The organism is Leucobacter massiliensis (assembly GCF_002982315.1).
Taxonomy (GTDB): domain Bacteria; phylum Actinomycetota; class Actinomycetes; order Actinomycetales; family Microbacteriaceae; genus Leucobacter; species Leucobacter massiliensis.
The window spans coordinates 56,761-113,241 of record NZ_MWZD01000018.1; the positions used below are offsets into that span (position 1 = coordinate 56,761).

51 protein-coding genes and 1 pseudogene (2 of these 52 cut by a window edge) are annotated in these 56,481 nt (G+C 72.6%); 34 read left to right on the forward strand and 18 right to left on the reverse strand.

Annotated elements, in window-relative coordinates; genetic code table 11:
* Together B4915_RS11065 and mtnA are read right to left on the reverse strand one after the other, a co-directional pair.
* Positions 1 to 480, reverse strand: the 5' end (the start) of a protein-coding gene (locus tag B4915_RS11065) for a substrate-binding domain-containing protein (RefSeq protein ID WP_105805882.1). The gene continues 621 nt to the left of window position 1, outside the view; the window shows 480 of its 1,101 coding nt (coding positions 1-480); it begins with the start codon at positions 478 to 480; the stop codon falls past the left edge of the window.
* Between the two features lie 47 nt (positions 481 to 527).
* Entirely contained in the window at positions 528 to 1,577 is a 1,050-nt protein-coding gene (gene mtnA / locus B4915_RS11070) for an S-methyl-5-thioribose-1-phosphate isomerase (protein WP_105805883.1), read from the reverse strand.
* Positions 1,578 to 1,793: 216 nt separating this feature from the next.
* Here mtnA and B4915_RS11075 point away from each other — a divergent pair, with 216 nt between their 5' ends.
* Both B4915_RS11075 and B4915_RS11080 read left to right on the forward strand, forming a co-directional pair.
* Complete coding sequence (locus tag B4915_RS11075) at positions 1,794 to 2,510, forward strand: GntR family transcriptional regulator (protein WP_105805884.1); 717 nt, start codon at positions 1,794 to 1,796, stop codon at positions 2,508 to 2,510.
* Positions 2,511 to 2,622: 112 nt separating this feature from the next.
* A complete protein-coding gene (locus B4915_RS11080) occupies positions 2,623 to 3,249 on the forward strand; it encodes a class II aldolase/adducin family protein (protein ID WP_105805885.1) in 627 nt (208 codons plus the stop codon).
* A gap of 22 nt (positions 3,250 to 3,271) precedes the next feature.
* Here the strand turns inward: B4915_RS11080 and purL are convergent, their stop codons facing one another.
* Positions 3,272 to 5,605, reverse strand: coding sequence for a phosphoribosylformylglycinamidine synthase subunit PurL (gene purL, locus B4915_RS11085; protein ID WP_105805886.1), 2,334 nt, complete (start codon positions 5,603 to 5,605; stop codon positions 3,272 to 3,274).
* 146 nt (positions 5,606 to 5,751) lie between these two features.
* Here purL and B4915_RS11095 point away from each other — a divergent pair, with 146 nt between their 5' ends.
* Positions 5,752 to 6,858, forward strand: coding sequence for a hypothetical protein (locus B4915_RS11095; protein WP_181158560.1), 1,107 nt, complete (start codon positions 5,752 to 5,754; stop codon positions 6,856 to 6,858).
* A 92-nt stretch (positions 6,859 to 6,950) separates the two neighbouring features.
* On the opposite strand, the gene B4915_RS11100 is transcribed toward B4915_RS11095, so the two are convergent.
* Positions 6,951 to 8,270, reverse strand: a complete 1,320-nt coding sequence (locus B4915_RS11100; protein ID WP_105805889.1) for a glutamyl-tRNA reductase — start codon at positions 8,268 to 8,270, stop codon at positions 6,951 to 6,953.
* 233 nt (positions 8,271 to 8,503) lie between these two features.
* On the opposite strand from B4915_RS11100, the gene hemE reads away from it, so the two are divergent.
* From hemE to B4915_RS11130, 6 genes are all read left to right on the forward strand, one after another.
* Positions 8,504 to 9,622: a uroporphyrinogen decarboxylase gene (hemE, locus tag B4915_RS11105; protein WP_105805890.1), complete on the forward strand. Its 1,119-nt coding sequence runs from the start codon at positions 8,504 to 8,506 to the stop codon at positions 9,620 to 9,622.
* Positions 9,612 to 11,129 carry a protoporphyrinogen/coproporphyrinogen oxidase gene (locus B4915_RS11110; RefSeq protein ID WP_105805891.1) on the forward strand — a complete coding sequence of 506 codons (1,518 nt, stop codon included), beginning with the start codon at positions 9,612 to 9,614 and terminating at the stop codon, positions 11,127 to 11,129. Before hemE ends, B4915_RS11110 begins: the two co-directional genes overlap by 11 nt.
* 62 nt (positions 11,130 to 11,191) lie before the next feature.
* Positions 11,192 to 12,178 carry a hydroxymethylbilane synthase gene (gene hemC / locus B4915_RS11115; protein WP_105805964.1) on the forward strand — a complete coding sequence of 329 codons (987 nt, stop codon included), beginning with the start codon at positions 11,192 to 11,194 and terminating at the stop codon, positions 12,176 to 12,178.
* Positions 12,175 to 13,008, forward strand: a complete 834-nt coding sequence (locus B4915_RS11120; protein WP_105805892.1) for a uroporphyrinogen-III synthase — start codon at positions 12,175 to 12,177, stop codon at positions 13,006 to 13,008. The genes hemC and B4915_RS11120 overlap by 4 nt, the downstream gene beginning before the upstream one ends.
* A complete protein-coding gene (gene hemB / locus B4915_RS11125) occupies positions 13,005 to 13,994 on the forward strand; it encodes a porphobilinogen synthase (RefSeq protein ID WP_105805893.1) in 990 nt (329 codons plus the stop codon). The genes B4915_RS11120 and hemB overlap by 4 nt, the downstream gene beginning before the upstream one ends.
* Complete coding sequence (locus tag B4915_RS11130; protein ID WP_105805965.1) at positions 13,991 to 15,316, forward strand: glutamate-1-semialdehyde 2,1-aminomutase; 1,326 nt, start codon at positions 13,991 to 13,993, stop codon at positions 15,314 to 15,316. Before hemB ends, B4915_RS11130 begins: the two co-directional genes overlap by 4 nt.
* Positions 15,317 to 15,380: 64 nt before the next feature.
* Here B4915_RS11130 and purQ read toward each other — a convergent pair whose 3' ends face one another.
* The 3 genes from purQ to B4915_RS11145 form a co-directional block, all read right to left on the reverse strand.
* A complete protein-coding gene (gene purQ, locus B4915_RS11135; protein ID WP_105805894.1) occupies positions 15,381 to 16,085 on the reverse strand; it encodes a phosphoribosylformylglycinamidine synthase subunit PurQ in 705 nt (234 codons plus the stop codon).
* The gene (gene purS / locus B4915_RS11140; RefSeq protein WP_105805895.1) at positions 16,085 to 16,342 is read right to left on the reverse strand and encodes a phosphoribosylformylglycinamidine synthase subunit PurS; all 258 of its coding nucleotides are present in this window, start codon (positions 16,340 to 16,342) and stop codon (positions 16,085 to 16,087) included. The genes purQ and purS overlap by 1 nt, the downstream gene beginning before the upstream one ends.
* 71 nt (positions 16,343 to 16,413) lie before the next feature.
* Complete coding sequence (locus tag B4915_RS11145; RefSeq protein ID WP_105805896.1) at positions 16,414 to 17,325, reverse strand: phosphoribosylaminoimidazolesuccinocarboxamide synthase; 912 nt, start codon at positions 17,323 to 17,325, stop codon at positions 16,414 to 16,416.
* Between the two features lie 208 nt (positions 17,326 to 17,533).
* On the opposite strand from B4915_RS11145, the gene B4915_RS11150 reads away from it, so the two are divergent.
* Positions 17,534 to 18,538 (forward strand): SRPBCC family protein, encoded by a 1,005-nt coding sequence (locus B4915_RS11150; RefSeq protein ID WP_105805897.1) that lies wholly within the window; start codon positions 17,534 to 17,536, stop codon positions 18,536 to 18,538.
* Positions 18,539 to 18,641: 103 nt separating this feature from the next.
* On the opposite strand, the gene purD is transcribed toward B4915_RS11150, so the two are convergent.
* Positions 18,642 to 19,904, reverse strand: a complete 1,263-nt coding sequence (purD, locus tag B4915_RS11155) for a phosphoribosylamine--glycine ligase (RefSeq protein ID WP_105805898.1) — start codon at positions 19,902 to 19,904, stop codon at positions 18,642 to 18,644.
* Between the two features lie 161 nt (positions 19,905 to 20,065).
* Between purD and B4915_RS11160 the strand changes: the two genes are divergently transcribed.
* Genes B4915_RS11160 through B4915_RS11175 form a run of 4 tightly spaced genes read left to right on the forward strand, consistent with a single transcriptional unit; the run spans position 20,066 to position 21,540 of the window.
* Positions 20,066 to 20,431, forward strand: a complete 366-nt coding sequence (locus B4915_RS11160; RefSeq protein ID WP_105805899.1) for a sterol carrier family protein — start codon at positions 20,066 to 20,068, stop codon at positions 20,429 to 20,431.
* A 44-nt stretch (positions 20,432 to 20,475) separates the two neighbouring features.
* On the forward strand, positions 20,476 to 20,892 hold the full coding sequence (locus tag B4915_RS11165; protein ID WP_105805900.1) for a hypothetical protein: 417 nt from the start codon (positions 20,476 to 20,478) through the stop codon (positions 20,890 to 20,892).
* Positions 20,893 to 20,925: 33 nt separating this feature from the next.
* A complete protein-coding gene (gene tatA, locus B4915_RS11170) occupies positions 20,926 to 21,195 on the forward strand; it encodes a twin-arginine translocase TatA/TatE family subunit (protein ID WP_105805966.1) in 270 nt (89 codons plus the stop codon).
* A gap of 33 nt (positions 21,196 to 21,228) precedes the next feature.
* Positions 21,229 to 21,540, forward strand: coding sequence for a twin-arginine translocase TatA/TatE family subunit (locus B4915_RS11175; protein ID WP_105805901.1), 312 nt, complete (start codon positions 21,229 to 21,231; stop codon positions 21,538 to 21,540).
* Between the two features lie 136 nt (positions 21,541 to 21,676).
* On the opposite strand, the gene purF is transcribed toward B4915_RS11175, so the two are convergent.
* Positions 21,677 to 23,137 carry an amidophosphoribosyltransferase gene (gene purF, locus B4915_RS11180; protein WP_105805902.1) on the reverse strand — a complete coding sequence of 487 codons (1,461 nt, stop codon included), beginning with the start codon at positions 23,135 to 23,137 and terminating at the stop codon, positions 21,677 to 21,679.
* A 151-nt stretch (positions 23,138 to 23,288) separates the two neighbouring features.
* Here purF and purM point away from each other — a divergent pair, with 151 nt between their 5' ends.
* Positions 23,289 to 24,413 (forward strand): phosphoribosylformylglycinamidine cyclo-ligase, encoded by a 1,125-nt coding sequence (purM, locus tag B4915_RS11185; RefSeq protein ID WP_105805903.1) that lies wholly within the window; start codon positions 23,289 to 23,291, stop codon positions 24,411 to 24,413.
* Here purM and ispD read toward each other — a convergent pair.
* Together ispD and B4915_RS11200 are read right to left on the reverse strand one after the other, a co-directional pair.
* Positions 24,410 to 25,707 (reverse strand): annotated as a pseudogene (gene ispD / locus B4915_RS15125) (2-C-methyl-D-erythritol 4-phosphate cytidylyltransferase). The gene purM and the pseudogene ispD sit on opposite strands and share 4 nt — an antisense overlap.
* A 104-nt stretch (positions 25,708 to 25,811) precedes the next feature.
* Complete coding sequence (locus tag B4915_RS11200) at positions 25,812 to 26,297, reverse strand: CarD family transcriptional regulator (RefSeq protein ID WP_105805906.1); 486 nt, start codon at positions 26,295 to 26,297, stop codon at positions 25,812 to 25,814.
* A 169-nt stretch (positions 26,298 to 26,466) separates the two neighbouring features.
* Between B4915_RS11200 and B4915_RS11205 the strand changes: the two genes are divergently transcribed.
* On the forward strand, positions 26,467 to 27,048 hold the full coding sequence (locus tag B4915_RS11205; protein WP_105805907.1) for a DNA modification methylase: 582 nt from the start codon (positions 26,467 to 26,469) through the stop codon (positions 27,046 to 27,048).
* Between the two features lie 128 nt (positions 27,049 to 27,176).
* Here the strand turns inward: B4915_RS11205 and B4915_RS11210 are convergent, their stop codons facing one another.
* Both B4915_RS11210 and B4915_RS11215 read right to left on the reverse strand, forming a co-directional pair.
* On the reverse strand, positions 27,177 to 27,872 hold the full coding sequence (locus B4915_RS11210) for a response regulator transcription factor (protein WP_105805908.1): 696 nt from the start codon (positions 27,870 to 27,872) through the stop codon (positions 27,177 to 27,179).
* On the reverse strand, positions 27,872 to 28,876 hold the full coding sequence (locus B4915_RS11215; protein ID WP_245907464.1) for a sensor histidine kinase: 1,005 nt from the start codon (positions 28,874 to 28,876) through the stop codon (positions 27,872 to 27,874). The genes B4915_RS11210 and B4915_RS11215 overlap by 1 nt, the downstream gene beginning before the upstream one ends.
* Positions 28,877 to 29,323: 447 nt before the next feature.
* On the opposite strand from B4915_RS11215, the gene phoU reads away from it, so the two are divergent.
* The 3 genes from phoU to rlmB all read left to right on the forward strand — a co-directional run bounded on the left by phoU (position 29,324) and on the right by rlmB (position 32,645).
* Positions 29,324 to 29,965 (forward strand): phosphate signaling complex protein PhoU, encoded by a 642-nt coding sequence (gene phoU, locus B4915_RS11220; RefSeq protein ID WP_105805909.1) that lies wholly within the window; start codon positions 29,324 to 29,326, stop codon positions 29,963 to 29,965.
* Between the two features lie 188 nt (positions 29,966 to 30,153).
* On the forward strand, positions 30,154 to 31,632 hold the full coding sequence (gene cysS, locus B4915_RS11225; RefSeq protein ID WP_105805910.1) for a cysteine--tRNA ligase: 1,479 nt from the start codon (positions 30,154 to 30,156) through the stop codon (positions 31,630 to 31,632).
* A complete protein-coding gene (gene rlmB / locus B4915_RS11230) occupies positions 31,629 to 32,645 on the forward strand; it encodes a 23S rRNA (guanosine(2251)-2'-O)-methyltransferase RlmB (protein ID WP_105805911.1) in 1,017 nt (338 codons plus the stop codon). The genes cysS and rlmB overlap by 4 nt, the downstream gene beginning before the upstream one ends.
* A gap of 67 nt (positions 32,646 to 32,712) precedes the next feature.
* On the opposite strand, the gene B4915_RS11235 is transcribed toward rlmB, so the two are convergent.
* A complete protein-coding gene (locus B4915_RS11235; protein WP_146120090.1) occupies positions 32,713 to 33,279 on the reverse strand; it encodes an Rv3235 family protein in 567 nt (188 codons plus the stop codon).
* A gap of 288 nt (positions 33,280 to 33,567) precedes the next feature.
* Between B4915_RS11235 and B4915_RS11240 the strand changes: the two genes are divergently transcribed.
* Complete coding sequence (locus B4915_RS11240) at positions 33,568 to 35,076, forward strand: sensor histidine kinase (RefSeq protein ID WP_281258211.1); 1,509 nt, start codon at positions 33,568 to 33,570, stop codon at positions 35,074 to 35,076.
* A gap of 26 nt (positions 35,077 to 35,102) precedes the next feature.
* Here B4915_RS11240 and B4915_RS11245 read toward each other — a convergent pair whose 3' ends face one another.
* Both B4915_RS11245 and B4915_RS11250 read right to left on the reverse strand, forming a co-directional pair.
* Positions 35,103 to 35,369, reverse strand: a complete 267-nt coding sequence (locus B4915_RS11245) for a hypothetical protein (RefSeq protein WP_105805913.1) — start codon at positions 35,367 to 35,369, stop codon at positions 35,103 to 35,105.
* Positions 35,366 to 36,796 (reverse strand): beclin/Apg6 coiled-coil domain-containing protein, encoded by a 1,431-nt coding sequence (locus B4915_RS11250; RefSeq protein WP_105805914.1) that lies wholly within the window; start codon positions 36,794 to 36,796, stop codon positions 35,366 to 35,368. Before B4915_RS11250 ends, B4915_RS11245 begins: the two co-directional genes overlap by 4 nt.
* On the opposite strand from B4915_RS11250, the gene B4915_RS11255 reads away from it, so the two are divergent.
* Together B4915_RS11255 and B4915_RS11260 are read left to right on the forward strand one after the other, a co-directional pair.
* Entirely contained in the window at positions 36,786 to 37,952 is a 1,167-nt protein-coding gene (locus B4915_RS11255; RefSeq protein ID WP_245907465.1) for a sensor histidine kinase, read from the forward strand. The genes B4915_RS11250 and B4915_RS11255 overlap by 11 nt on opposite strands.
* Positions 37,952 to 38,632 carry a LuxR C-terminal-related transcriptional regulator gene (locus B4915_RS11260; RefSeq protein ID WP_105805915.1) on the forward strand — a complete coding sequence of 227 codons (681 nt, stop codon included), beginning with the start codon at positions 37,952 to 37,954 and terminating at the stop codon, positions 38,630 to 38,632. Before B4915_RS11255 ends, B4915_RS11260 begins: the two co-directional genes overlap by 1 nt.
* Before the next feature lie 33 nt (positions 38,633 to 38,665).
* Here the strand turns inward: B4915_RS11260 and B4915_RS11265 are convergent, their stop codons facing one another.
* Complete coding sequence (locus B4915_RS11265) at positions 38,666 to 40,372, reverse strand: phospholipid carrier-dependent glycosyltransferase (RefSeq protein WP_245907466.1); 1,707 nt, start codon at positions 40,370 to 40,372, stop codon at positions 38,666 to 38,668.
* Positions 40,373 to 40,416: 44 nt separating this feature from the next.
* Between B4915_RS11265 and B4915_RS11270 the strand changes: the two genes are divergently transcribed.
* From B4915_RS11270 to rbfA, 11 genes are all read left to right on the forward strand, one after another.
* The gene (locus tag B4915_RS11270) at positions 40,417 to 42,180 is read left to right on the forward strand and encodes a proline--tRNA ligase (protein ID WP_105805917.1); all 1,764 of its coding nucleotides are present in this window, start codon (positions 40,417 to 40,419) and stop codon (positions 42,178 to 42,180) included.
* Positions 42,181 to 42,411: 231 nt separating this feature from the next.
* Positions 42,412 to 42,705, forward strand: a complete 294-nt coding sequence (locus B4915_RS11275) for a WXG100 family type VII secretion target (protein ID WP_105805918.1) — start codon at positions 42,412 to 42,414, stop codon at positions 42,703 to 42,705.
* Positions 42,706 to 42,734: 29 nt separating this feature from the next.
* Entirely contained in the window at positions 42,735 to 43,043 is a 309-nt protein-coding gene (locus tag B4915_RS11280; protein WP_105805919.1) for a hypothetical protein, read from the forward strand.
* Complete coding sequence (locus tag B4915_RS11285) at positions 43,040 to 45,091, forward strand: alpha/beta hydrolase (RefSeq protein WP_105805920.1); 2,052 nt, start codon at positions 43,040 to 43,042, stop codon at positions 45,089 to 45,091. Before B4915_RS11280 ends, B4915_RS11285 begins: the two co-directional genes overlap by 4 nt.
* An 86-nt stretch (positions 45,092 to 45,177) precedes the next feature.
* Entirely contained in the window at positions 45,178 to 45,726 is a 549-nt protein-coding gene (locus tag B4915_RS11290) for a hypothetical protein (protein ID WP_105805921.1), read from the forward strand.
* A gap of 6 nt (positions 45,727 to 45,732) precedes the next feature.
* Positions 45,733 to 46,473, forward strand: a complete 741-nt coding sequence (locus B4915_RS11295) for an FHA domain-containing protein (RefSeq protein ID WP_219845115.1) — start codon at positions 45,733 to 45,735, stop codon at positions 46,471 to 46,473.
* 141 nt (positions 46,474 to 46,614) lie between these two features.
* On the forward strand, positions 46,615 to 50,559 hold the full coding sequence (locus tag B4915_RS11300; RefSeq protein ID WP_105805969.1) for an FtsK/SpoIIIE domain-containing protein: 3,945 nt from the start codon (positions 46,615 to 46,617) through the stop codon (positions 50,557 to 50,559).
* A 72-nt stretch (positions 50,560 to 50,631) separates the two neighbouring features.
* Entirely contained in the window at positions 50,632 to 51,627 is a 996-nt protein-coding gene (nusA, locus tag B4915_RS11305) for a transcription termination factor NusA (protein WP_105805922.1), read from the forward strand.
* 177 nt (positions 51,628 to 51,804) lie between these two features.
* Positions 51,805 to 52,062, forward strand: a complete 258-nt coding sequence (locus B4915_RS11310) for a YlxR family protein (protein WP_105805923.1) — start codon at positions 51,805 to 51,807, stop codon at positions 52,060 to 52,062.
* A 75-nt stretch (positions 52,063 to 52,137) separates the two neighbouring features.
* The gene (gene infB / locus B4915_RS11315) at positions 52,138 to 54,807 is read left to right on the forward strand and encodes a translation initiation factor IF-2 (protein ID WP_105805924.1); all 2,670 of its coding nucleotides are present in this window, start codon (positions 52,138 to 52,140) and stop codon (positions 54,805 to 54,807) included.
* Between the two features lie 153 nt (positions 54,808 to 54,960).
* Complete coding sequence (gene rbfA / locus B4915_RS11320) at positions 54,961 to 55,458, forward strand: 30S ribosome-binding factor RbfA (RefSeq protein WP_105805925.1); 498 nt, start codon at positions 54,961 to 54,963, stop codon at positions 55,456 to 55,458.
* Positions 55,459 to 55,502: 44 nt separating this feature from the next.
* Here the strand turns inward: rbfA and B4915_RS11325 are convergent, their stop codons facing one another.
* A complete protein-coding gene (locus B4915_RS11325; RefSeq protein WP_105805926.1) occupies positions 55,503 to 56,390 on the reverse strand; it encodes an HhH-GPD family protein in 888 nt (295 codons plus the stop codon).
* A gap of 42 nt (positions 56,391 to 56,432) precedes the next feature.
* On the opposite strand from B4915_RS11325, the gene truB reads away from it, so the two are divergent.
* A protein-coding gene (gene truB, locus B4915_RS11330; RefSeq protein WP_105805927.1) for a tRNA pseudouridine(55) synthase TruB crosses the window boundary here: on the forward strand, positions 56,433 to 56,481 show its beginning. It continues 917 nt past the right edge of the window; 49 of the gene's 966 nt are visible here — the first part of the coding sequence; it begins with the start codon at positions 56,433 to 56,435; its stop codon lies off the right edge, out of view.

The following is a 56,481-nucleotide window of genomic DNA, read 5'->3' on the forward strand; positions in this document are numbered from 1 at the left end:
GTCCGACTGCTGCGTCTGCACGGCCTCGGGCGCGCACTCCTGGATCTCCACGTCGTAGATCGCGACGGTGATGCCCGCATCGAGCGCCTGGTTCACGCCCTCGCAGAGCGTGTCGGGCAGCCCGTGCCGCACGATGATCCCGTCGACGCCCGAGGAGATCGCCTGCTCCAGCTGCGAGGCCTGGGTGGCGTTGTCGCCCTGCGCGTCGAAGACGGAGAGCTCGACGCCGAGCGCCTCCGCCTGCTGGCGGGTGCCGTTGAGGTACTGCTGGAAGTAGTCGCCCTGGCCGGACTGCTGCACGATGGCGATCTTGACGCCGTCCTGGTCGAACGGCGCCGGCGCGTCGGCGGTCGCCTCCGCGACCTTGCCCGAGTCGCTCGAGGCGGCCGGGGCCGCGGTGTCTCCCTGCGTGCAGCCGGCGAGCGCCAGCGTGAAGATGGTCGCGGCCCCCAGCGCCGCGACCGTGGTGTTCTTGCGCATCCTTGCGTTCCCTTCGGAAGGTGTTTCGGTGTGGTGTTCGGAGTGGTCTACGCGGCGACGGTCTCGGAGTCCGCCCGGAAGAGCGGCTGCGGCTGCGAGCCCGGCTCGACGACGCCGCGCTCGGTGACGATCGCGGAGATCAGGTCGTGGGGCGTGACGTCGAAGGCCGGGTTGAAGGCGCGCACGCCCGGCGTGGCGACGGTGACGCCGCCGAAGGCGAGCACCTCCTCGTCCCCGCGCTCCTCGATCTCGATGAGGTCGCCGGTCGCGGTGCCCGGGTCGACGGTGGAGTGCGGGGCGGCGACGACGAAGGGGATCCCGCGGCGCTGGCACGCGAGCGCCAGAGCGACGGAGCCCACCTTGTTGGCGGTGTCGCCGTCGGCGGTGATGCGGTCGGCGCCGATCACTGCGAAGTCGACGAGGCCGCGGAGGATCGTGCTCGACGCCGCTCCGTCGACCTGCACGAGGTGGGGGATCCCGTCGCGGTGCAGCTCCCAGCTGGTGAGCCGGGTGCCCTGCAGCAGGGGCCGGGTCTCGTCGGCGTAGACCAGTTCGAGCATGCCGCGGTCGTGGAGCTCGTGCAGGATGCCGTAGGCCGTGCCCCACGCCGCCGTGGCGAGCGCACCGGTGTTGCAGTGGGTGATCGCGCGCAGCGGACGGTGGCCGATGCGGTCGAGCAGCCAGTCCGCGCCGAGGCGCGAGAGCTCGCGGTTGGCGCGTTCGTCCTCCGCGGCGATGGCGTGGGCCTCGGCCAGGACGCGCTCGAAGCCCTCGGCCCGGAAGCGGCCCGCGCGGCCCGCGCCCCAGGCGAGGTTGACGGCGGTCGGCCGCGCGTTCGCGATGGAGGCGATGGCGGCGTCGACTTCCTCGGCGCTCCAGCCGCTGCGCGAGCCTTCGAGCAGTGCGAGGGCGACGCCGTAGCCTCCGGCGGCGCCGAGCGCCGGAGCGCCGCGCACGGCGAGGCGCTGGATCGCGTCGATGAGCTGCGCGACCTCGCCGACCTCCAGGAAGGTCTCCTCCGCGGGGAGGAGCGTCTGGTCGATGAGCCGGATGTGGGAGTCGGCTCCGGCGTCCACCCATTCGATTGCGCGGATCATGTCGATCGTGTTTCCTTCCGACGGCGGCGTCGGATCGCGCTGCGCGATCCGTGAGAGAACGGTAACCGGTTGACTGACAAGTTGTCAATACTTGTAACATTCGGCTGTCATCCTGGAGGCTCTACACTGAAGGGGTCGCGGGCATTCGGCCGTGCGGAGCGCGAGCGGCCCCGGCGAGCCGGCGGCCCTCGGCGCCGGGATGCGAAGGAGAGAGGCATGGCGAAAGCGGGATCGCGCGTGGCCCTCGTGGCCGACGGTCTCCGGGCGGCGATCATCTCGGGCGAGTTCGCGGAGGGGGCGAGGCTCCCTCCGGAGACCCGCCTTGCCGAGCGCTTCGGGGTGTCGCGCCCGACCGTGCGGGCCGCGCTCAAGGAGCTCGAGACGAGTGCCCTGGTGCACACCCAGCACGGCGTCGGCAGCTTCGTGGCGGAGCGCCCCTCCGTCACGGCTGGGCTCGAGCAGCTCGACTCGATCACGGAGTCGATCCGCAGCATGGGACGCGAGCCGGGGATGATCTACAAGGGCCGTGTCATCAGGCCCCTCCTGCCGGACGAGGCGGAGAAGCTCGGGCTCTCGGGCGACGCCCAGGCGCTGGAGCTGCGCCGCACGATCCTCGCCGACGGCGAAGTGGTCGCCTACTCCTACGACCTCATGCCGATCGGCGTCTTCCCCGATGGCGCGGATCCCGAGGAGGTGCAGGGGTCGCTGTTCGCCTATCTGCGGGAGCGCCGCGGCATGCACCCCCACCACGCGGTCGCCGAGGTCCACGCCGTCCACTCCGACCGCATCGGCTGGGACGGGCCCGTGGGGCGGCCGGCGCTCTACGTGCTGCTCGACCAGGTCCACTACGATCGTGCGGACCGCGCGCTGCTCTACTCGCGCAGCTATTTCCTGGAGGGGCGGTACGCCTTCACGATCCGCCGCTCCCACTGAGGGCGCGGGCCGCCACCACCGCCGTCACCCGCGAGGACCGAACTCCGCTCGCTAGTTGTTTGACAACTAACGTCGATCTGGCAGGATGAGAGGACCGAACGAAAGGACGTCGATGCCCGCCACCGCACGCGAAGACACCGTGATCTCCGAGCTCTCGGGGGTCGGCGAGGATGCGGTGCGCCGCGGGCTGGTGCTCGCGAGCGCCGGCAATCTCTCGGCCCGGCTCGACGAGGAGCGCTTCGTCGTCACGGCCTCAGCGACCTGGCTCGACCGGCTCACCCCCGGCGACTTCAGCGTCATGCACCTCGACGGCCGCGTGCTCGCCGGCAACCCGAAGCCGTCGAGCGAGTGGCGGCTGCACCAGCGGGCCTACCAGGCGCGGCCCGATGCCGGCTACGTGATGCACCTGCACCCCCGGCACGCCGTGCTGCTCGCCTCGATCGGCGCCGAGATCCGGCTGCTCACCCTCGACCACGCCTTCTACGTCGGATCGATCGGCATCACGCCGTTCTACCCCAATGGCTCCGAGGAGCTCGCCGACACCGCCGCCGCGGAGCTCGCCCATCACGACTGCGTCGTGATGCAGCACCACGGCTGCACCGTCGTCGGGGACAGCGTCGAGATGACGTTCCGCCGCGCGCTGAACCTCGAAGACGCCGCCCGAGTCACCGCGCTCGCCCTGCAGCTCGGCGACACCGACACCCGCTTCCCCGAGGAGCACCGCCCCGAGCACGCCTGAGCCGCGCCCGGGGCGCGCCGGGCTACGCGCCGACGACCGCGCCGAAGCGCGCCGGCAGGGTGCCTCGCGAGGCGGCGGCGAGCTCCGCGAGCGGCAGGGTGAAGCGATCCTGCACCTCGATCGCGGCGCCCTCGCCCGAGCCGTCCGTCACGCCGATCCGCAGCACCGGGAAGTCGCGTCCCTCGCAGAGCCCGCGGAACTTCACGTCCTCCTCGTGGGGCACGGCGACGAGCACTCGCGCCTGCGACTCCGAGAACAGGGCGGCGGTGTCGTCGACCCCGTCCCGCGACACGATCTCGTCGATCCACACCCGCGCGCCTACGCCGAAGCGCAGCGCGCCATCGCTCAGGGCCTGCGCCAGCCCGCCCTCGGAGAGGTCGACGGCGCCCGAGAGCAGCCCGCCCTGGCTCGCGGCGTGCAGCAGCTCAGCGAGCCTGCGCTCCGCGTCGAGGTCTGCCACGGGCGGACGGCCGCCCAGGTGCTCGTGCACGGTGCCCGCCCAGGCCGAGCCGTCGAGCTCGTCGTGGGTCACGCCGAGGAGGTAGAGGTGCTCGCCCTCGTCCTGCCAGCCCGAGGGCACGCGGCGCGCCACGTCGTCGATGATCCCGAGCACGCCCACCACCGGCGTCGGGTGGATGGGAGTGTCGCCCGTCTGGTTGTAGAGCGAGACGTTCCCGCCGGTGACGGGCACCTCCAGCGCGAGGCAGGCGTCCGACAGGCCCTCCACCGAGCGCGAGAACTGCCACATCACCTCGGGATTCTCCGGGCTGCCGAAGTTCAGGCAGTCGGTCACCGCCGTGGGCACGGCGCCCGAGGCTGCGACGTTGCGGTACGCCTCCGCGAGCGCGAGCTGCGAGCCCACGTAGGGGTCGAGCTGGCAGTAGCGGCCGTTCGCGTCCGTGGAGATCGCGACGCCGAGGCCCGACTCCTCGTCGACGCGGATCATGCCCGCGCCGTCCGGGAAGGTCAGCGCCGTGTTGCCGAGGACGTAGCGGTCGTACTGGTTGGTGATCCACTCGACCGAGGCCTGGTTGGGCGAGCCGGCCACGGCGAGCATCTGCGCGCGCAGCTCCTCGCCCGAGGCGGCGCGGGCGAGCCCCGCGGCGCGCACGCCGTCCGCCTGCAGCGCGTCGATCCACGCGGGATAGGCGACGGGACGCTCGTAGACGGGTCCGTCGACGGCGACCGTGCGAGGATCGACGTTCACGATCTCCTCGCCCCGCCAGTTGATGACGAGACGGCCCGTGTCGGTCACCTCGCCGAGCACGCTCGTCTCCACGTCCCACTTCTCGGTGACGGCGAGGAAGGCGTCGAGCTTCTCGGGCGCCACGACCGCCATCATCCGCTCCTGGCTCTCCGACATGAGGATCTCCTCGGCGGTGAGCGAGGGGTCGCGCAGCAGTACGCTGTCCAGCTCGATGAACATGCCGCCGTCGCCGTTCGCCGCGAGCTCGGAGGTCGCGCACGAGATGCCCGCCGCGCCGAGATCCTGGATGCCCTCGACCAGTTCGCCGCGGAACAGCTCCAGGCAGCACTCGATGAGCACCTTCTCGGCGAAGGGATCGCCCACCTGCACGGCCGGGCGCTTCGTCGGCCCGCCCTCGCTGAAGCTGTCGGAGGCGAGGATCGAGGCGCCGCCGATCCCGTCGCCGCCGGTGCGCGCTCCGAACAGCACGACCTTGTTGCCGGCGCCCGAGGCGTTGGCGAGGTGCAGATCCTCGTGGCGCAGCACGCCGACGCCGAGCGCGTTGACGAGCGGGTTCTGCTGGTAGACGCCGTCGAAGACGGTCTCGCCGCCCAGATTGGGCAGTCCTAGGCAGTTCGCGTAGGACGAGATGCCGGCGACGACGCCGTGCACCACGCGCGCCGTGTCCGGGTCGTCGATGTCTCCGAAGCGCAGCTGGTCCATCACGGCCACGGGCCGCGCCCCCATCGAGATGATGTCGCGGATGATCCCGCCGACGCCGGTCGCGGCGCCCTGGAAGGGCTCGATGTAGGAGGGGTGGTTGTGGCTCTCCACCTTGAAGGTCACCGCCCAGCCCTCGCCGATGTCGATGACGCCCGCGTTCTCACCCATGCCCACGAGCAGACGCTCGCGCATCTTGTCGTTGACCTTCTTGCCGAACTGGCGCAGGTAGATCTTCGACGACTTGTAGGAGCAGTGCTCCGACCACATCACCGAGTACATCGCGAGTTCGCCCGAGGTGGGGCGGCGGCCCAGGATCTCGCGGATCCGCTCGTACTCGTCGGGCTTCAGGCCGAGCGCACCGTAGGGCTGCTCCTTGTCGGGCGTCGCGACCGCGTCGGCGACGGTGTCGGGGCGGGGGCCGGCGGTGGGTGCAGCGGTGTCAGTCACGCTCGATGTGCTCCGTGGTTCGGGATCGGAACCGGCGGCAGCGCACGCCGGACATACGTGCATCCAGTCTACGCGCTCCCGCGCGGGCGCACGCAGCGCCCGCACGGTCGGTAGCGTTTCTCAGGCGAACACGGAAGACTGGGTGCATGAGCGATCCGAACACGAACGCAGCCGGTCACGACGCCCCCGCCGAAGCGGGCGGGCAGAACGCCCAGCAGCCCGTGACGCTGCCCCCGCCCCCGCCCGGACACGCCGCCGACGCCGCCGGGCGGCAGCCCGGCGCCCAGGGCTCGGGCCGGCAGGCCGCGGAGGCGGCGGCGCCGCACGGCGGAGCCGGTGAGCGGGGGGCGGCCCCCGCGGCACCCGCCGCGCCGCGCGGCCCGCAGCCCGGCGAGGGGCGCGCCGGTGATTCCGGCCCCCGCCTCTCGACGTTCCTGAAGATCAGCATCGTGCTGCTCGCCGGGCTCACGCTCGCCTCGATCTCGCTGTTGTTCATCGGCGACTTCGAGGGCAAGTTCGAGCGGGTCTTCTCGACCTTCGTGCTGTTTGCCGTGTTCGTGCTGTTCACCGCCCTGGACACCCGCCGGGGCCAGAAGTCGGAGTGGTACGCGCCCGTCGCGCTGATCGCCAACGCCTACATCCTGGGCCTGCTGCTGATCGTGATCTGGATGACGGGATACGACCGCTACACGCTCATGTGGGAGATCTTCTGGAAGTCGGTCTTCGTGATCCTCGTCACCCGGCTCGTGATCCTGTGCTGCCAGCTGCTGCTGACCATGGGCGCGAAGCTGAGCGCCGTGGTGACGCGCTTCGCCTTCGTCACGAGCGTCCTCGCGGTGCTCTCGGGCATCCTCTTCACCGCTCCGGTGGGCATCGACGCCTTCGGCCTGCACGTGCCCGATCTCTACTGGAAGATCGCGACCGCGCTGCTCATCCTCACGGCTCTCGGCCTGTCGATCACGCTGCTCCTGCGCTGGTCCTACGGCTCGGAGGCGCGCGAGGCGGCGCGCGAGGCCGCGCGTGCCCGCGGGGGCGTCGGCCCGGTTGCCGGCCCGCCCTATGTCGCGCAGCAGCTCCAGGCACCGCCGCTGCCGCAGCAGTCCCAGCCGCAGCCGCAGGCACCGGCGCAGGCACCGGCACCCCAGGGGGGACGGCCCCTGCTGCCGTGGCCGACCTTCCCCGACGGCCGTCCGCTGCCCGCGGGGCCCGATGGCCAGCCCGACTTCTCGGTGCTCGGCCACGGCCGTCCCTGAGGGCTCACGCCGTCCGCTCGCGGGCTCCGGCTTCTCCGTCTGCGACGGGGACCGGAGCCCGCGGCCGTTCCGGCGAGGAACGCGAGCGGGTCTCAGTCGGCGAAGAGCGCCGTGACGGCGTCGAGCCCCTCCGAGGCGCGGCCCTGGCGCGCCAGCTCGCGCAGGCGCACGCTGGGCCGGTGCAGGAGCCGCCCGGTGAGGTGGCGGAGCGCGGCTTCGAGCTCGTCCGAGCGGGCGTCTCCGCCGGTCGTCGCGTCCGTCCCGGGGGCGCCCGCCGCGCCGCGCCGGCGCATCCGCGCGATCTCCTCGCTCAGGATGCCGTCGACGTAGGCGCGCAGTTCGCGGAGCGCCGGCACCGCCTCCCGCTCGGCGCGCACCGCCGCGAACTCGGCGGCCGCGGTGCGCACGATGTCGCGGGCCTCGAGCTCCGCGCCGAGTTCCGGGATGGGGGCGTGCAGGGCGATGGTCTCCAGGTCGAGCAGCTCGACCCCCGGGACGCCGGTGACGTCGGGGGAGATGTTGCGCGGCAGGCCCATGTCGATGAGCAGCCGGGGACGCGTGGGCGCTGCCGCAGCGGTGAGCGAGCCGTTCGCGAGCCCGGGGAACCGGGCGCAGAACGGCGGGCTTCCGGCGGTCACGGTCTCGTCGAAGCGCTCCCGGGTGAGCAGCGGCTCGTGCACGCTGCTGCAGGCCACGACGAGGTCGCTCGCGCGGAGCTCTGCGTCGAGGGCGCCGGCGGGCACCGGGCGGATGCCGTGCGAGGCGGCGAAGGCCTCGGCGCGTCCCGAGGGGGAGTAGACGCCGATGTGCCGCGCCCCGCGCGTGCGCAGGGCCGCGAGGCTGGCTCCGGCATAGGCGCCGGTGCCGATCAGCAGCACGCGCGCAGAGGTCCAGTCGCCCACGCGGCTGTCGACCATCGCGAGCGCGAGCTGCACGAGCGAGCGCCCCTTGCGCTGCAGCCCCGTGCGGTGCTTGACCCGCTTGGACACGACCGCCGCGTGCTGGAAGAGCCGCTCGAGCTCGGTGGTCGAGGTGCCGGTGCTGCGGGCGGCGTCGATGGCCCGGCGCACCTGGCCGGCGATCTCGCCCTCGCCCACCGCCGCCGACTCGAGGCCGCTCGACACGGCGAAGAGGTGCGCGGCGACCTCGTCTCCGCGATGCACCGACACGGCACCGTCGAGTTCCTCCGGCGCCATGCCCGCCGCCTGCGCCAGCCCGTCGAGCGCGCGCTCGGGGGCGAGCCCGGGCGCGTCGAGATAGGCCTCGAAGCGGTTGCAGGTGGCGAGCACCACGGCCCCGCGGCTCATCGCCCCGTCGCTGAGCGCGGCGGTGACCGAGTCGAGTCGGCGCTCGATGCGTTCCAGCAGCGCGAGGTCGGCGTGCCGGTGGTCGACGGAGAGGCAGAGCAGCATGGCATTCTCGGGGTCGGGATCCCGGCAGGGAGCCGCGCCCGGGCCGGGTTCGGCCGGGCGCGGCATCCGCACGGGGATCGGGGTGTTCGGTTGAGATCCGGGCCGGTCACGGCCCGGGGGCGTGCGGTGCGAGCCGTGCGACAGGTGCGCGGGCGCTCCGGGAGGCATGCTCGCACGCGAAGCTGAGCAGATCAGATGTTTCACATCAGATCTATAAGCTAGCATCTGCTGCGATGAACTCCCTTCCTGGCACCCATCCTCTCGTCGACGGCCGCACGAGCGGCGCGCCCCTGATCCGGGCCCTGCGCGGGGACCGCCCCGAGCGCCTGCCGGTCTGGTTCATGCGGCAGGCCGGCCGCTCGCTGCCCGAGTACCGCAGCCTGCGCGCGCACCATCGTATGCTCGACGCCTGCGTGAACCCCGAGGTCGCGAGCGAGATCACGCTGCAACCGGTGCGCCGCCACGGCGTCGACGCGGCGGTGTTCTTCAGCGACATCGTGGTGCCGTTGCGGCTGGCTGGCGTGGAGGTCGATCTGGTCGCCGGCCGCGGCCCCGTCTTCGAGCACCCGGTGCGCAGCGCGGACGATGTGGCGCGGTGCCGTGCGGAGTTCACGCCGCAGCGCCTCCGCGAGGCGCTGGAGCCCGTGCGCGAGGCGGTGCGCCTCACGGTCGCCGAGCTGGGGGAGACCCCGCTCATCGGTTTCGCAGGAGCCCCCTTCACGCTCGCCGCCTACCTCGTGGAGGGCGGGCCCTCGCGCGACCATCTCCGTGCGCGGACGCTCATGCACGCCGAGCCCGAGGTGTGGCGCGAGCTGCTCGACTGGGCGGCCGAGCTCAGCGGGACCTTCCTCGAAGCGCAGGTCGAGGCGGGCGCGAGCGCGGTGCAGCTCTTCGACTCGTGGGCGGGATCGCTCAGCGCCGTCGACTACCGCCGTCACGTCGCCCCCGCCTCGCGCCGGACCCTCGACGCGGTGCGCGGGATCTCCTACCGCGATCCGCTGCGCGAGGGCTACGCGGCGGGCCGCGAGAGCGTCCCGATCATCCACTTCGCGGTCGGCTCGGGCCACCTGCTCGAAGAGCTCGCGGAGGTGGGGGTGAGCGCGCTGGGCGTGGACTGGCGCACCCCGCTCGACGCCGCCAGCGAGCGGCTCGGCGATCTGCTGCCGCTGCAGGGCAATGTCGACCCCGCCTACCTGGGCGCTCCGGCCGAACGGCTCGAGGCGCACCTCGACGAGGTGATCCGGCGGGGGCGGCGCGCCCCGGCGCACGTGCTCAACCTCGGGCACGGAGTGCCGCCCGAGGCCGACCCGGCCGTGCTCACCCGGATCGTCGAACTCGCGCATGACCGCTGACGACCCTTCCGCTTCCGCACCGCCACCGCCGCCCGTCGCGGTGGCCGTGGTGGGCGGCGGCGTGTCCGGTCTCGTCGCGGCGCGCGAGCTTGCGCTCGCGGGGGTCGAAGTGCGGCTCTTCGACGCGGGTGACCGTCCCGGCGGCCGCCTCCGCGGAGAGCGCCTCGGCGACCCCGCCCCGCCGGACGCCGGCCCCGAGATCGACATCGGGGCCGAGGCCTTCGCCACCCGCGGGGGCGTCGTCGCCGCGTACCTCGCCGAGCTGGGCCTCGCGGGGGAGATCGTGAGCCCGGCCCCTCTCGGCTCCTGGCTCGTCTCGAGCTCCGGCGCCGTGCGGCTGCCCGCCGCCGGCACGGTGGGGATCCCGACCGAGCCGCTCGGACGCCCGTCCGTGCGCGCACTCGGCGTGCTCGGGGCGCTGCGCGCCGCCGTGGAGCCGGCCCTGCCGCGCTCGGTGGGCCGCGGCGGCAGCCTCGGCGCGGCGGTGTCGGCGCGGCTGGGCAGCCGGGTCCTGGAACGCCTCGTCCGGCCCGTGGTGCTGGGGGTCCACTCGCGCGAGCCCGCCGAGATGCCGATCGACGCCGTCCCCGGCCTGTCCGAGGCCTTCGCTCGGCACGGATCGCTCGTCGCGGCCGCGCGCGAGCTGCGCGACGGGCGCAGCGCAGCGGGCGGCGCCGTCGCGGGCCTGCGGGGCGGCATGGCCACCCTGGTCGCCGCACTCGAAGCCGAGCTGCGCGGACTCGGCGTGGAGATCCGCACCGGGGTGGCCGTCGCGGGCATGGAGCGCACGGCACCCGACGCCTGGGCGCTGAGCGACGGCGCCGGACGGCGCATTGCGGAAGCCCGCGCCGTCATTCTCGCGGTGCCCGAGACCGTCGCCCGGCGTCTGCTCGGCGCGGAGCCGGCGCTTCCCGAGGGTCGGGTCGAGGTGGTCGCCCTCCGCGTCGCGGACTCCCGCCTCGACGCCGCGCCGCGCGGCACCGGAGCCCTCGTCGCCTCCGACGCGGCCCCCGGCATCGCGGCGAAGGCCCTCACGCACGTCACCGCGAAGTGGCCGCATCGCGCCGCGGGCGGGGACGGCGCCACGGACCATGTGCTGCGGCTCTCCTACGGGCGCCTGGGCCGCGAGCCCGAGACGGCGGGGCTGAGTGACGAGGAGGTGCTGCGCCTCGCCGTCCGCGATGCCTCCCGCATCCTCGGCATCGAACTGCGCCCCGAATCCGTGCGAGCCATGCGACGCCGCGAGTGGCTGGTCGGCCGGGCGCCCGGCGCCTCGGGGCGCGGCGTACCCCTGCCGGCGCCACCCGATGTGGCGCTTGCGGGAGACTGGGTGAGCGGCACCGGGCTCGCCTCCGTCATCCCTGGCGCGCGCGAGGCCGCGGCGCACATCATCGACCGGCTCGGCGGCACGCCTCACCGCACCGGGCAGCACACAGGGGAGGCGGCCCGAGGAGCCGCCCGAGAGACGCCGCGCCAGACGCGGCGGGAAGGAGCGCCGGAGCGTTGAGCACGGCATCGGCCGGCCCGGCAGGGCAGCACCACTCCGCGGCTTCCGGGCCGCGTCCAGCGATCCGTGTCCACCGGGACGGCACGCCGGTGGCCCCCGCGCCCGGGCTGATCCGCATCGGCACGCGCGGCAGCGCCCTCGCCGTGGCGCAGACCACCACGGTGGCCGAGTCGATCGTCGCCGCCACCGGGCTGGAGGCGGTGCTGGTAATCGTCACCACCCGCGGCGACGTCTCGCGCGAGTCGCTGTCGCAGCTCGGCGGCACCGGCGTCTTCGTGAGCGCGCTGCGCGAGGCCCTGCTCGCGGGGCGCTGCGATCTGGCCGTGCACTCGCTCAAGGACCTGCCGACGGGGCCGTGCGACGGGATCGCGCTGGGGGCCGTGCCCCCGCGCGCCGATGCGCGCGACGCGCTCTGCGGGCGGGACGGGCTGACGCTCGCGATGCTCCCCGCCGGGGCGCGGGTGGGCACCGGCTCGCCACGGCGCGCCGCGCAGATCCGGCTGCGGCGCCCCGACGTGGAGGTGCTCGACCTGCGGGGCAACGTCGATACCCGGCTCGGCCGTGTCGGCGCCGATCTCGACGCGGTCGTGCTCGCCTGCGCCGGCCTCGACCGGCTCGGCCGCGGCGCCGCGATCTCCGAGCGCTTCCCGCTCGACGAGGTGCCTCCCGCGCCCGGGCAGGGGGCGCTCGCCATCGAGGTGCGCAGCGCCGACGCCGGGTGCGAGCCCTACCGGACCGCGCTCGACGCACTCGACCACGCACCCTCCCGGGCCACGGCCCTCGCCGAGCGCGCGCTGCTCGCGACCTTGGAGGCCGGCTGCGCCGCACCGATCGGGGCGACCGCCCGCATCGACGGCGAGCGGCTGCTGCTGCGCGCGGAGGTGCACGGCGCGGATGGGCGGGAGCAGCTGGTCTTCACGGACGCGCTGCCCTGGTCCGCCACCGATGCCGAGAGCGCCGGAGTGCCCGAGCTCCTGGGCGCGCGGGTCGCCGATCAGCTGCTGCAGATGGGCGCGGCGCGGATCGCGCCACTGGGGGCGCGGCCGTGAGCGGTGCCCTCGGCGGCGCAGGATCCCCCGCCCCCGTGCTCGCCGGCCTGCGTATTCTCGTGCCGCGCGGTGAGGCCCGGGGCGAGCGCTTCGCCGCCCAGGTCCGCAGCCGCGGGGGCGAGCCCGTGATCGCCCCGCTCACCGAGACCGCCCCGCCGTCCGATCCCGCGCCCCTGCGCCAGGCGATCGCGCGCTGGAATCGCGGCGAGACCAACTGGCTCGTCGTGACCAGCGCTGAGGGAGCGCGCGCCGTCGCCGACGCGGGCATCCGCCCGGCCCCCGCGGCCGCCGGGGCCCGCGTCGCCGCCGTCGGCCCCGCCACCGCGGAGGCGCTCGCGGCAGCCGGCCTGCGCGTCGACCTCGTGCCCGAGCGCGATTACTCGGCGACCGGCCTCGCCGCGGCCCTGCGCACGGAGCTCGCCGGCGGCCCCGCCGCATCGCTGCTGCTGCCGCTCTCGGAGATCGCGGGCGACGAGCTCGCCTCCGCGCTCACCGCCGCCGGGCACCGGCCAGAGCGGGTGACGGCCTACCGCACGGTGCCCGCCCCCCGCGACGCGGCGGCGCAGGCCGTCGAGGCGGAGGTGGCGGCCGGCGGCATCGACGCGATCCTCGTCAGCAGCGGGTCCGGCGCTCGCGAGGTGGCCCGCCGCTTCGCCCCCGTCCCGCGCGGAACCGCAGTCGTCGCGATCGGCCCGCCCACCGCGCGCGCCCTCGCCGAGTGCGGTCTGCGCGCCGACGCCGTGGCCGAGACCCACACGGTCGAGGGCCTGCTCGACGCGCTGGAAGCTCTGATCGCATCCCGTCCCACCACGGAAGGAACCCCCGCATGATCCCCACCGTCCGCCCCCGCCGCCTGCGGGCCACACCCGCGATGCGCCGTCTCGTCGCCGAGACCCGGCTGCACCCGGCCGAGCTGATCCTGCCCGTCTTCGTGCGCGAGGGCATCGAGGAGCCGCGCCCCATCCAGGCGATGCCGGGCGTCATGCAGCACACCCTCGACTCGGTCCGCCGCACGGCCGCCGAGGCGGCTGAGGCCGGGCTGGGCGGGATCATGCTCTTCGGCGTGCCGGAGCTGCGCGACGCCCGCGGCAGCGGCGCCGACGACCCCGACGGCATCCTCAACCGCGCCGCGCGCGCCGTCGCCGCCGAGGCCGGGGACGCGCTCGTCGTGCAGACCGACCTGTGCCTGGACGAGTTCACCGACCACGGGCACTGCGGGGTGCTCGACGCCGCGGGCGCCGTCGACAACGACGCGACGCTGGAGCGCTACTGCGCGATGGCCGTCGCGCAGGCCGAGGCGGGCTCGGCGCTGCTGGGCCTCTCCGGCATGATGGACGGCCAGGTGGCCGCCGTCCGCGAGGCGCTCGACGCCTCGGGGCACCAGGGCACCGCGATCCTCGCCTACGCCGCGAAGTACGCCTCCGCGCTCTACGGACCCTTCCGCGAGGCCGTCGACTCGCAGCTCGGCTCGGACCCCGCGGTGGCGGGAGACCGCCGCGGTTACCAGCAGGATCCCGCGAACCGCCGCGAGGGGCGGCGCGAGGCGCGCCTCGACATCCACGAAGGTGCGGACATCGTCATGGTGAAGCCCGCGGGCACCTTCCTCGACGTGCTCGCCGACGTGGCAGCGGAGAGCGAGGTGCCCGTCTGGGCGTATCAGGTGTCCGGCGAGGCCGCGATGATCGAGGCCGCGGCCGAGCGCGGCTGGATCGACCGGCGCGCCGCGATCGAGGAGTCGGTGCTGGGCATCCGGCGGGCGGGAGCCGGTGCCGTGCTGAGCTACTTCGCCATCGAGCTCGCGGGGTGGCTGCGATGAGCGGCGCGGAGCGGCTCGCGCGCAGCGCCGAGCTGCAGGCCCGCGCCGCGCGCGTGATCCCCGGCGGGGTCAGCTCCCCGGTGCGCGCCTACGGCTCCGTCGGCGGCACCCCGCGCTTCTTCGTCTCGGGGCGCGGCGCGACCGTCACCGACGCCGACGGCAACGACTACGTCGACCTCGTCGCCTCCTGGGGCCCGGCCCTGCTGGGCCACGCCCACCCGGCCGTGGTGGAGGCCGTGCAGGAGGCAGCGGCGCGCGGCCTCGGCTTCGGAGCCTCGGTGCCCGAGGAGGCCGAGCTGGCCGAGGAGATCATCCGCCGCGTGCCCGAGGTCGAGCGGCTGCGCCTCGTCTCGACCGGCACCGAGGCGACCATGACCGCGATCCGCCTCGCCCGCGGCGCGACCGGCCGCCCGCTCATCGTGAAGTTCGCCGGGCACTACCACGGCCACTCCGACGGCCTGCTCGCCGAGGCCGGCTCCGGCCTTGCGACCCTCGCCATGCCGGGCTCGGCGGGCGTCACCGCGGAGACGGCGGCGCAGACCCTCGTGCTGCCCTACAACGACCGTGCCGCGCTCGCCGCCGCCTTCGCTGAGCACGGCGAGCGCATCGCGGCCGTGATCGCCGAGGCCGCGGCCGCGAACATGGGCGTGCTGCCGCCCGCCACGGGCTTCACCGAGTTCCTGCTCGACACGGCGCACCGCCACGGAGCGCTCGTGATCCTCGACGAGGTGCTCACCGGCTTCCGCGCCGGCCCCTCGGGATACTGGGGCATCGAGCAGGCGCGGGTGCCCTCGGGCGAGCGCCCCGACCTCTTCACCTTCGGCAAGGTGGTGGGCGGCGGCCTGCCGCTCGCCGCGCTCGGCGGCCGGGCCGAGCTGATGGAGCTGCTGGCGCCGCTCGGCCCGGTGTACCAGGCGGGCACGCTCTCGGGCAATCCGCTCGCGGTCGCCGCGGGGCTCACGACGCTGCGGCACGCTGACGTGGCGGCCTACCGGGCGCTCGGGCGCGCGGCCGACGCCGTGGCCGCCGAGGTGACCGCGGCGCTCGAGGCGGCCGGGGTGCCGCACCGGGTGCAGCGGGCGGGCACGCTCTTCAGCGTGCTCTTCGGCGCCTTCGAGGAGGCGCCGCTCGACTACGCGACGGTGCAGATGCAGCGGACGGATCAGCACCGCGCCTTCTTCCACGCAATGCTGGAGGGCGGGATCAACCTGCCGCCGAGCGCCTTCGAGGCGTGGTTCGTCACCGCCGCGCACGACGACGCCGCCCTCGAACGCATCGCGGCGGCCCTCCCGGCCGCCGCCGGCGCCGCCGCCCGCCTCTGAGGCGCGGTAGCCCCCGAGCTGCGCGGGCGGGCGCCGCGGGGAGGGTGCGGGGCGTGCCGGGACGCTACACGCGGGCGGTGATGACCGCGAGGGCGGAGCTGAAGATCCGCAGCCCGTCGACGCCGGAGCGCATGGCCTCGGGCATGTCTGGACCGAAGCCCGGCTCGACAGCGTGCTCGGGGTGCGGCATCAGGCCGACCACATTGCCGCGCTCGTTGGTGAGCCCGGCGATGTCGTTCAGCGAGCCGTTCGGGTTGACGCCCGCGTAGCGGAAGGCGACGAGGCCCTCGCCCTCGAGCCGCTTCAGCGTCTCGTCGTTCGCGATGTAGCCGCCGTCGGCGTTCTTGAGCGGGATCACGATCTCCTCGCCCGGCGCGTACTCGTGCGTCCACGCCGTGTCGGCGTTCTCGACCACGATCCGCTGATCGCGGCAGATGAACTGCTGATGCGCGTTGCGGATCAGGCCGCCCGGCAGCAGGTGGGCCTCGACGAGCACCTGGAAGCCGTTGCAGATGCCGAGCACCGGCATCCCCGAGTTCGCGGCCGCGATGACCTCCGCCATGATCGGCGCGATCGCGGAGATCGCGCCCGGACGCAGGTAGTCCCCGTAGCTGAAGCCGCCGGGCAGCACGATCGCGTCGACGCCCTGCAGATCGTGGTCGCCGTGCCACAGCGCCACCGGCTCGCCGCCGGCGATGCGGATGGCGCGCTGCGCGTCGCGGTCGTCGAGGGAGCCGGGAAAGGTGACGACGCCGATGCGAGCGGGCATCAGCGCGCCTCGCCGTCGACGGTGATCGACACGACGTCCTCGATCACCGCGTTCGACAGGATCTCGTCGGCCATCTGCCGCACCTCGGCGAGCACCGCCTCGGTCACCTCGCCGTCGTAGCCGAACTCGAAGCGCTTGCCGATGCGCACGTTCTCGAACTTGCCGTGGCCGAGGCGGGCGAGTGCGCCGGTCGTGGCCTTGCCCTGCGGGTCCAGCAGTTCGGCCTTGGGCATGACATCGACGACAATCGTGGGCACCCGGGATCTCCGTTTCTCGTGGTGAAAGCTGCCTTCATTCTCGCACACCGTCTCGCGAGGCACGGGCGGGCTCAGGCGGCGGTCAGCCGCTCCAGCAGCTCGGCGTAGCGTGCGCGCGTCTGCGAGACGATCTCCGCGGGCAGCGCGGGCGGTTCGCCGCTCCGATCCCAGTGTGCCGAGAGCCAGTCGCGCACGATCTGCTTGTCGAAGGAAGCCAGTCGTTCCGCGCGGGGCAGCGCCGTGTCCGCGTACGCGGCGGCATCCCAGTAGCGGGAGGAATCGCTGGTCAGCACCTCGTCGGCGAGCACCAGCCCGGCCGGGCCCGGGGCGGCAGCGCGCGGATCCCGCCCGAACTCGAACTTGGTGTCCGCCAGGACTACCCCGCGCTGAGCCGCGAGCTCGCGGGCAGCGGCGAAGATGCGCAGCGAGGTGTCGCGCAGCGCCGTCGCGACCTCCTCGCCGACGAGTTCGACGCTGCGCTCGAAGGTGATGTTCTCGTCATGCTCGCCGAGCGGCGCCTTGTAGGCGGGGGTGTAGATGGGGGCGTCGAGCAGATCGCCGTCCTCCAGGCCCGCGGGCAGCTCGATGCCGCAGACCGCCCCCGTGCGCCGGTACTCGGCGAAACCGGAACCCGTGAGCGCGCCGCGCACCACGCACTCGACGGGGAACATCTCCAGCCGTCGCGTGACGGTGGCGCGATCCGCCACCTCGGCGGGCACCGGCGGTGCTCCCGAGTCCGCGCCCGCCAGGTGGTTGGGCACGTCGATGCGCGCGAACCACCAGTTCGACAGTTCCGTGAGCAGTGCGCCCTTGCCGGGGATGGGCGGTTCGAGGACGTGGTCGAATGCGCTCACCCGGTTGCTCGCGACCACGAGCAGGTGTGCGTCGGACCCGTCGGCGGGAACATAGAGGTCGCGCACCTTGCCGGAGTAGAGGTGATTCCATCCGTCGAGCTGCGGGGGCGTGGGGAGTCGGGTCACCATTCCATTCTTTCACCACCCTGGGAGGGAATTTGGCGATTTCTCACCGAGTCGTGGGCGATATGTCGGAGGCGGGGGATACCCTCTGAGATGTGGGCGCGGCACCCGCCGCGGCCTCGCCGCGTCGCGGCAGCATCGAAGCGGCGGTGACCGAAGGCGGCCGGACGCGCGAAGCGGCCGTGTGCCGCACGGAGTGACACGGAGGAGCACCATGATCCCCCTGGGACCGGTTGTAGCGCGCACCCGTGTGCGCGCACCGCGCACCGCGGTCTGGGCCTACCTCTCCGAGCCCGGGCTCCGGGCCGAGTGGTGGCCCGGGACCCGATGGGAGACGGCGGTGGGGGGCGCCGTCTTCGCGGAGCGCTTGAACCTCGGAGTGGCAGCGGACGACGGCGCCTCGGCTGCGGAGACGTCGTCGGCGCGCGAGTTCGCGGGGTCCGTCGATGTCTGGGTGGAGGGTCACGCCCTCGGCTACACCTGGCGCGCGGAGGGCGAGGAGCGCGGCACCGCCGTGCTCCTCACGCTCCGCACCCAGGGCCCGCACACCGGGGTCACCGTGACGGAGACCGGCTTCGACGCGCTCGAACGGCCCGCCGAGAGCGCCGCCGCCGCGCAGCGGGAGTGGCAGGAACTCCTGCAACAGCTCGCCGCGGCCGCGGAGGGCGCCGAGCCGCCGGCCGCTGAGCCGGAAGCGTCGCATCACGGGGCGGAGACGGCGGCCGAGGCGGAGGCCGAGGCCGTGCCGGAGGCGGCGCCCGGCCAGGACGAGGTGGATGCTGCCGACGGTCACGACGATCAGCCGCCCGGCCCGGCCGCCGAGGACGACCCGGATGCGGGGATCGTGCCGCTCGTGCTCCCCGGACCGCCCTCCGCGCCCGCGCAGGCGCCGGCCGAGCTCGAGCTCGCACCCGAGCCGGTCGAGGGCGAGATCGATGAGCCCGCCGGCGCGGAGCTCGCCGAATTCGTCGAGGTGGAGGCGGAGCCGCAGGTGGGCGACCATCTCGAGCTGCCGACGGGGCCGGTGACTGTGCCCGGGGCCGAAGCGGCCGACCGGGGCGAGGCGCCCGGTCAGGGGGCAGACGGTGCGCTCGTGCACGGCGAGAACGACACGATCGAGGTCGAGCGCCTCCCGCCCGGGACGAGCACGGACGGCGGCCGGCCGGCAGACGAAGAGCCCCAGGAACCCGACTTCGACACGCTCATCCGCGGACAGTGAGCTGAGCGTCGCCGCGCGCCCGGGAGCGCGCCCGGGAGGCGAGGCGCGCCGGGCCTGATCCCACCCGCTGCGGTCCTCGCCCCGTCGGAGGGGGATCGTCCCCTCAGGCCACGCGGGCCGCGATGTCGGAGCGGCGCTGACCGCCCTCCAGCCCGATGCGGTCGAGCGCCGCGTAGGCGCGCTCCCGAGCCTGCGCGAAGTCGGCGCCGCGCGCCACCGCGCCGAGCACCCGCCCGCCGCTCGCGACCCATCCCCCCTCCGCGTTCCGGGACGTCGCCGCGTGCACGAGGTGCACGCCGGGCACCTCCGCGGCGCTGTCGAGCCCGCTGAGCTCGCGGCCCGTGCTGACCTCGCCGGGGTAGCCCTCGCTGGCCAGCACGACGATCACCGCGGGCTCCTCCGAGAACTCGGGTGCCGGCAGCTGCGCGAGGCCCCCGTTCGCTGCCGCGAGCAGGTAGCGGCTCAGCGGAGACGCAAGACGGGCGAGCACCACCTGCGTCTCGGGGTCGCCGAAGCGGGCGTTGAACTCGATGACGCGCACGCCCCTCGCCGTCACGATGAGGCCGCAGTAGAGCAGCCCGACGAACGGGGTGCCCTCGGCTTCGAGCCTGCGCACGGTCGGGAGGGCGACCGTGCGGGTGACCTCCTCGACGAAGGCGTCGACGCCTCCCGGCAGCCAGGGCAACGGCGAGTAGGCGCCCATGCCGCCCGTGTTCGGCCCCTCGTCGCCGTCGAAGATGCGCTTGTAGTCCTGGGCCGGGCTGAGCGGAAGCACGTCGTGTCCATCGGCGAAGAAGAACAGCGACACCTCCTGGCCGTCGAGGAACTCCTCGATCAGCACCTCGCCGTGGGGTGCCCAGGTGGCGACGTGGTCGAGCGCGGCGTCCCGGTCCTCGGTCACGAGCACGCCCTTACCGGCGGCCAGCCCGTCGGCCTTCACCACGTAGGGCGCACCGAATTCGTCGAGCACGGAGCCCGCGTCCTCCGCGGAGGCGACGCGCACCGCGCGTCCCGTGGGCACGCCCGCCTCGTCCATCACGCGCTTCGCGAAAGCCTTGGACCCCTCCAGCTGCGCGGCGGCCCGGTCCGGCCCGAACACCGGCACCCCGGCCGCGCGCAGCGGATCCGCGACGCCGGCGACCAGCGGGGCCTCGGGGCCGACCACCACGAGGTCGAAGCCGCGCTCGCGCACGAAGGCCTCGACCGCGGCGGGATCGGTGTACGCGAGAGCGGGGGTCTCGACCCCGCTCGCGGCGATACCCGCGTTGCCGGGGGCGCAGACGATCTCGTGGTCGGCGTTCTCGGCTTGCAGCGCGAGGACGATGGCGTGTTCGCGGGCACCCGGCCCCAGGACGAGAATCTTCACCGCTCCAGGATAGTGGCGCCGCCGCGGGGCCCGGCCGCCGGAGCGGCTGGCGTGGCGAGGCGCGGCGAGGCGCGGCGGCCCGGCGGTCGAAGGACCCCGCAGCGGTGGCGGATCCGCGCGGCGCGGCGGCCGGGGACCGGCGCGCGGGTAGGGTGTGGGTCATGGCGAAGCGGAGGGTTGCCGAGAGCGAGGGGCGGGCGGCCCTTGCGGCGGCCCTCGCCGGGGACGGGTCGCGTCCGGTGCTGGGCACGGCGGTGCGCTACCTCTTGGAGGAGCTCGCGGCGATCGCACCCGGCAACTCCGTGGAGGTGCGGGTGCCGCCCTTCGGGGCCACGCAGTGCGTCGCGGGGCCGCGGCACACACGCGGCACGCCGCCCAACGTCGTGGAGACCGACCCCCTCACCTGGGTGGCGCTCGCCACCGGCGGCCTCGACTGGGACGAGGCGATCGCCGCGTCGAAGATCGTCGCCTCGGGATCCCGCGCCGAGCTGCGGGGACTGCTCCCTCTCATGCGCCCGCCGGCCTGAGGGCGCCGTCCGATCGCACAGGCTCGGCCTGCGACAATAGAGGTATGACTCAGGAAGACGGGCGGGAGACCAGCGGAGCGGGTGCGGCGCCGCAGGGAGCTGGCGAGGCGGAGTTCTCCGCGGGCGCTGCGCAGCCCCTGGACCGGGATCCCCGTGAGCCGGGCGAACACCCGCCGGTGGTCGAGAGCGCGCAGCGCGAGGTCACGCTGCAGCGCTCGGTGCGCTATGGCCGCGTGATCGTCGGGGGTGCGGTGCTCGGCGCCGTGGTCGCGGCGATCGCGGCGCTGTTCTTCCCCGTGGAGGAGGGCGCCGAGTACACGCTGGGACAGGCCGTGGGCCTCGTCGCGGTCTTCGGCGCCGCGGTCGGACTGGGCCTGGGTGCGGTCTGCGCGCTCCTGCTCGGAACGATCGTGCGCCGCCGTCGGGGAAGCGGTGTGGCGATCCAGTCTGACGTGCGATAATCGCGTCATTCCCTATTGATCGGAGTCGTGCTCATGCTCGGAAACCTCAGCGGATGGCACCTGATCGCCATCCTCTTCGTCATCCTCCTGCTGTTCGGCGCCCCGAAGCTTCCGGGTCTGGCGAAGAGCCTGGGCCAGTCGATGCGGATCCTGAAGAAGGAGGTCCGCAGCGACGCTGACGATCGGCCTGCGGCCGCTCCCGAAGCCGAGGAGACGAGGCCCGCGCAGACCAGCGGCGACGTCCCCTCGGCGCCCGCGAGCCCGGGGACCGCCCCGGCTGCGCCGCGGGCCGACGTGCCATAATGGGCGGACGCCCACGATCGGAGTCCACACCCCATGATCGGTAACCTGTCCGGCCCTACGCTGCTGGTCATCCTGTTCATCGTCCTGCTGCTGTTCGGCGCTCCGAAGCTTCCGGGCCTGGCGAAGAGCCTCGGACAGTCGATGCGGATCCTGAAGAAGGAGGTCCGCAGCGACGCGGACTCCTCGGAGACCGCCAAGCCGGAGGCCGGACCGGCGGGGACGGGATCCGCGCCGGCTGCACCGCCCGCGGACAGCGCGCGGCCGGCCGCTCCGGCCGAACCTCCGGCAGCTTCCCGCGGCGGATCCGAGGCCTCGGGGGAGACGCCCGAGAAGCCGCAGGGCTGACGAGCTCCGGAGCGCACCGCGCTCGCGAAAGCGCCCCCGACCTCGTGCCGGGGGCGCTTTCGCGTGCGGGGGCGGGCTCGCGGGCGGCATGCCGGCCCCGCTGTGCCCCGCCCGGCAGGGGCGGAGCCGGCGCAGCTCAGCTCTCCTGCGTCTCCTCGACGAAGCTCAGGTACTCCTCGCTCACATTCCCGGCGATGTACTCGCCCGTGAAGCAGCTCTGCTCCAGCTCGGTGACGTGATCCTGGCCGGCGAGGATCGCCCGGTTCATGCCCTCCACGCTCATGTAGATGAGCCGGTCGGCGCCGAGCTCCTCGGCGATCTCCTCAGAGCTGCGCCCGTGGGCGATGAGCTCGCGGCGCGAGGGCATGTTGATGCCGTAGACGTGCGGAAAGATCACCGGCGGCGCCGCGGAGGCGAAGACGACCGACTTGGCGCCGGCAGCCCGCGCCATCTCGACGATCTCGCGCGAGGTGGTGCCGCGCACGATCGAGTCGTCCACGATGAGCACGTTCTTGCCCTTGAACTCGACGCTCATGGCGTTGAGCTTCTGTCGCACGCTCTTCTTGCGCACCGCCTGCCCGGGCATGATGAAGGTGCGGCCGACATAGCGGTTCTTGAAGAAGCCCTCGCGGTACTCGATGCCGAGCTTCTGCGCCACCTGCATGGCGCTCGGCCGTGCCGAGTCGGGGATCGGCATCACCACGTCGATGTCGAGCCCGTCGAGCTGCGCGGCGATCTCCTCGGCGAGCACGTCGCCGAGGCGCAGACGGGCGTCGTAGACGGAGATGCCGTCGAGCACCGAGTCCGGGCGGGCGAGGTAGATGTACTCGAAGGCGCAGGGCACGAGGCGCGGCTGAGCGGCGCACTGCTGCGAGTACATCCAGCCGTCGGGGGAGATGAGGATCGCCTCACCGGGTTCGACGTCGCGGACGATCTCGTAGCCGCCGGATTCGAGCACGAGCGACTCGGAGGCCACGACCCACTCGTCCTTCCCGTCCGCACCGTCGCGGCGGCCGAGCACGAGCGGGCGGATCCCGTTCGGATCGCGGAAGGCGAGCAGCCCGTAGCCGGCGATGAGGGCGATGGCCGCGTAGGATCCCTCGACGCGCTCGTGCACGCGCGAGACCGCGGCGAAGACCTGGTCCTTGTCGAGCGAGAGCCCCGTGATCCCGGCCTGCAGCTCGTTGGCGAGCACGTTGAGGAGCAGTTCCGTGTCCGAGTGGGTGTTGAGGTGCCGGCGGTCGACGTTGTAGAGCTCGGCGGTGAGCTCCCGGGTGTTGGTGAGATTGCCGTTGTGGACGAGGATGATGCCGTACGGCGCGCCCACGTAGAAGGGCTGCGCCTCCTCTTCGCGGGTGGCCGATCCGCGGGTCGCGTAGCGCACGTGCCCGAGGCCCACATTGCCGCGCAGGCTGCGCATGTCGCGCGTGCGGTAGGCCTCGCGGACCTGGCCCTTGGCCTTCACCATGTGGAAGATGTCGCCCTCGAGCGTGGCGATGCCCGTGGAATCCTGTCCGCGGTGCTGGAGGAGGAGCAGGCTGTCGTAGACCTGCTGGTTGACGGGCTCCGACGAAACGATCCCCACGATGCCGCACATATCGGTGGTGTTGCTCCCTGCAAGTTCGAGGCGTCGCTGCTGACGCGCGGCTTCCAGTCTCGCACACGCGGGAGGGAAGCGGGTGTGCGCGGACGCCGAGACGGGGGTCGCGTCGCGGCATCCGCGAAGCGGCCCCGGCTAGACTGGGCGGGTGAGCGAAACCTCCCCGAACAGCGCCCCGTCCGCCTACGCCCGCTCGGGCGTCGACACCGCGGCCGGCGACTTGGCCGTCGAGCTCATGCGCTCCGCGGTCTCGCGCACGCACGGGCCCGAGGTGCTCGGCGGGGTCGGCGGCTTCGCGGGCATGTTCGACGCGAGCGCGCTGCTCGGCTACCGGCGGCCGCTGCTCGCCTCCTCCACCGACGGCGTGGGGACGAAGGTCGCGATCGCGCAGGCCATCGACAAGCACGACACCATCGGGCAGGACCTCGTGGCGATGGTCGTCGACGACATCGTGGTGGTGGGTGCGAAGCCGCTGTTCATGACCGACTACATCGCCTGCGGCAAGGTGGTGCCCGAGCGCATCGCCGACATCGTCCGCGGCATCGCCGAGGCCTGCGAGGCGACCGGCACCGCGCTCGTCGGCGGCGAGACCGCGGAGCACCCGGGCCTGCTCGGCGCCGACGAATACGACGTGGCCGGGGCCGCGACTGGCGTGGTCGAGGCCGACCGCATGCTGCAGCCCTCCCTGGTGCGCGACGGCGACGTGGTGCTCGCCATGGCATCCTCCGGCCTGCACTCGAACGGCTTCTCGCTGGTGCGCCACATCCTCGCGGAGCGGGGCATCGGCTACGGCGACCGCAGCGCCGAGCTGGGGGCGACGTACGGCGAGGCGCTGCTCACGCCGACCGCGCTCTACACGGCCCCGCTGCTGCGCGTGCTGGAGGATCCCGCGCTCGACGGCGCGATTCACATGCTCAGCCACGTCACGGGCGGCGGGATCGCGGCGAACCTCGCGCGGGTGCTGCCGCGCGGCGCGTGGATCGAGCTGGATCGTGGTGCGTGGTCGCCGCTGCCGGTGTTCCGTCACCTGGCCGAGCTGGGCGGGCACACCCTGGAGTCCCTGGAGGGCGCCTGGAACCTGGGCGTCGGGATGTTCGCGGTCGTCGACGCGAACCGGGCGCCGCAGGTGGCCGCTGCGCTCACTGCCGAGGGCCTCGACGCCTGGGTCGCCGGCACCGTCTCCACTGCGGAGCGCGATCTCGCCGGCTTCGAACAGGGCGCCAAGGGAGTCGACGGCGGCGCCGTTCGCCTCGTGGGCTCCTACGCCGCCTAGACCGGGGCTTCCGACCCGCCCGTTCGGCGCTCGACGAGCGCGGTGGCGATGGCCGCCAGGCCCTCGCCGCGGCCGGTGAAGCCGAGGTGGTCGGTGGTGGTCGCGCCGAGGGACACGGGGGCGCCCACCAGCTCGCTCATCACCCGCTGCGCCTCCGCGCGACGGGCCGAGAACCGGGGCCGCTGCCCGATGATCTGCACGGACACGTTCACGGGACGCCAGCCCTCCGCGTCGAGCCGTGCGAGGGCGAGGCGCACGAAGCCTGTGCTCGCCGCTCCCTCCGTCCCCGGCTCGTCGACGCCCACCAGCTCTCCGATGTCCCCGAGCCCCGCCGCCGCGAGCAGCGCGTCCACGACGGCGTGGCACACGGCGTCGCCGTCGCTGTGACCGGAGAGTCCGGGCTCACCCGGCCAGTCGAGTCCCGCGAGTCGCAGCGGTGATCCCGCGTCGTATGCGTGCACATCGACGCCCGTTCCCACGCGGGTCCCGGGACCCGGGGAGCTCACACCCCCTCCGCGATGCCGGCGACGTTGGCCTCCATGATCGCCTCCAGCAGTGCCAGATCGGCGGGCGTGGTGAGCTTGTGGGCGCGCACCTCGCCCGGCACCGTCCGCACCCGGCCACCGGCGCGCTGCACGACCTCCGCGTCATCGGTGGGCGCTGAACGGCCCGGCTCCGCGCCGGAGAGCAGCGCGGCGTCCGCGTGGGCGGCGGCGAGCAGCTCGCGCGGGAAGCCCTGTGGTGTCTGCACGCGCACGAGTGGCGCCCGGTCCACGGTTTCGTGCACGACGCCCTCGGCGTCGACCCGCTTCAGGGTGTCCGCCACCGGCAGCGCCGGCACCACGGCGTCGCCCGTGCGGCGCACCTCCGCGATGACGCGCTCGAAGAGCGCCGCCGTGGCGAAGGGACGGGCCGCGTCGTGCACCAGCACCACCTCGACGGTGTCGTGCAGCGCCTCGAGTCCGAAGCGCACCGACTCGTGGCGCTCCCGGCCGCCCGGCACCACCGAGACCAGCCACTCGGACCCCTCGGGCAGCACCTGCTCCACGATCTCGAGCGCTCGCACCGCGTGCGAGTCCGGCACGACGACGACGAGGTGGCCGCCGTGCGGCAGCGAGGTGGCGACGCCGATCCCGAACTCGATCAGGGTGCGCCCGTGCAAGCGCACGAAGGCCTTGGGTTCTGCGGCACCGAGCCGCTCGCCGCGTCCGGCGGCGACGAGCACCACGCCGAGCTTCGGCAGCGGGTGCGGGAGCGATCCGGGGTCTTCGCGGGCAGGGAGCGACGCGTTCATGCCCCCAGCGTACCTCGCGGCACGGGGGAGGCAGCGGCCGGGAATCGCCCGCGGACAGCAGAACGCCCCGCGCTGGGCGGGGCGTTCAGGAAGTGGCGCGGATTCTAGGAGGCGAGCACCTGATCGAGCACCTCGGAGGCCTGCTCCTCGTCCGTCTTCTCGGCGAGGGCGAGCTCGGAGACGAGGATCTGGCGTGCCTTCGCCAGCATGCGCTTCTCGCCGGCCGACAGCGAGCGCACCTCCTGGTCGCGGCGCCAGAGATCGCGCACGACCTCGGAGACCTTGATCACATCGCCGGAGGCCAGCTTCTCGAGGTTCGCCTTGTAGCGGCGCGACCAGTTCGTCGGCTCCTCGGTGAACGGGGCCCGCAGCACCTCGAAGACCCGCTCGAGGCCCTCCTGGTCGATGACGTCGCGCACGCCGACGAGGTCGCAGTTCTCCGCGGGCACCTCGATGGTGAGGTCACCCTGGTTGACCTGCAGCTTCAGGAAGAGTTTCTCTTCTCCGCCGAGCTTGCGCTTCTTCACCTCGATGATCTTGGCTGCGCCGTGGTGGGGGTAGACGACGGTCTCTCCGACCTCAAATTGCATCGAGTGGCTCCTTTACAGTCCAACCACTAGAATACCACACCCGTCATCTCCGGGGTTAGGTGACCCTAAGCTGCGCCTGCTATGCGGGGGAGGTTATGATGGTCCTATGCTGTGCCCGTTATACGAGGCACATGCGCATGAGTATCGATCCACGGCTCGGAGGACCATCTTGAAGACTCGGCTCGCTACGTCCGTCGCGTTGGCGGCGGCTCTCGCGCTCGGCATGACCGGATGCAGTCTCATCGCGCCTCAGGGCACCCTCAAGCCGTATGCCCCGAGCGACGGCATCGACCTCAATGTGGAGAGCGTCGACGTCCGCAACATCCTGCTGGTGCAGGACGAGTCGGGCGAGAACTTCAACGTCGTCTTCGGCGCCGTGAACCGGACGACCCAGCCGCAGCAGCTCGCCATCACCTTCGCGGGTGAGGGCGGGAAGCAGGCCCGCGCAGAGTTCACGATCCCGACGGGGAGCTCCTTGTTCGGCGACCCCGACGGGGAGCAGACCCCGGTGCTGGTGTCGATTCCGGGCCTGGAGCCGGGCGCGACCGTGCGCGCCTACTTCCAGGCTCCCGGAGCGGACGAGGTGGAGCGCGAGGTCCCCGTGCTGGACGGCACCCTCGAGGAGTACCGCAAGTACGTGCTTCCCGCGGACTTCAGCGAGAGCCAGGTTCCGCAGTCCGAGAAGGAGCTCACCGAGGCGGACGAGGAAGCAGACCAGTCGCGCATCGGTGACGACACCGAGGGGCAGTAGCTCCTCGAAACGGCACCGAGGGGCGGGAGCCCGTCGGAGCGGCCGACGGCCCCGGAGTCCTCTGGATTCCGGGGCCGTTTCGCGTCTCGGCCGAGGACTCGGCCGTCCGCACGATCCGCCGCGAGTCCCTAGCCGAAGCGGTAGCCGACGCCCCGGACCGTCGAGATGAGCTTGGGCTTGGAGGGCTCCTCCTCGATCCGCGCCCGGATCCGCTTGATGTGCACGTCGAGGGTCTTGGTGTCGCCGTAGTAGTTGCTGCCCCAGACCCGGTCGATGAGCTGGCCGCGGGTGAGCACCCGGCCCGAGTGGCGCATGAGCATCTCGAGCAGTTCGAATTCGCGCAGCGGCATGGTGATCTCCTCGCCGCGCACCTCGACGGAGTGACGTTCGGAGTCGAGTCGGATGCCGAGTTCGTCGAGCACCTGCGTTTCCTGCTCGGCACGGTTCTCCTCCTCGGGGCTGCCCGAGCGCCGGATCGCTGCGCGCACGCGCGCGAGGAGTTCGCGCGTGGAGTAGGGCTTGGTGATGTAGTCGTCGGCCCCGAGCTCGAGGCCGACGACGATGTCGATCTCGCTGTCCTTCGCGGTCAGCATGATGATGGGGACCTGTGAGCTCTGGCGGATGGTGCGGCACACTTCCGTGCCGGGCAGGCCGGGGAGCATGAGGTCGAGCAGCACGAGGTCGGCCCCGGCTGCGGCGAAACGCTGCACGGCCTCGGCGCCGTCGTCGACGACGGTGACGCGGTAGCCCTCGCGCTCGAGCAGGAAGGCGAGCGGGCGGGAGATGGACTCCTCGTCCTCGACGAGCAGGATGTGCTGTGCCACTACTGGGTTCCCTTCTGCGGCTGCGGCTGAGGCGCCGGCCTGTCGCCCGGCTCGGGCGCCGGCTCGGTGCGGGCGGTCTCTGCGGTCTGCCCGGCGAGGGCGCGCCGCGCTTTCTTCGCGCGCTTGCTGGTCTTGCTAGCGGCGGTGTCCTGGGGCAGCGGGAAGGTGAGCGTGAAGCTCGATCCGACGCCGGGCTGCGACCACACGTCGACGTCCCCGCCGTGGGCGCGCATCGTGTGGCGGGCGATGCTCAGCCCGAGGCCGGTGCCGCCTTCGCCGCGGGTGCGGGCGCCGTCGACGCGGTAGAAGCGCTCGAAGATGCGGCCGAGGTGCTCGGGCGCGATGCCCTCTCCCTGGTCGGTGACGGTGACGACGAAGCTCTTGCGCTCGAAGGACATGCCGACGCCGACGCGGCCGCCCTCGGGCGAGTGGCGGATGGCGTTGCTGAGCAGGTTCGCGACCGCCGAGCCGAGTGAGGTGCGCCGCCCCTGGATGATGGCGTCCCGCTGCAGGCCGGACTCATCGGTGATGACGAGTTCCACCCCGTGCTGCGCGGCGAAGGAGCGATGCGAGTCGACCTCGGCGCGCACGAGGTCGCGGAGGGAGACCGGCTCGCGGTCCTCGGGGCGCAGGGCGGACTGCGCCTCGGAGAGCTGGATGATGTCGCGCGAGAGCTCGCCGAGGCGGCGTGACTCCTTGACGAGGCTCTTCGAGAAGTCGCGCACGAGCTCCGGGGAGTCGGCGGCCTGCTGCACGGCCTCCGCGAGCAGGCCGATCGCCGCGATCGGCGTTTTGAGCTCGTGGCTGACGTTCGCGATGAAGTCGCGGCGCATCGTGTTGACCCGCTGCTCCTCGCCCAGGTCCTCGGCGAGGATCACGAGGAAGCGGCGCTGCAGCCGGACGATGTGGATCTTCACCGTGTCGGAGGGGTCGGAGGGGTCGGAGGGGGACGAGCTCGACGACTTCGCCGTGATCCTCGACGCCTCGCTCACCCCCGTGTACATCAACCCCGCCGCGCGCCAGGAAGTGCGTGTCGCGGATCTGCTCGTCGCTGATGTGCCGTGCGTGGCGCGCGGCGGGGTTGATGTACACGGGGGTGAGCGAGGCGTCGAGGATCACGGCGAAGTCGTCGATCTCGTCGAGGATCGCGGTGGCCACTTCCGGCAGCTCGGGCCGCATCTCCGCCGCGCGCCGCTCCCCGGCGCGCCTGGCTCCCTGGATCGCGAGCGCGGTGCCCGCTCCGACGAGTACCCCGAGGCCCGTCGACGCGAGCACGAGCAGTGTCGGATCCATGTCTCTCATCGTAGATGGGGGGTCTGCGGCCGCACGGTACAGTTCAACTGTTGTTCACCTGCCCGTGCGGCATGGTTCACCGGGGGCTTGCAGACTGGTGGAGGTGCGCGCCGGCTCCCGCTTCGGGGTGCGTGCGCGCGATACAGAGAGGAAACCGCATGCGTGAGGTCTTTCAGCAGTCGCTCCACGAGGTGCAGGAGCGCCTGGTGAGGATCGCCGAGCTCGTCGAGACGTCCATCGAGAACGCGACGAGTGCGTTCGGCAACTCGGATGTCGCCGTCGCCGAGCAGGTGATCGACGACGTCGCGGAGATCGAGTCGATGGCTGCGGAGCTGGATCAGCTCACGATCGACATCCTCGCCCGGCAGCAGCCGGTCGCCTCTGATCTGCGCCTGATCGTCGGCGCGCTGCGCATGAGCACCTCGCTGGAGCGCATGGGCGATCTCGCACAGCACATCGCGCAGCTCGCCCGCTACCGCTACCCGGAGAGCGCGATCCCGAAGGGCCTGAAGAAGATCTTCGTGCGGATGGGGGCTCTCGACGTCGAGATGGCGAGCAAGATCGTGGAGCTGCTCCGGCAGCAGGATCCCCGGCTCATCGACGAGGTCCGCGATCTCGACGACGATCTCGACGAGCTGCACGCCAAGGTGTTCGAGAAGGTCCTCAGCGACAAGCTCGCGAGCAACGCCGCCGGAGCGGTCGATGCGACGCTGGCGAGCCGCTACCACGAGCGTTTCGGCGATCACGCGGTGAGCATCGCGAAGCAGATGCAGTTCTTCCTGAGCGGTTCGCGCGGCTGAGCTGCGCGGGCGCCGCGCCATGCCGCCCCCTCACCCCAGGCTTCCCCCTCACCCCAGGCTCCCCCGAAAGGAGAAAAGCGCATCTCGGCATCGCGCCGGAGCATGTGTTTCTCTCCTCTCGGCGGGGGTGCCGGAGGGGCAGGGGCGGTGTGGGGGAGCGGTGGGGGCGCTGGCGCTAGGGTTATAGGGTGAAGCAACGCATCTACGATTCGCGCGCCCAGGACGTGATCGACTTCGCCCCGCGCGAGGCCGGCAGGGTCGGCCTGTACGTGTGCGGGCCGACGGTGCAGTCGGCGCCCCACATCGGGCACCTGCGCAGCGCCCTGGTCTACGACCAGATGCGCCGCTGGTTCGCGGCGAGCGGTCACGAGGTCACCCTGATCCGCAACGTCACCGACATCGACGACAAGATCCTCGAGGGCGCGAGGCAGCCCCGCGAGGACGGCACTCGCGAGGAGTGGTGGGCGCTCGCCTACCGGGTCGAGCGCGAGTTCACCGCCGTATACGACGCGCTCGGGGTGCTCCCTCCCACGTACGAGCCGCGGGCGACGGCGAACGTCGCCGAGATGATCGCCTTGATCGAGCGGCTGATCGAGCGCGGGCACGCCTACCCGGCCGCCGACGGCTCGGCGAGCGTCTACTTCGACACGGCGAGCTGGCCGGCCTACGGCGAGCTGACGCGGCAGCGGCGCGAGCAGATGGAGGACGCCGCCGACTCGGAGCCGGTGGGCAAGCGGGATCCGCGCGATTTCGCGCTGTGGAAGGCGCATCGCGAGCACGAGCCGCTCTCGGCGTCCTGGCCCTCGCCCTGGGGCCGCGGCCGCCCGGGCTGGCACATCGAGTGCTCGGCGATGGCGACGCGCTACCTGGGCGAGGAGTTCGACATTCACGGCGGCGGGCTGGATCTGCGCTTCCCGCACCACGAGAACGAGCTGGCGCAGTCGGCCGCCGCCGGTCACCCCTTCGCCCGGCACTGGATCCACAACGGCCTGGTGAACACCGGCGGGCAGAAGATGTCGAAGTCGCTCGGCAATTCGCTCTTCGCGGCGGATCTGCTGAGACGGGCGCGACCCATCGTGCTGCGGTACTTCCTGGGTTCGGCCCACTACCGATCCGTGCTCGAGTTCTCGGACACCTCGCTCGACGAGGCGGCGGCGGCCTTCGAGCGGATCGAGGGCTTCCTCGCGCGAGCGGCGGCGTTCGCGGACGCGCTCGACGACGAGGCGGCGACCGCGCTGCGGGCCGCGCTCGCCGCCGGGGAGCCCCGTGCCGAGGCACTGCCCGCCGCCTTCACCGCCGCGATGCTCGACGACTTCGCGATCCCGCAGGCGCTCGCGGCGCTGCACGGTGCCGTGCGCGCGGGCAACACGGCGCTCGACGCCGGCGACGCCGCCGAGGCCACCGCGCGTGCCCGTGAGACGGCGGCGATGCTGAACGTGCTCGGACTGCACCCCGCGGACGCCGTCTGGGCGGGCGGCTCCACCGCGGGGGAGGACGAGAGCGCGGCTGCCGCCCTCGGCGCCCTCGTGGAGCAGCTCGCCGCCGAGCGCGCGGAGGCCCGCGCCGAGCGGGACTTCGCGAGAAGCGACGCGATCCGCGATCGGCTGCTGGCCGCCGGCATCGCCCTGGAAGACACCCCGAACGGAACCCGCTGGAGCCTGACATGAGCAATAAGAAGAACCGCACGGGAGCCGTGCGCAAGAAGGGCCTGGGCAAGGCCGTCGGCTCGGGCGGCCAGGGCCGCCAGGCGCTCGAGGGGCGCGGGCCGACGCCGCGCGCCGAAGACCGCGAGTATCACCCCGCGCACAAGGCGAAGAAGGCGCGCGAGCGCTACGAGGCCGCGAAGCAGCGGCACGCCGCCGCCTCGGGTCGCGGAGGCTCGGCTGCCGGCCGTGCGGGGGGAGCGAAGAAGGATGACGCGGAGCTCGTCACCGGCCGCAACGCGGTGCTCGAGGCGCTGCGCACGGGCATCCCCGCCACCGCGCTCTACATCGCGGCCCGGGTCGAGATGGACGATCGCGTGCGCGAGATCCTGCGCCTCGCCACGAACCGGGGCGTCGCCGTGCTCGAGGTGATGCGGCCCGAGATGGATCGCATGACGGACCGCGACACGGTGCACCAGGGCGTCGTGCTGAAGGTGCCGCCGATGGAGTACGCGCACCCCCTTGAGCTGCTCGACGAGGTGGTCGACCGTGGCCAGACCCCGCTCTTCGTCGCGCTCGACGGCGTCACGGACCCGCGCAATCTCGGCGCGATCATCCGCTCCGTCGCCGCCTTCGGCGGGCAGGGCGTGGTAATCCCGCAGCGTCGCTCCGCCGGGCTCAACTCCGCCGCCTGGAAGACCTCGGCGGGTGCCGCGGCGCGGATCCCGGTCGCGATGGCGTCGAACCTCACTCAGACGCTCAAGGAGTTCAAGCGGCAGGGCGTGTTCGTGGTGGGTCTCGACGGGGGCGGCGAGGTGTCGCTGCCCGGGCTCGAACTCGCCGACCGGCCGCTCGTGCTGGTGATCGGCAGCGAGGGCAAGGGGCTCTCGCGTCTCGTGACCGAGCACTGCGACGCGGTCGTGTCGATCCCCATCACCTCGGCCACGGAGTCGCTGAACGCGGGGATCGCGGCGAGCGTCGCCCTCTACGAGGTCGCCAAGCTGCGTGCCTCGGGCGGCTCCGAACGCGAGGCGTGAAGCCCGGGCCCGAGCGGCGCGCCTCCGTCGCGCGGCGCGGGTGCGAGCCCGGCCGGCGCGACGCCGCTCAGAGCACCGTGAGCTCGGTGGCCCGCCACCGTCCCCCGTCGTGCTCGAAGCGCAGCGCGACCGAGCGGGAGCGCGGCTCCGCGTAGAGCACCACGGTCGCTTCGATGACGCTGGAACTCGGGCGGTCGAGGTGGGCCGGCCCGGGGCACGCGACGATCCGGCGCGCGTCGCGGTAGAGCGTCCGGCGCTCGGTGCGCGCGGCGCGGCGTTCGGCGAGCGCGGCGGCGACGTCCGAGGTGATCCACTGCCCGAGCTGTGCGACGGTCCGCGTGCCCTCGACCGCCTCGAAGGCGTAGAGCGCGAGCTTCTGGATGGTGATGGTCGGCGGCGGGGGGATGTCCGAGGCGGTGCCGGTGTCGAATGCCGTGCGGTCGAGGAAGCGCGCGGGATCCGGCACGGCGCGGAGCGCGGCGAGCCCGGCGGGTGCGGTGCGAGCGGGGCGCGGGCCCGCTGCGCCGGGAAGCGGCGTGGCGGTCCGGTCCGGCGGCATTCCGCTCCGGGAGGGCTGCGCGGAGGGCTGCGGGCGGTCTGGGCGGGGGCGCGACAGCGCGGCACTGGCGGGCATGTGGGCTCCTTCGTGGTCAGCACCGCCGCCGACGCTCCCACCCCTGGCCATGACCGCTCACCCGTGCTGCGCGGGACTCCGTGCTCCTTGTGTGTTGGGGTGCCCAGTTTATGAATGGGCTGTGGGGATCGGTCAAGTCACGTTGCGGACCTGTGGTTTCACGCTCTGGATCCGGCGGCCCCAGAGCTCTGGGCACAGGAGGCGGCCCGCGGCGCGGGTGGAGCGGCCGCCGGGCGCGCGACGGGAGGCGGGGAGCGAACTCCCGGCACGGAACACTAGGCTGGGGACGTGGCGACCCTGCGGAATCTGGCGATGAAGTACTCCGAGCTCGACGAGGCCGAGATCGAGTGGCTCGAGTTGCTCGCGCTCGACTGGCAGCTCCTGGCCGATCTGGCCCTCAGCGACGTGGTGCTGTGGGTTCCGACGGAGGACGGGGGCTACCTGGCGGTGGCGCACAGCCGCCCGGCGGGGTCCGTGACCCTCTTCTATCGCGACGTGATCGGCGATTTCCTCCGCGCGGACTGGCTCGAGCTCGTCAACGAGGCCATGGAGACCGGCAAGCCGGTGGCGTCGACCTCGCCCGCCTGGTACGAGGAGAATCCCATGCGCCTGGCGGCCTACTCCGTGAGCCGGAAGGACGAGAACGGCGTGACCCGCGGCCCCTTCGCGGTCGCGACCGTGCACACGAGCGTCGCCGACACCCAGAAGGCATCGCGCATCGGCGCCGCCTTCCGTGAGGTTGCCGACGATCTGTTCGCCATGATCCAGGAGGGGCTCTTCCCCTCTGCGAGCAGCTCGCGCGGCGGTGAACAGGGGGCGCCGCGCGCCTCCGACGGACTGGTGCGCGTCAACCCGGAGGGCATCGCGACCTTCGCGAGCCCCAACACGCAGACCACCTTCGCCCGTGTCGGCTACCGCGACGAGATCGAGGGAGAGAACTTCGCGGAGGTCATCGCCGAGATCGTGAAGGGGCAGTTCGACACGAACGAGTCGCTGCCCTTGATCGCCCAGGGCAAGGTCGCGAAGCGCGTGGAGGTCACCGCGCGCGGTCGCACCCTCACGCTCCGCTCCATCCCGGTGATCCGCGACGGGGAGAGGGTCGGCGGGGTCGTGCTGACCCGCGATGTGACCGAGCTGCGGCAGCAGGCGCAGGAACTCATCACGAAGGACGCGACGATCCGCGAGATCCACCACCGCGTCAAGAACAATCTGCAGACGGTCGCATCCCTGCTGCGGGTGCAGGCGCGGCGTGCGAAGAGCGAGGAGGCGAAGCAGGTGCTCGGGCAGGCGATGCGACGCGTCGCCGCGATCGCCGTGGTCCACGACACGCTGTCGAGCGGCCTCTCGCAGATCGTCGACTTCGACGTCGTGTTCGACCGGGTGCTCGGCCTCGCCGCCGAGGTGGCGAGCCTGCACAACACGACCGTGCACCCGCACAAGGAGGGCGAGTTCGGCGAGCTTCCCTCGGAGTACGCGACGCCGCTCGCACTCGCGCTGACCGAGATCGTGACGAACGCGGTGGAGCACGGGCTGGCCGGGCGCGAGGGCGAGGTGTTCATCCGCGCGGACCGCAGCGACGAGCGGCTCGCCGTCGAGGTGATCGACACCGGCACGGGCCTGCCGGGCGGAACCGTGGGCGACGGACTCGGCACGCAGATCGTGCGCACGCTCGTCGAGGGCGAACTCGGCGGCAGCATCACCTGGGGTCTCGACGAGGGCGGGGGGACGCGGGTGGCGATCCAGGTGCCGCTGCACTGGATCTCGGCGCAGACCCGCGAGATCCCCCTGCAGCGCTGACGGCCCGGTCGCCGGCCGCCGCCGACTCAGCGGCGGTTGCGCAGCAGCACCGCACCGCCCACGGCGAGGAGGAGCAGGCCGAGGCCGATCACGGTCGCGGTGATCCACCAGGCCGTGTCGAGCTCTCCGCCCCCGAAGGCGCGCTGGGCGGCGTAGCCGCAGAACGCGAGGATCAGTGCCCCCCACACGATCGGGGAGGTGCGCGGGCCGCGGCTGACGGGAGCCTGCGTCTCAGCGGGCTGCGGTCGCTCCCCGTTCGCGCCCTGCGCGGGTTTCGTGGTTTCGGTGCTCATCGTGCCATCTCCTCTTCGAGTTCTTTCAGCTCAGCGCGCAGCTCGTCGCGCTGATCTTCGAGCTGCCGCCGCTCGGCGGAACGCAGGCCGGGTTCTTCGAGCTGCCACTCCACGAGCGCGAGCCGGTCTTCGAGCCGGTTCGCACGCGCGCGGTCGGCATCGTCGAGGCGGCTGCCGCCGGATCGCGCACCGCTCTCGCCAGCGGGATCGTTCACCCGTACGTTTCCGGCGAGCAGGTACACGTCGATGTGGCTCGCGCCCGCGGTGTCGCCGCTCCTCGGAAGGTTCGCGGTGAGCGTGCGGCTGAGGAACGGGCCGGAGTTCCGGGGGCCGTCGGCGTTCTCGCCGATGTTCCCGGCGAGGACCCGCACGGTGACGACGACGGGGTGCTCCTCGGGCAGTTCGACGCGGACATTGCCGGCGAGCTGCCACAGCTGCAGGCGGTCGCCCTGGGCGATCGCCCCGCGCTGCCCGTCGAGTTCGGTGAGGTCGAGCGTCGACGAGCCCGCGATCATGGCGGTGCCGGGAGCGTCCGTGCCCACCTGCACGCTGCCGAAGGGCTGGAAGCGGGTGCCCCAGGGCAGCACCGCGGTGAACAGCAGCGCCACCACACCGCAGGCGGAGAGGAAACCGATCCAGTCGGTGTGCTTGCCGCGCACCCCCGCAACGATCAGCGAGAGCGCGAACACCGCGAGCGCGGCGATGAGCGCCCCGACGAGCGGCGCCGGCGCGGCACCCTCGAAGCCGGCCGGTTCGCCGGCCCCGAGCAACCAGACGGCGGTCACGCCCCCGGCGAGCAGCGCGAGCGCGAGTGTGAGCACCGTGTGAGCGACGCCGGGTTTGCGGGAGTCGTGCTCGGCCGCGTAGCGGGCGCTCCACTCGTCGGCCTGGCGGCCGACCTCCTCACCCCAGCGGCCGGCCTGCTCGCCCACGCGCTGGCCCCAGTCGCTCGCCTGCTGTGCGGCGCGGTGCACGAACTCCTCCGTGCGGTCCGCGAAGGGACTCCCGGCGTCGCTGGCGTCCTGCGCGCCATCCCCGGCGCCCGGGCCCGGGGTCGCCGCAGCCGCGCCATCGGGGGCTCCTCCGGCGGGAATCCGGTCCTCCCCGTCACCGGCGGCGCGACGCGGGTCCGTCGCGTCCTCCGCGCCGCCGGAGGCTTCCTCCGGCGCGGGGGATCCCGGTTCGCCGGCTTCCGGACGCGCCGCGTACTCACGGCCGCGGCGCAGCACCGCGCGCCGCAGCCACACGACGGCGAGCACGATGATGCCGATCCAGAACAGCCAGGCGATGGTGCGCGTGAGCCAGAGCGGAATGCCCATCGTCGCCCACAGATCCCAGCCCCACACCACCGGTCCGCCGAACAGCGGGGAGCCGCCGAAGATCATGCCGATGACGGCGGGCACCGCGAGCAGGGCGGTGAGCGCCACGGCGGTGACGATCGCCGCGCGGCCACCGGGTCCGTCGCCGCCCGTCGCGGCCGCGGCGGGCGGTGCCTCCGCGGGCGGGGGGCCGGCTGCGGGGACGGGCGCGGAGCGTGCCGGGGGCGAGCCGTCGGCGGCATCGGGGACTGCGGCGATCCGAACCGGCGGCGCGGCCGCTTCCGCGCGCGACGGTGCTCGGCGGCGGTGGCCCGTCGCGGAGCTGCTGCTCGGCGCCGGCCTGCTGCTCGTGGGCGCCGGCCTGGTGCTCGAGCGGCTGGGCGCGCGCCTGGATCTCGAGGTGCTGCTCCCCGCGCTCGCAGTGCTGGTGGGCGTGGGGCTCGCCTGGTGGCAGATCGCGGATCGGGATCGCCCGGATCGCAACCAGGTGCCGCGAGTGCTCGGCGCGCTGGCCCTCGTGGCGGTCGGCGTGCTCATGTTCTTCGTGACCTCGCGCGAGCCGAGTGCGTGGACGGTGATCGCTGCGGCGCTCTCCGTGCTCGCGGGGGTGGCCCTCGCGGTGGCGCCCTGGGCGCTGCGCGTCAATCGCGAGCTGCTGGCGGAGCGGGCGGCGCGCGCCCGCGAGGCCGAGCGTGCCGAAATCGCCGCGCACCTGCACGACTCGGTGCTGCAGACGCTCGCGCTGATCCAGCAGCGCTCCGAGCCGGGCAGCGACATCGCCCGGCTCGCGCGCGGTCAGGAACGGGAGCTGCGCGAGTGGCTGTTCCGCGGGGCCGACGGCGGGGCTGCGGCGCCGGCCGAGGCTGTCGACGCCGAGCTGCGGGCCCACGCGCAGGCGCTGGAGGCCGCGCACGCGGTGCGCTTCGAGATCGTGACGGTGGGTCTGGGAGACGGCGTGTCGGCGCCGGAGCCGATCGTCGCCGCGGCCCGCGAGGCCATGCTCAACGCGGCACGGCACGCGGGCGGCGAGGTCACCGTCTACGTGGAGGCGGCACGGGATCGGATCACCGTCGACGTCACCGATCGCGGTCCCGGCCTCGACCTCGGTACGCTGCCCGAGGGGCGCATGGGCGTGCGCGAGTCGATTCTCGGTCGCATGGAGCGTGCCGGGGGCACCGCCTCGATCGTTCCGGGCCCGGGCGGCTCGGGCACGGCGGTCCGGCTGGGCATCCCGCGGGAGCAGCAGAGCACGAAGGAGGAGTGATGGACACCGCACGCGAGCGCGAGGCGCCGATCCGGGTGGTGATCGTCGACGACCACCAGATCTTCCGCACCGGGCTGCGCGCCGAACTCGGGCCGGAGATCGAGGTGGTGGGCGAGGCCGCGAACGTCGACGAGGCGATCGCCTGCATCACCTCCGCCGCTCCCGAGGTGGTGCTGCTCGACGTCCACCTGCCCGGCGGCTCGGGCGGCGGCGGGGCCGAGGTGCTGCGGCGGCTCGCGGCGGAGCCGGAGCTGCGCGGCACGCGCTTTCTCGCGCTCAGCGTCTCGGACGCGGCCGACGACGTGGTGAGCGTCATCCGCGCCGGGGCACGGGGATATCTCACCAAGACCGCCTCGGGCGCCGAGGTCACCGCCGCCGCGATGCGGGTGCGCGACGGCGACGCCGTCTTCTCACCCCGGCTCGCCGGCTTCGTCCTGGACGCCTTCGGCGCCGGCGGCGGTGAGACCGCGGCAGCGGACGACGAGCTCGACCGGCTCTCGGCTCGCGAGCAGGAGGTGATGCGCATGATCGCCCGAGGCTACGCCTACAAGGAGGTCGCCGCCGAGCTCTTCCTCTCGGTCAAGACGGTCGAGACCCACGTCTCCAATGTGCTGCGCAAGCTGCAGCTCTCCAACCGCCACGAGCTCACCGCCTGGGCGCTGCAGCGGCGCCTGCTCTGAGGATGCGGCCGCGAGCCCCGCGCGGGCACGCGATCACGCCCAGCCGGGGAGCCACATGTGGGCGCGCCAGAACCACTCCGCGATCGGGACCCCCGACCACACCGGCAGGTACAGGACCGCGAGGGCGAGCGAAGCAGCGAGGAACAGCGCCGCCGAGATCCGCCGTTCCCGCAGCTGCCCGGGCGCGGATCGCGGGAGCAGCCGCGCTTCTGCCCCGTCGCGCGAGCGGATTGCGACGCCGCACAGCCCCCCTAGGAGGAGCGCGAGCGCGAGCGCCGAGAACGGGGTGAGCACCACCGCGTAGAACTGGAAGACCGCGGAGCGCGAGACCGTCAGCACCCACGGCAGCCAGCCGCTCAGATACGCGGTGATCACGAAGGCGCTCGCGAGGACCAGCGGATCGGAGGCGCGGACGGCCGCTGCGGCGCCGCCCTCCGTGATCCTGCCGCCCACGGGGAGCGCACCCGCCCCAGGCCCCGTCGCATCCGCTCCGGCCCGCGCCGTCCCGGCTCCCGCGGTGCGCGCCCGCATCCCGGCCCGCAGCCGCAGCACCGCGATCACCGCGAGCGCGAGCAGCGCGGCCACCCCGCCCCAGCTCACCAGCGGGTTCGGCACCGGGGTGACCGTCGACACGCACTCGGCCCAGGGGCAGCCCTCGCTCCAGCTCGCGCGGTACATCGACGTCGGCCTGAGCGCCAGCGGCCAGCTCAGCGGACTCGACTGGTAGGGGTGCGGTGCGCTCAGCGTGCTGTGCCAGGCGAGCATCTCGGCGTGGTAGCGCAGCAGCGAGACCGGCCACGGCACCCCGGGCTCCCTGGCCCAGCCGCCGGGGTTCAGGATCCAGCCGGTCCAGCTCGCCAGGTAGGCGAGCGCCGCCGCGGGGATCGCGATCACCGCCGTGACGAGCGCCTGCAGCACGGATCGGCCGAGCGCCGCCGGCCGCCCGCTGCCGCGATCCGCGCCCGATCCGCCCGCCGCGTCGTCGGCGGGCGGCCTCGCCGCCCGTGCCGCTCGCAGCCGCGTCAGCAGATCCCGCACCGCGATGAACACCAGAAACCCCGCGAGCGCGTAGAGTCCCGACCACTTCACCGCGGCGGCCGCCCCGAAGGCGAGCCCCGCCGCGAGCAGCCACGGTCGCCGCCACGCGATCCCGCCGTGCCGCCCCGGCGCCGCGGACGCGCCGTCCCGCCAGACGAAGAGCGCCCCGAGAGCCACGAACAGGGTGAGGAAGCCGTCGAGCAGCCCGACTCGGGTGAGCACGACGTGGACGCCGTCGATCGCGAGGAGCAGCCCCGCCGTGCACGCGATGACCAGGCTGCGCGACATCAGCCAGCCCAGGCGCATCGTCACGGCCACCGTCGCCACGCCGGCCAGCGCCACGGCGCTGCGCCAGCCCCAGCCGTTGTCCGGGCCGAAGGCCAGGATCCCGAGCCCGATCAGCCACTTGCCGAGCGGAGGATGCACCGCGTTGGCGGGCGTGCCGGTGAAGCCGAGCGCCCGCCCGCCGCTCATGTCCGGGTCGTCGTCCGGCCACACCGTGGGAAAGCCGTGCGCGAGCTGGCTGATCGCGTCGCGCACGTAGTAGAGCTCGTCGAAGACGAGGGTGCCGGGTCGCGAGAGCGCCCAGAAGCGGAAGACGGCCGCGATCCCGAGCACCAGCAGGGGTGCCAGCCACCGCAGCGCCCCTCGCCCGCGCAGCCCGGTGACCTCGCCCGTTCGCCGACCGCATCCTTCGCTCACACGACCAGACTAGGAGGCCGGAGGCGCGGCGCTACGATGGTGGGGTGATCACTCGCCTCAGCAATTACTTCCTGAAGACCCTCCGTGAGGATCCCGCCGACGCCGAGGTGGCCAGCCACAAGCTGCTCGTGCGCGCGGGTTACATCCGCCGCCAGGCGCCCGGGGTGTTCGGCTGGATGCCGCTGGGCCTGCGGGTGAAGGCGAAGATCGAGCAGATCATCCGCGAGGAGATGGCCGCGGCGGGGGCGCACGAGGTGCACTTCCCGGCGCTGCTGCCGCGCGAGCCCTACGAGGCGACCGGCCGCTGGGAGGAGTACGGCGACGCGCTCTTCCGGCTGCGGGACCGGCACGGAGCCGACTACCTGCTCGCCCCCACGCACGAAGAGGTCTTCACGCTGATGGTGAAGGACATCGTCTCGTCCTACAAGGAGCTGCCGCTCGCGCTCTACCAGATCCAGGACAAGTACCGGGACGAGGCGCGGCCCCGCGCCGGCCTGCTGCGCGGTCGCGAGTTCACCATGAAGGACGCCTACTCCTTCGATGTCAGCGACGAGGGGCTGTCCGCCTCCTACCAGCGGCAGCGCGACGCCTACGAGCGGATCTTCTCGCGTCTCGGCGTGGAGTACGTCATCGTCTCGGCCGACGCGGGCGCGATGGGCGGCTCCCGCAGCGAGGAGTTCCTGCTGCCGATCGAGATCGGCGAGGACACCTTCGTGCGCTCTGCGGGAGGATACGCCGCGAACGTCGAGGCGTACCGTGCGCCGGTCCCCGAGGCCCTGCCGATCGAGGGGCAGCCCGCGGCCCTCGTCTTCGACTCGCCCAACACTCCCACCATCGACACGCTGGTCTCGCACACCAACGCCGTGCTGCCGCGCGCCGACGGCCGCGAGTGGACCGCCGCGGACACGCTCAAGTGCGTGGTGCTCGCCGTCACCTCGCTGGAGGGCGAGCGCGAGCTGGTGGTGATCGGCATTCCCGGCGACCGCGACGCCGACATGAAGCGCGTCGAGGTGGCCTTCCCCAACTGCGCGGTCGAACCGGCGAACGAGGCCGACTTCGCGGCGCATCCGGCGCTCGTGAAGGGGTACATCGGCCCGGTGCTGCACGGCGAGGCCGTGCTCGGTACGGAGGGCACGAGCGGGATCCGCTTCCTGCTCGACCCCCGCGTGGTCGATGGCACCGCCTGGGTGACCGGCGCGAACGAGCACGAGAAGCACGTCGCCTACCTGGTCGCGGGGCGCGATTTCACCGCGGACGGCGTCGTCGACGTGGCGAGCGTGCGCGAGGGGGATCCCGCCCCCGACGGCTCGGGGCCGGTGTCGCTCGCCCGCGGCATGGAGATCGGGCACATCTTCGAGCTGGGCCGCAAGTACGCGGAGGCCCTGGGGCTCAAGGTGCTCGACGAGAACGGCAAGCTGGTCACGGTGACGATGGGCTCCTACGGCATCGGGGTCACGCGCATCATGGCGGCGCTCGCCGAGCTCAACCACGACGACCGCGGGCTGATCTGGCCGCGCGCGATCGCGCCCTTCGACGTGCACCTGGTGGCGACGGGGAAGGATCCCGTCGTGTTCGAGCGCGCCGAGGCGCTGGCTGCCGAGCTGTCCGCCGGGGGCGTTGAGGTGCTCTTCGACGACCGGCCGAAGGTGTCGCCGGGCGTGAAGTTCGGCGATGCCGAGCTGCTCGGGGTGCCGCGCGTGGTGGTGGTGGGCCGGGACGCGGCCGAGGGCTTCGCCGAGGTGTGGGATCGTGCGGGGGGGACGAAGGAGCGGGTGGCTCTGAGCGAGGTGCCCGGGCTGTTCGCGTAGTTCCGTCGGGGAGGGGCGCGGCGCGGCGGAGCGGCGGGCTCTCATGCGCCGACCCCGCGTGTGCGGCATCGCTTCGTTCACAGCTCTACGGAGCCATGACTTATCCACGGATCGCACCTTCTCCGTCAATGACCTCGCCATGCTCTGTTACTGTGGTCGGACTGAGGGCCCATAACCGAAGAGCTGCGCACGTGGGGGACCGTCGCACGGATCACCGAAGGAGTCCCCCCCATGGCCAACATCACCGTTTCCTACGCCGAGATCGAGCAGTCCGCCACCCAGCTGGGCGTCGGCCGCGATGAGATCACGCAGAAGCTGCAGGCCCTCCAGACGCAGATCGGCAACCTCGTCGCCTCGGGCTTCATCACGGACCAGGCCTCTGGCAAGTTCAACAACGCCTACACCGAGTACACGGCGAGCGCGAACACGGTGATCAACAAGCTCACCGAGATTCAGAACTTCCTCACGCAGACCGCGAGCGCGATGCGTGAGATGGACGCGCAGATCGCCGCGAAGATCAACTGAGCAGCTCCCGCGAACGGAGCGGTGCGAAGATGAGCGATGGGCTCAACATCAGCGACGCTGCGCTGGAGGCCGCCGGCAACTCGCTGGTGGCGGCCTCCAGCGCGATGACGACGGCGAACGCGGCAGTGCCTGCGGGGGACTTCTCCAGTCTGAGCGGGATCGGCGGCGAGGTGCGGGCGTTCCTGCACGGCTTGCAGACGGGGCGGCTCGCTCTCGCCGATGCCGCCAAGACCGCCGCCCGCGAGGTGGCCGCGGTGATGAGTGAGAGCTCGCGACTCGACGCCCGCATGGCCGAGGCGCTCTCCAGCGGATTCGCGCTGCGGGGAGGCCGGCGGTGACGTGGGTGCCGCCCGAGGGGCGGGCGCTGCTGGAGGGCACACCCGTGTTCGGCTCGGTGGAGGAGATCGACGCCGCTGCCGCGTATGCGCAGGACGTGATGCGCGATACCCGGGCCTATGTCTCCGATGTGCGCGACGGCACGGGGGCGCTGGCCTCGGTGACGAGCGCGGGGGTCGCGAAGATCAGCTCCAAGCTGAGCGGGCGGCTGGCGCCGGGGGCTACGAGCCTCCACGAGAGCGCGAGCGCGGCGAAGACCGCGTTCAACGCCTACGCCGCCGAGGTCGACCGGATTCACACTGAGGCGGCGCGCCTCGTCGCACGCGTCGATGAAGCGCTCGGGACGATCCGGGGGCAGTCGGCTGAGATCGAGCGCATCGCGGATGCGATCGGGGTGTCCGTCGCCTACGCCTGGAACGATGTGCCGCCCGGAACGCTCCCCGAGCCCCGGCTGGGGTTCGCAGCGGCCGAGCTGGATGAGGGACAGCGGGAGGCCGCGGTCCAGAATCTGCGGTCGACGCACGAGTGGAGCTGGCTGCTGGCCGCCTCGCTCTGGCACCAGGCGCTCGTGGACATCGACACGGCGAAGACCCGGTGGGCGCAGCTGATCGAGGAACGGCGCGGCGCGGAGCAGCGGCTGCTGCGGGCGCTCGGCGACACGAGCCTCGGGCACCTGCTGAGCGTGAGCGGCGACTCCGGGAGCGAGCGCGTGTTCACGATCGCAGCAGCGATCTCCGGAGAGCTGCGAGGCGTGGTCGCCGAGGAGGCGCCGGAGCTCGCGAAGTCGCACCCCTTGCTGGCGGGCCTGCTGGCCGATGGCAACGCCGAGCACATCTGGGATGCGCCCCCGCCGCCCGCGGAGGTCGCGGCGTGGTGGGACTCGCTGCCGCCAGAGGATCGCGAGCGTCTCATCGCGGAGGCGCCGTGGGTGATCGGCAATCTGCCCGGCCTGCCCTTCGAGGTGCGGGACGCGGCGAACCGGAAGCTGGTCGAGTTCACTCAGCGGTATCCGCAGTCGCTGACGCCCGAGCAGCTGAAGTTGATGGCGGAGATCCGGGACATTCTGAAGCGGGAGGCGCGGCAGCGCGTGCTGTACGGGACGGCGCGTCCGCCGATCCAGCTCGTGGCGCTCGACATGACCGGCGCGGTGCCGAAGGCGGCGGTGGGTTACGGCGATCTCGACGCGGCTACGCACACCACCTGGGACGTGCCGGGCATGAACAGCGACGCCCCCCTCGCCCTTGAGGGCTGGGATGAGGCGAGCCGTAACCTCTACCGGGCCCAGCAGCAAGTGTCCGGTTTTGCGGGCTCGAATGCGGTGGTCGCGTGGCTCGGCTACGACACGCCGGGTCTGGCCGGCGTACTGGGAACCGACTCGGCGGCCGCGGGCGCGCAGCGCTTCGCCGCCGAGCTCGACGGTGCCTACGCGACGAGGGAGGCGGGCGGAAACGGCGTGCCGGTCGTGAACGTGCTATCGCACTCCTACGGCACCACCCTCGCCACGATCGCGCTGACCCTGGTGCAGCACCCGGTCGATGCCCTCGTGATGCTCGGCTCTGCCGGCCCGGACACCGGGATGGTCCCCTCCTACGAGGCCCTCAACGTGAAGGAGGCCTCGCCCGGGCAGCGGGCGATCTACACCACGCACGCCTCCGACGACCACCTCGCGCCCTTCGGCGCGGGGCTCGCGGGACGTGGCCAGCCCAATCCCGGCGCGACGGGTTTCGGATTCGAACGGTACAGCCCGGTGTATGGGGGCGGGCTGTCGTTCTCCTCGGACGGGGATCCGGCGCACGGGCTGAAGCGGACCGACGGGCACTCCGTGATCGGCGAGGGAGAGAAGGCCGGGATGGGCGGGATTACATCTTCCGAGGGGCACGGGTATCTCGACCGGAACACGCAGTCGCTCGACAGCGTGGCGCAGATCACGATGGACCAGGTCAGCGAGGAACTGGCGAACTCGTTCACCCGGACCGAGGGGGAGAGCGTCGAGTGGATTGTGGTCGAAGGCCAGCTGGTTCCGCTCCGCGTCGGCTCGGAGGACGACTGATGGTGCGGTATCGGTCGATCGCAGCGGCGGGGCTCGCGCTCGTTGTTGCGGGAGTTCTGTCCGCGTGTCTCCAGGAGGTACCGATCGTGTCGAACAATCCCGACAATCCGACGACGAACATGACCCTCGATGAGCAACGGGCTTGGGTGGCGGAACAGCTCGATGCGGCGGTCGAGGCGAGTGGTGTCGCAGAAGGCTGGTTCGATATTTACTGGCACGACGTGTTCTGGTCCGCCGATCGCCCCGAGGACCGAGAGATGATCCTGAACTCACTCTTCCCCGACGATTGCGGCATGGGCGGTCAGCTGATCACCTCTCTGAAGAATCAGACGGCGGATGATCCCTTGGGAGCGGCGGCGCGGGTGCGGGGCTTCTGGGAGTCTGAGGGGTGGACGGTGAGCGATGTCCGCTCCTACGGCGGGAACCCCTATTTCCGGGCCGATCGCGAGGACGGTGCGGTGCTGGCGTTTCAGGCCTCGCCAGAGGGCATGTCCATGAGCGTCGAGTCGGCATGCTCGGTGAACAACACGGTGACGAACTGGGACGCCTACCTCGATCCCGTGCCCAACGAGTTCGAGCAGGAGCTCGAACGCCGCGGCGAGTCCGCGGAGGAGACGCAACGGAACGGCGGGTGAGATGAGGTGAAGCTCAGGGTGTCGCTCGCGCTCCCGCAGGGCGGGGTCCGCGACATCACGCTCGTCTGCGACGTGACGACCACGGTCGCGGACGTCGCACGTACCCTGCTCCTTGCGGGAACGGGCCACGACCCCCGCCTCGCCGAGATCGCGCGCCAGCGACTCGCGCCCGTCCCCCTGCGCGCACGCAGCAGCGCGGTCGCCCCGCTGCTCCTCCTCGACCCGGCATCGCCGATCGGATCCTCCGGGCTGCAGCCCGGCTGGATCATCGACGCGGTGCTCGAGTTCGGGCCGTCCGGGGGCGCACGGGTCATCGAACCCGCCGGAACCGTCGAGGTGCACTCCGGCAGGCACCGCGGAGCGGTGTTCAGCCTGATCGCGGGACAGAACCTCATCGGCAGGGACCGGGAGAGCCGGATCTTCCTGAGTGACGGCAGCGTCTCGCGCCGGCACGCGACGATCGACCTCACTCCCGCGGGCATCACGATCCGTGACCTCGGCTCGGCGAACGGCATCCTCATCGACGGTCACGCCGTCACCGAGCACCGGGTGGCCGCCCCGTGCATGGTGACCCTCGGCGAGGTGGAGCTGAGGATCGTCCCCGGCCCTCCCGCCTCACCGCCGCCGCAGCTGTCCCACCGCGTCATGCACACGCGTGCCCCGCGGATCGCCCCGCACTTCCCCGCCACCGTGCGCGAGCTGCCAGGAGGACGGTCAGCAGGGCTGGGTGCGACTTTTTTTTTTTAGGGGACGCGGAGCCCCGCCAAGCCCCCCCCCCTCCGTGTCGCGGGCGGCGCAAGTGGGTTAAAGGAACCACCCCCCGCCACCGTGCGCGAGCTGCCCGCGCCGCCCGCCCCGCCGACGCCGAACCGGATCCCGATCCTCGCAATGCTGGCACCCGCAATGATGGGCGGAGCGATGTACGCCATCACCCGCTCGCCGATGAGCCTCATGATGGTGGTCTTCTCGCCGCTGATGATGATCGGATCGTGGCTCGACGGCGCACTCGGCGGCAGGCGCAAGCAGAAGCGCGAACTGGCCGGCTTCGCGGCGAGCCTCGACGCCGAGCGGGCCCAGCTGACCGCGCTGCGCAGCCGCGAGATCGAGATCCGTGCCGCTGAGACCCCCACGCTCCCCGAGATCGCCGCCGCCATCCGCGAGCGCAACAGCCTGCTGTGGACCCGCAGACCCGAGCATCGATCCTTCCTCGAGCTGCGCTTCGGGGAGGGCACGCTGCCCAGTCGCACGCAGATCCGTCTCCCCCCGCGCGGCGAGGCCGAACACGCGCAGTGGGAACGGCTGAGCGGGATCGCGGACGAGTTCCTCGAGGTGTCGCCGGTCCCCGTGCTCGAACGCCTCGACCGCTGCGGCTCGATCGGCGTCGCGGGCGAGCGGCTGTGGGCGGAGGGCCTGGCCCGCTCGCTGGTCCTGCAGCTCGCCGGCCTGCACTCGCCCAGCGAGCTGGCCATCGCCTGCTTCGCGAGCCCCGAACAGGCGGAGGAGTGGAGCTGGCTGAAGTGGCTGCCGCACCTCGACGCGGTCACCAGCCCGCTGCCCGCCTGGCAGCTCGCCGACGACGAGCGCGGCTCGATGCGCCTGCTGATCGCGCTCGAAGCGCTGATCGAAGCACGGTCCGCGGCGGCGTCCGGCCGCCGGACGGTGCGTTCACACCTCGACGCCGAGACCCGCAATGACGAGGGCCAGGGAGAGGCGGTCACGGAGCTGCCGACGATCCCCGCCGTGATCGTGCTCGTGCTCGACGACGGCCGAGTCGAGCAGTCGCGGCTCATTGGCCTCGCCGAAGCAGGACCGGACCGGGGGATCCACCTCATCTGGGTCGCCCGCGAGCGCGCGTCGCTCCCCGCGGCCTGCCGCACCTTCGTCGAGCTCGGCGGCGCCGAAGGAACGGTGAGCTTCGTTCGGACCGGCGCGGCGGTTCCGCTGCAGCGCCTCGAGTTCCTCAGCGCTCCTGAGGCGCTCGAACTCGCCCGCCATCTCGCCCCCGTCGAGGACACGAGCGCGCGGGTGCTCGACGAGAGCGACCTGCCCCGGTCGGTGCAGCTGCGCGAACTGCACGGCACCGAGCTGATCGGAGGGGCCGCACCGATCCTGCAGGCCTGGGCGGACTCCGGCACGCTCACCTCCCAGTGGGTCGCCGGGGCCGAGCGGGAGCCGACCGCGCTCGCCGCGGTCGTGGGGCAGGGCGCGGATGGCCCGGCAGTCATCGACCTCCGGCTCCACGGGCCGCACGCGCTCGTCGGAGGCACCACGGGAGCCGGCAAGTCGGAGTTCCTGCAGAGCTGGATCATGAGCCTCGCGGCCCGCATCAGCCCCGAGCGGCTCACCTTCCTGCTGGTCGACTACAAGGGCGGCGCCGCATTCGCGGAGTGCGTCGAGCTGCCGCACACCGTCGGGCTGGTCACGGACCTCAGCCCTCACCTCGTGCGACGGGCGCTGATCTCACTGCGGGCCGAGCTGCGCCACCGCGAAGAACTGCTCGCCGCCCACGGGGCGAAAGACCTCATCACGATGGAGCGGCGATCCGACGCGGCGGCGCCGCCCGCGCTCGTGATCGTGATCGACGAGTTCGCGGCGCTCGCCGGAGAGGTCCCCGAGTTCGTCGACGGCGTCGTGGACGTCGCGCAGCGGGGGCGCTCCCTCGGGCTGCACCTCATCATGGCGACGCAACGCCCGGCCGGGGTGATCAAGGACAACCTACGCGCCAACACCAATCTGCGTGTGGCCCTGCGCATGGCCGACGAGGCCGACAGCAGCGACGTGATCGGAGTGAAGGACGCGGCGTACTTCGACGCGGGGACGCCCGGGCGCGGGGCGATCAAGGTGGGTCCTGGCAAGATCGGCCACTTCCAGACCGGCTACCTGGGCGGGCGGGCCTCCGAGGTCGCCCCCGAATCCCGGGTGGAGGTGCGATCCCTCGACTTCACCGAGGGGGAGCCCTGGCCGATCCCCGCGGAGCCGCTGCGGCCGGTCCGCGAGCGCACCCGGCAGCCGCGGGACATCGAGGTGCTCCGGGACGGCATCGTCGCGGCGGCACGGGCAGCCGGGCTCGCGGCACCGCGACGGCCCTGGCTCGACGCCCTGCCCGCACGGCTTGCGCTGCGGGAGCTGCCCGCGCCCGACGGCTCGGACGCCGAGCGGTCGCCGGATGCGGCGCTGATCGGCCTGCGAGACGAGCCCGCCGCGCAGTCCCAGCGGGCCGTGGCGGTCGATCTCGAAGCCTGCGGAAACCTGTCGTTCCTGGGGGCGGGCGGTGCGGGCAAGACCAGCGCGCTGATCTCGCTCGCCGCGGCGCTGAGCGCGCAGGGGGAGCGCCATCCGGTGCAGATCTACGCGATCGACGCCGCTGGCGGCGCGCTCGATGCGCTCGGCGTGCTGCCTACCGTGGGCGCGGTGGCCCCGCTCGCCGACGCCGAGCTCGTGAGCCGGGTGCTGCGGCGCATGACCGAGCTGATCGCCGAGCGCGGTCCGCGCTTCGCCGCCGTACGGGCCGCCGGCCTCAACGCCTACCGGCGCACGCCGGGCGGAGACCGGGAACCGCGGGTCGTGCTCATGATCGACGGCTTCGGCGCGTTTCGTCAGGCAAGCGAGACGCTCGGCGGGCCGGCCGGTCACGCCCAGATGCTCAGCGAGATCATGATGACCGGGCGCGCCGTCGGCGTGCACGTGGTGATCACCGCGGATCGGCCGGGGGCGCTGCCCGCGAGCATGGCGGCGACGCTGCAGCAGCAGTTCGTGATGCGGCTCGCGAACCCGCACGACTATGCGCAGCTGGGCGTGGCGGCCGACACCCTGGATGGCGCCCCCTCGGGGCGCGCGGTGCTGGCGGGCGACACCGAGGAGGTGCAGATCGCGCTGCTCGGAGGAGCGGGGGATCTCGCCGCCCAGGCGCAGAGCCTCGAAGCGCTCGCGGTGCGGCTGCGCGAGACCGGGGTGCCGCCGGCCCCCGTGGTGCGCAACGCGCCCGAACGAGTGGAGCTCGAGAAGCTCCCGGCCGAGAGCGGCGGCAGGCCGGTGTACGGGATCGACACGCAGAATCTCACGCCCGTCGCACTGCCTCCGAGCGGACTGGGCGTCATCTCAGGGCCTGCGGCATCGGGCCAGTCCGCCGCGCTCCTCAGCTGCGTGGAGGCGGTGCGGCGCTGGGCGGCTGAGCGGGGTGAGCCGGTGGAGACGGCGCTGCTCACCCTCGTCGACGACGGTCTCGCCCGGGTGGGCGGCTGGGATCTGCTCGCCCGGGGAGCGGACGCGGTGGCGGAGCTTGCGGACCGGCTGATTCTCGCGCTCGGCGGCACGTCTTCCGGAACGACGGCGACGCAGATCGGCGGCGGGATCGGCGGGATCGGCGGGATCGGCGGCATCGGCGGAGCGATCGGCACTCCGATCGGCGGCGGGATCGCCGCGCCGTCCGCAGATGCCGGCGCCGCGGAAGCCGAGCCCCTGGTCTTCCCCGCGGCGGCGGCGCGGGGAGTGATCGCGGTCGAGCGGCCCGCCATGGCGGAGGGGACGCGCGCGCTGCCCGCGCTGGTGGCGCTGGCGAAGATCGCGAGGCGCGCTCAGGTTCTGGTGCTGTTCGAGTTCGAGCAGGGCGCGGGTGCCACGGTCTGGGATCTGTTCTCCGCGCTCAGGCAGCCGAACTGGGGCGTGGCGCTGCAGCCGGACGAGCAGGAGAGCCAGACGCCGTTCCGCGAGTCGTTCGGGAGGGTGAAGCGGGCGGACTTTCCTCCCGGCCGAGGCTTCGCGGTCGAGAACGGGCGGGCGACACCGGTGCAGGTGGCGCTCGCGGAACGGTTCGAGAGGGGTGGGGTATCCTAGGTGGCCTGCCGCGCGCTGTGTGAGCGCCCGGCGACAGCTGAATAGACATTTCAATACCCCGAGGAGACCACCGTGAAGATCGACCTTGCCATGCTGCGCGGGCTGGAGCGCGAGAAGGAGATCCCCTTCGAGGAGCTCGCCGAGATCATCGAACAGGCGATCCGCTCGGCCTATCTGCGCCACGCCGAGAACCAGGGCCTGTCCGTGCCGCGCGAGGATCAGGTGCGAGTGACCCTCGACCGGAAGACCGGCGACATCTCCGTGCTCGTCCCCGAGGTCGACGATGAGGGGGCGGTGATCGGCGAGGCCTACGTCACCACGGACGAGTTCGGCCGGGTCGCGTCCAGCGCGGCGAAGCAGGTCATCAGTCAGCGCATGCGCGACCTCACCGACGACGCCGTCCTGGGGGCGTTCAAGGACAAGGAGGGGCAGATCCTGTCCGGCGTGGTGCAGCAGGGCCCCAACCCGCGGATGGTGCACATCGACCTGGGAGAGCTGGAGGCGATCCTGCCCCCGGAGGAGCAGGTGCCCGGTGAGCAGTACCCGCACGGAACGCGCATGCGGGTGTATGTGACGAGCGTGTCGAAGGGGACGAAGGGGCCCCAGGTGGTCGTGTCGCGCACCCACCCGGGCCTTGTGCGCAAGCTCTTCGAGCGGGAGGTGCCCGAGCTGGCGCAGGGCCTCGTCGAGATCGTCTCGCTGGCACGCGAGGCCGGGCATCGCACGAAGGTGGCGGTGCGTGCGAAGCAGAGCGGCATCAATGCGAAGGGCACCTGCATCGGCGAGATGGGTAGCCGCGTGCGAGCCGTGATGAGCGAGCTCGGCGAGGAGAAGATCGACATCGTCGACTATTCGCCGGAGCTGCCGACCTTCGTGGCGAACGCCCTGTCGCCGGCGAAGGTGACGGATGTGTTCATGCTGAACGAGTCGATGAAGCAGGTGCGCGCCCTGGTCCCCGACTTCCAGCTCTCCCTCGCGATCGGCAAGGAGGGTCAGAACGCCCGCCTCGCCGCCAAGCTGACGGGCGCAAAAATCGACATCCAGCCGGATTCAATCATGAATGATTGAATCGGATGTCGATTTTTGCGCGTTTCCCGGAGCGCCCACAGGCGCGACGGGGAACGTCCGTATGACAGACATCCAGCCGGATTCAATCATGAATGATTGAATCCGGCTGGGGAGCCGGCGTGGCCGCAACGGAACCCTGGTTTCGCCCAGCGCAGCCGGAGGTGGGAAGCTGGTAAGATGGATTCGGTTCGGACCTGTGTTGCGTGTCGCAAGCGCGCCCCGCGCACGGAACTGCTGCGAGTGGCGCTTCAGGATGGACGGCTGGTGGCCGACGATCGTGCGGTGCTTCCGGGGCGGGGAGCCTGGGTGCATCCCACGGCTCAGTGTCTGGATCGAGCGGTGTCGCGCGGCATGTTCGCGCGTGCGCTGAAGGTGTCGGGGAAGCCCGACGCCAGCCCTTTAGAGAACAGGCTGAAAACACTCATGGACAACTAATGAGCGGCTCACGATGAGACCCGTCCGTTAATCAATGGTTCTCGCCTGTCTGGCGTGAACCCAGACAGGAGAAAAGTGGCAAACCCACGCGTACACGAGATCGCTGCGGAGATCGGTGTCGATAGCAAGGTCGTCCTGGCCAAGCTGAAGGAAATGGGCGAGTTCGTCAAGGCGTCCTCGTCGGCAGTCGCGCCCCCGGTGGCGCGCAAGGTCAAGGCCGCCCTCGAGGCGGACGGGGTGACCCAGTCGAAGTCGGACGATGCCGCGGCGCCGAAGCCCGCGGCGAAGAAGCCCGCGGGCCCGAAGCCGGGCCCGAAGCCGGCTGCGCCGCGCGCCGAGGAGCCGGCTCCCCCCGCGGAGCAGGCGGAGAAGCCCGCCCCGGCGCCCAAGCCCGCCGCGGAGGCGGCTCCGAAGCCGGGCGGCGCAGCTGAGAAGCCCGCCGCGAAGTCGGCTCCGAAGCCGGGGGCTCCGAAGCCCGCCGGCCCGCGTCCGGGCAACAATCCCTTCGCGTCCAGCCAGGGGATGGGCATTCCGCGTCCGCCGCGTCCCGGCAACAACCCCTTCGCGCCGAGCCAGGGCATGGGCCGTGGCGGCAATCGTCCCAATCCGGGGAACATCCCGCGGCCCGCGCCGCGCCCGCAGGGCGCGGGTGCCGGTCGTCCGGGCGGCGCGCGCCCCGGCGGCGGGCGTCCCGGCGGTGGCGGCGGATTCAACCGTCCTGGTGGCGGTGGCGCCCCGGGCGCCGGCGGCTTCGCCGGTCCTCGTCCCGGTGGCGGTTTCGCCGGTCGCGGTCGCGGCGGTCGTGGTGCGGGCACTGCCGGCGCCTTCGGCCGTGGCGGTTCCAAGAGCAAGGCGCGCAAGTCGAAGCGGGCGAAGCGGCAAGAGTTCGAGATGCGGCAGGCCCCGTCGATCGGCGGCGTGCAGGTTCCTCGCGGTGACGGCAACACGCCGATCCGGCTGCGTCGCGGCGCCTCGCTCTCCGACTTCGCCGACAAGATCGATACGAGCGCTTCGAACCTCGTGACGATCCTCTTCCACCTCGGCGAGATGGCGACGGCGACGGAGTCGCTCGACGAGGCGACCTTCGAGATCCTCGGCGACGAGCTGGGCTACAAGATCCAGATCGTCTCTCCCGAGGACGAGGATCGCGAGCTGCTCGAGGGCTTCGACATCGACATCGAGGGTGAGCTGGAGGAGGAGGGCGACGACGTGCTCGTCGCACGTCCTCCGGTGGTCACGGTCATGGGTCACGTGGACCACGGCAAGACCCGCCTGCTCGATGCGATCCGCAAGGCGGACGTGGGCGGCGGCGAGGCCGGTGGCATCACGCAGCACATCGGCGCCTACCAGGTGCACACCGTGCACGATGGCGTGGATCGCGCCCTGACCTTCATCGACACCCCGGGTCACGAGGCGTTCACCGCCATGCGTGCGCGTGGTGCGCAGGTGACGGACATCGCGATCCTCGTGGTCGCCGCCGACGACGGGATCATGCCCCAGACGATCGAGGCGCTGAACCACGCGCAGTCGGCCAACGTGCCGATCGTGGTCGCGGTGAACAAGATCGACAAGGAGGGCGCGAACCCCGAGAAGGTCCGCCAGCAGCTCACCGAGTTCGGCCTGGTGGCCGAGGAGTGGGGCGGCGATGTCATGTTCGTCGACGTGTCGGCGAAGAACAACATCGGCATCACGGAGCTCCTGGACGCGGTGCTGCTCACCGCGGACGCGGGCCTCGATCTGCGCGCCAATCCGGACAAGGACGCTCGCGGCGTCGCCATCGAGGCGAAGCTCGACAAGGGGCGCGGTTCGGTTGCGACGGTGCTCATCCAGTCGGGCACGCTGCGTGTCGGCGACGCGATCGTGGCGGGCACCGCCTACGGCCGCGTGCGCGCGATGAGCGACGAGAACGGCGAGCCGGTGACCGAGGCGCTGCCCTCGCGTCCGGTGCAGGTGCAGGGTCTGTCGAGCGTGCCGCGCGCGGGCGACAACTTCATCGTCACCTCCGAGGACCGCACGGCCCGTCAGATCGCCGAGAAGCGCGAGGCAGCCGAGCGCAATGCCCAGCTGGCGAAGGCGCGCAAGCGCATCAGCCTGGAGGACTTCACGAAGGCGCTGGAGGACGGCAAGGTCGAGTCGCTCAACCTCATCATCAAGGGCGACGTGTCGGGTGCCGTGGAGGCGCTCGAGGAGTCGCTGATGAAGATCGAGGTCGACGATTCGGTGCAGCTGCGCATCCTGCACCGCGGTGTGGGCGCGATCACCGAGTCGGACGTGGATCTCGCCACGATCGACAACGCGATCGTGATCGGCTTCAATGTGCGTCCCGATGTCAAGGCCCGCGAGCGCGCCGCGCGCGAGGGCATCGACATCCGCTTCTACAACGTCATCTACAACGCGCTCGACGACATCGAGAGCTCGCTCAAGGGCCTGCTCAAGCCGGAGTTCGAAGAGGTGCAGTCGGGTGTGGCCGAGATCCGCGAGGTGTTCCGCTCCTCGAAGTTCGGCAACATCGCGGGCGTCATCGTCCGCAGCGGCACGATCACGCGCAATGCGAAGGCGCGCGTGATCCGCGAGGGCGTGGTGATCGCCGACGGCCTGGCCATCGAGTCGCTGCGTCGCTTCAAGGACGACGTCACCGAGGTGAAGACGGACTTCGAGGCCGGCATCGGCCTGGGCAAGTACAACGACATCCAGGTGGGCGACGAGATCGAGACCACCGAGATGGTGGAGAAGCCGCGCGGCTGATCCCTGCGTGATGTGTCACGGCAGAGGGGGCGGATCGGGATCCCGATCCGCCCCCTCGTCTGTCCGGGACCGCTCTATGGGACCGTTCGATGGGGCCGCTCGCGCAGAGTGAACACCCGTCCGCGCGCAGTCCTGCGGCGGTAGGCTGGGCTCATGAGCAATCCGAGAGCCGGCAAGGTCGCAGAGCGCATCCAGCAGATCATCGCGCGCAGGCTGGAGAAGGGGCTGCGGGATCCGCGCCTCGGCTTCGTCACGATCACCGATGTGCGCGTCACCGGGGATCTGCAGCACGCGAGCGTGTTCTACACGGTCTACGGCGACGAGCAGGAGCAGGCGGATTCCGGCGCGGCGCTGCGGGCTGCCACGGGGCTGCTCCGCAGCGAGGTGGGCAAGCAGCTCGGGACGCGCCTGACCCCCACGCTGGAGTTCATCCACGACGAGCTCCCGGAGAGCGCCCAGCACCTCACCGAGCTGCTGGACGAGGCGAAGCGGCGTGACGAGGAGGCGGCGGCGCTCGCGGCGAACGCCCAGTACGCGGGTGAGGCCGATCCGTATGTGAAGCCGCGTGAGCTCGATGCGGAGGCCGACGCGGAGATCGATGCGGACGGCCTCGACGAGGCGGAGCTGCGCGAGGACGAGACCCGGGACTAGGGCGCGCCGCAGCGCGCGGGGTTCAGCAACACGCGAGAGCCTGCTCAGGGCAGGCGGGCCGCGCCCTCGACCTCGACGACGAGGCCGTCTGCGATCAGCGAGTCGTAGGCGCGCCGGGCTTGTCCGGGGTCGCGCTCGCCGCCCGTTGCCCCGGCTTCGAGCGCATCCGCCACCGGGACGGGTCCGCGTGCGGCGCGCAGCAGCGCCATGATGCGTCCGCGCACCTGCCGGTCGCTCCCGGCGAAGGATGCCTGGCGGGGCCGCTTCGCGGGGGCGTTGTCGGGGTAGCCGGCGCCCCGCCACTCGCACCACTCGCGGATGGGGCACTCGGCGCAGGCGGGTGCGCGCGCCGTGCACACGGTCGCCCCCAGCTCCATGGCGGCCGCGTTGAAGACGGCGGACTCGGCCCGGCCGGCGGGCAGGAGGGCTTCCATGTCTGCGAGGTCTGCGGGGGAGGGCATGCCGGCGGCCGCGCGTCCGTGGACGGCGCGGGCGATCACGCGCCGCGTGTTCGTGTCCACGACGGGGTGCCGCTCGCCGAAGGCGAAGACGGCGACGGCGCGGGCCGTGTAGGGGCCGATGCCGGTGAGTGCGAGCAGTTCGTCCACCTCCGAGGGCACGCGGTCCCCGTGCTGCTCGGCGATCTCCACGGCGGCCCGGTGCAGCCACAGCGCCCGGCGCGGGTAGCCGAGGCGGTCCCAGGCGCGCACGGCTTCACCGGGCTCCTCGGCGGCGAGCGCGGAGGCGGCCGGCCAGCGCTCGATCCACGCCGTCCAGCGCGGCAGGACGCGGTCGACCTGCGTCTGCTGGAGCATGAACTCGGAGACGAGCACCGCCCACGGGGTGACCGTCGGAGAGCGCCAGGGGAGGTCCCGCGCCGCGTGTCCGTACCACTCGATGAGCGCTTGCGCGACGGCCCCCTTCTGCTGCACGCTCCCAGTCTAGGATCTCGCGCGGGACACTAGGCTGGTGGGGTGAGAGACGAGGCCCCGATCCCGCTTCCCGCTCAGGGAGCGATCCTGC

Excerpts from the sequence above, each read along its gene's own strand:
- B4915_RS11130 (WP_105805965.1), top strand. The coding sequence starts at position 13,991 with ATGAGCGGCGCGGAGCGGCTCGCGCGCAGCGCCGAGCTGCAGGCCCGC.
- B4915_RS11145 (WP_105805896.1), bottom strand. The coding sequence starts at position 17,325 with ATGGTGACCCGACTCCCCACGCCCCCGCAGCTCGACGGATGGAATCAC.
- phoU (WP_105805909.1), top strand. The coding sequence starts at position 29,324 with ATGCGTGAGGTCTTTCAGCAGTCGCTCCACGAGGTGCAGGAGCGCCTG.
- B4915_RS11100 (WP_105805889.1), bottom strand. The coding sequence starts at position 8,270 with ATGCTGCTCTGCCTCTCCGTCGACCACCGGCACGCCGACCTCGCGCTG.
- B4915_RS11300 (WP_105805969.1), top strand. The coding sequence starts at position 46,615 with ATGCTGGCACCCGCAATGATGGGCGGAGCGATGTACGCCATCACCCGC.
- B4915_RS11160 (WP_105805899.1), top strand. The coding sequence starts at position 20,066 with ATGGCGAAGCGGAGGGTTGCCGAGAGCGAGGGGCGGGCGGCCCTTGCG.
- B4915_RS11260 (WP_105805915.1), top strand. The coding sequence starts at position 37,952 with ATGGACACCGCACGCGAGCGCGAGGCGCCGATCCGGGTGGTGATCGTC.
- B4915_RS11095 (WP_181158560.1), top strand. The coding sequence starts at position 5,752 with ATGAGCGATCCGAACACGAACGCAGCCGGTCACGACGCCCCCGCCGAA.
- B4915_RS11245 (WP_105805913.1), bottom strand. The coding sequence starts at position 35,369 with ATGAGCACCGAAACCACGAAACCCGCGCAGGGCGCGAACGGGGAGCGA.
- rbfA (WP_105805925.1), top strand. The coding sequence starts at position 54,961 with ATGAGCAATCCGAGAGCCGGCAAGGTCGCAGAGCGCATCCAGCAGATC.
- B4915_RS11175 (WP_105805901.1), top strand. The coding sequence starts at position 21,229 with ATGATCGGTAACCTGTCCGGCCCTACGCTGCTGGTCATCCTGTTCATC.
- B4915_RS11280 (WP_105805919.1), top strand. The coding sequence starts at position 42,735 with ATGAGCGATGGGCTCAACATCAGCGACGCTGCGCTGGAGGCCGCCGGC.
- B4915_RS11235 (WP_146120090.1), bottom strand. The coding sequence starts at position 33,279 with ATGCCCGCCAGTGCCGCGCTGTCGCGCCCCCGCCCAGACCGCCCGCAG.
- B4915_RS11165 (WP_105805900.1), top strand. The coding sequence starts at position 20,476 with ATGACTCAGGAAGACGGGCGGGAGACCAGCGGAGCGGGTGCGGCGCCG.
- B4915_RS11075 (WP_105805884.1), top strand. The coding sequence starts at position 1,794 with ATGGCGAAAGCGGGATCGCGCGTGGCCCTCGTGGCCGACGGTCTCCGG.
- B4915_RS11150 (WP_105805897.1), top strand. The coding sequence starts at position 17,534 with ATGATCCCCCTGGGACCGGTTGTAGCGCGCACCCGTGTGCGCGCACCG.
- B4915_RS11110 (WP_105805891.1), top strand. The coding sequence starts at position 9,612 with ATGACCGCTGACGACCCTTCCGCTTCCGCACCGCCACCGCCGCCCGTC.
- mtnA (WP_105805883.1), bottom strand. The coding sequence starts at position 1,577 with ATGATCCGCGCAATCGAATGGGTGGACGCCGGAGCCGACTCCCACATC.
- hemE (WP_105805890.1), top strand. The coding sequence starts at position 8,504 with ATGAACTCCCTTCCTGGCACCCATCCTCTCGTCGACGGCCGCACGAGC.
- B4915_RS11080 (WP_105805885.1), top strand. The coding sequence starts at position 2,623 with ATGCCCGCCACCGCACGCGAAGACACCGTGATCTCCGAGCTCTCGGGG.
- B4915_RS11200 (WP_105805906.1), bottom strand. The coding sequence starts at position 26,297 with ATGCAATTTGAGGTCGGAGAGACCGTCGTCTACCCCCACCACGGCGCA.
- purF (WP_105805902.1), bottom strand. The coding sequence starts at position 23,137 with ATGTGCGGCATCGTGGGGATCGTTTCGTCGGAGCCCGTCAACCAGCAG.
- hemB (WP_105805893.1), top strand. The coding sequence starts at position 13,005 with ATGATCCCCACCGTCCGCCCCCGCCGCCTGCGGGCCACACCCGCGATG.
- purQ (WP_105805894.1), bottom strand. The coding sequence starts at position 16,085 with ATGCCCGCTCGCATCGGCGTCGTCACCTTTCCCGGCTCCCTCGACGAC.
- B4915_RS11275 (WP_105805918.1), top strand. The coding sequence starts at position 42,412 with ATGGCCAACATCACCGTTTCCTACGCCGAGATCGAGCAGTCCGCCACC.
- B4915_RS11310 (WP_105805923.1), top strand. The coding sequence starts at position 51,805 with ATGGATTCGGTTCGGACCTGTGTTGCGTGTCGCAAGCGCGCCCCGCGC.
- rlmB (WP_105805911.1), top strand. The coding sequence starts at position 31,629 with ATGAGCAATAAGAAGAACCGCACGGGAGCCGTGCGCAAGAAGGGCCTG.
- B4915_RS11215 (WP_245907464.1), bottom strand. The coding sequence starts at position 28,876 with ATGTACACGGGGGTGAGCGAGGCGTCGAGGATCACGGCGAAGTCGTCG.
- tatA (WP_105805966.1), top strand. The coding sequence starts at position 20,926 with ATGCTCGGAAACCTCAGCGGATGGCACCTGATCGCCATCCTCTTCGTC.